The organism is Duganella callida (assembly GCF_004614165.1).
In the GTDB taxonomy this organism is placed as follows: Bacteria; Pseudomonadota; Gammaproteobacteria; order Burkholderiales; family Burkholderiaceae_D; genus Rugamonas; species Rugamonas callida.
This window is the reverse complement of the sequence record NZ_SPVG01000275.1, coordinates 1-43264: the sequence shown is the minus strand read 5'-3', so window position 1 is coordinate 43264 and position 43264 is coordinate 1. Positions and strand designations below refer to the sequence as shown.

General features: G+C 65.9%; 41 protein-coding genes. 23 read left to right on the top strand and 18 right to left on the bottom strand.

Translation table 11 applies throughout. The features are described from left to right. Window positions 1-95: 95 nt before the first annotated feature. Entirely contained in the window at window positions 96-1244 is a 1149-nt protein-coding gene (locus E4L98_RS29125) for a putative peptide maturation dehydrogenase (protein ID WP_135205032.1), read from the top strand. 56 nt (window positions 1245-1300) lie between these two features. On the opposite strand, the gene E4L98_RS29120 is transcribed toward E4L98_RS29125, so the two are convergent. After that, window positions 1301-1555 carry an NHLP-related RiPP peptide gene (locus tag E4L98_RS29120; protein ID WP_135205031.1) on the bottom strand — a complete coding sequence of 85 codons (255 nt, stop codon included), beginning with the start codon at window positions 1553-1555 and terminating at the stop codon, window positions 1301-1303. Window positions 1556-1669: 114 nt separating this feature from the next. After that, window positions 1670-6634: a hybrid sensor histidine kinase/response regulator gene (locus E4L98_RS29115; protein WP_229257624.1), complete on the bottom strand. Its 4965-nt coding sequence runs from the start codon at window positions 6632-6634 to the stop codon at window positions 1670-1672. 189 nt (window positions 6635-6823) lie between these two features. Between E4L98_RS29115 and E4L98_RS29110 the strand changes: the two genes are divergently transcribed. Then, window positions 6824-7774, top strand: a complete 951-nt coding sequence (locus tag E4L98_RS29110) for a 2-hydroxyacid dehydrogenase (protein ID WP_135205029.1) — start codon at window positions 6824-6826, stop codon at window positions 7772-7774. A 12-nt stretch (window positions 7775-7786) separates the two neighbouring features. Here the strand turns inward: E4L98_RS29110 and E4L98_RS29105 are convergent, their stop codons facing one another. The 4 genes from E4L98_RS29105 to E4L98_RS29090 are packed head-to-tail and all read right to left on the bottom strand — an operon-like array spanning window position 7787 to window position 10736. Beyond that, window positions 7787-8548, bottom strand: a complete 762-nt coding sequence (locus E4L98_RS29105; RefSeq protein WP_135205038.1) for a GGDEF domain-containing protein — start codon at window positions 8546-8548, stop codon at window positions 7787-7789. Window positions 8549-8556: 8 nt separating this feature from the next. After that, window positions 8557-8943: a DUF1987 domain-containing protein gene (locus tag E4L98_RS29100; RefSeq protein ID WP_135205028.1), complete on the bottom strand. Its 387-nt coding sequence runs from the start codon at window positions 8941-8943 to the stop codon at window positions 8557-8559. 20 nt (window positions 8944-8963) lie between these two features. After that, complete coding sequence (locus E4L98_RS29095) at window positions 8964-9521, bottom strand: SiaB family protein kinase (RefSeq protein WP_135205027.1); 558 nt, start codon at window positions 9519-9521, stop codon at window positions 8964-8966. A gap of 12 nt (window positions 9522-9533) precedes the next feature. Continuing rightward, window positions 9534-10736, bottom strand: coding sequence for a SpoIIE family protein phosphatase (locus tag E4L98_RS29090; RefSeq protein WP_229257623.1), 1203 nt, complete (start codon window positions 10734-10736; stop codon window positions 9534-9536). A gap of 202 nt (window positions 10737-10938) precedes the next feature. On the opposite strand from E4L98_RS29090, the gene E4L98_RS29085 reads away from it, so the two are divergent. The 5 genes from E4L98_RS29085 to E4L98_RS29065 all read left to right on the top strand — a co-directional run bounded on the left by E4L98_RS29085 (window position 10939) and on the right by E4L98_RS29065 (window position 16626). Next, complete coding sequence (locus E4L98_RS29085; protein ID WP_135205025.1) at window positions 10939-12573, top strand: methyl-accepting chemotaxis protein; 1635 nt, start codon at window positions 10939-10941, stop codon at window positions 12571-12573. Between the two features lie 55 nt (window positions 12574-12628). Continuing rightward, complete coding sequence (gene lptA / locus E4L98_RS29080; RefSeq protein WP_135205024.1) at window positions 12629-13225, top strand: lipopolysaccharide transport periplasmic protein LptA; 597 nt, start codon at window positions 12629-12631, stop codon at window positions 13223-13225. A gap of 154 nt (window positions 13226-13379) precedes the next feature. Continuing rightward, entirely contained in the window at window positions 13380-14762 is a 1383-nt protein-coding gene (locus tag E4L98_RS29075) for an MATE family efflux transporter (protein WP_229257622.1), read from the top strand. Window positions 14763-14958: 196 nt separating this feature from the next. Continuing rightward, window positions 14959-15696, top strand: coding sequence for a PEPxxWA-CTERM sorting domain-containing protein (locus tag E4L98_RS29070; protein WP_135205023.1), 738 nt, complete (start codon window positions 14959-14961; stop codon window positions 15694-15696). Between the two features lie 108 nt (window positions 15697-15804). Next, entirely contained in the window at window positions 15805-16626 is an 822-nt protein-coding gene (locus tag E4L98_RS29065; protein WP_135205022.1) for a sterol desaturase family protein, read from the top strand. Between the two features lie 42 nt (window positions 16627-16668). Here E4L98_RS29065 and E4L98_RS29060 read toward each other — a convergent pair whose 3' ends face one another. The 3 genes from E4L98_RS29060 to E4L98_RS29050 all read right to left on the bottom strand — a co-directional run bounded on the left by E4L98_RS29060 (window position 16669) and on the right by E4L98_RS29050 (window position 20975). Then, complete coding sequence (locus E4L98_RS29060) at window positions 16669-16968, bottom strand: TehB family protein (protein WP_135205021.1); 300 nt, start codon at window positions 16966-16968, stop codon at window positions 16669-16671. Beyond that, entirely contained in the window at window positions 16965-17360 is a 396-nt protein-coding gene (locus E4L98_RS29055) for a group III truncated hemoglobin (RefSeq protein ID WP_135205020.1), read from the bottom strand. The genes E4L98_RS29060 and E4L98_RS29055 overlap by 4 nt, the downstream gene beginning before the upstream one ends. 72 nt (window positions 17361-17432) lie before the next feature. Further along, window positions 17433-20975, bottom strand: coding sequence for a CHASE domain-containing protein (locus tag E4L98_RS29050; protein WP_135205019.1), 3543 nt, complete (start codon window positions 20973-20975; stop codon window positions 17433-17435). A gap of 121 nt (window positions 20976-21096) precedes the next feature. Between E4L98_RS29050 and E4L98_RS29045 the strand changes: the two genes are divergently transcribed. From E4L98_RS29045 to E4L98_RS29025, 5 genes are all read left to right on the top strand, one after another. After that, window positions 21097-22839 (top strand): ATP-binding protein, encoded by a 1743-nt coding sequence (locus E4L98_RS29045; protein ID WP_229257621.1) that lies wholly within the window; start codon window positions 21097-21099, stop codon window positions 22837-22839. A gap of 83 nt (window positions 22840-22922) precedes the next feature. Beyond that, window positions 22923-23336: a DUF2141 domain-containing protein gene (locus E4L98_RS29040; protein WP_229257620.1), complete on the top strand. Its 414-nt coding sequence runs from the start codon at window positions 22923-22925 to the stop codon at window positions 23334-23336. Between the two features lie 12 nt (window positions 23337-23348). Further along, the gene (locus E4L98_RS29035; RefSeq protein WP_135205018.1) at window positions 23349-24821 is read left to right on the top strand and encodes a carotenoid oxygenase family protein; all 1473 of its coding nucleotides are present in this window, start codon (window positions 23349-23351) and stop codon (window positions 24819-24821) included. After that, window positions 24818-25966 (top strand): sensor histidine kinase, encoded by a 1149-nt coding sequence (locus E4L98_RS29030; RefSeq protein ID WP_135205017.1) that lies wholly within the window; start codon window positions 24818-24820, stop codon window positions 25964-25966. The genes E4L98_RS29035 and E4L98_RS29030 overlap by 4 nt, the downstream gene beginning before the upstream one ends. After that, the gene (locus tag E4L98_RS29025; protein ID WP_135205034.1) at window positions 25963-26766 is read left to right on the top strand and encodes a LytR/AlgR family response regulator transcription factor; all 804 of its coding nucleotides are present in this window, start codon (window positions 25963-25965) and stop codon (window positions 26764-26766) included. Before E4L98_RS29030 ends, E4L98_RS29025 begins: the two co-directional genes overlap by 4 nt. A 3-nt stretch (window positions 26767-26769) precedes the next feature. On the opposite strand, the gene purT is transcribed toward E4L98_RS29025, so the two are convergent. Both purT and E4L98_RS29015 read right to left on the bottom strand, forming a co-directional pair. Beyond that, a complete protein-coding gene (gene purT, locus E4L98_RS29020) occupies window positions 26770-27981 on the bottom strand; it encodes a formate-dependent phosphoribosylglycinamide formyltransferase (protein WP_135205016.1) in 1212 nt (403 codons plus the stop codon). A 16-nt stretch (window positions 27982-27997) separates the two neighbouring features. Beyond that, window positions 27998-28750 (bottom strand): DUF481 domain-containing protein, encoded by a 753-nt coding sequence (locus E4L98_RS29015; protein WP_135205015.1) that lies wholly within the window; start codon window positions 28748-28750, stop codon window positions 27998-28000. A 168-nt stretch (window positions 28751-28918) separates the two neighbouring features. On the opposite strand from E4L98_RS29015, the gene E4L98_RS29010 reads away from it, so the two are divergent. Next, entirely contained in the window at window positions 28919-29230 is a 312-nt protein-coding gene (locus tag E4L98_RS29010) for a DUF4124 domain-containing protein (RefSeq protein ID WP_167761484.1), read from the top strand. 45 nt (window positions 29231-29275) lie between these two features. Here the strand turns inward: E4L98_RS29010 and E4L98_RS31230 are convergent, their stop codons facing one another. Next, window positions 29276-30076, bottom strand: coding sequence for a beta/gamma crystallin-related protein (locus E4L98_RS31230; RefSeq protein WP_135205013.1), 801 nt, complete (start codon window positions 30074-30076; stop codon window positions 29276-29278). A gap of 74 nt (window positions 30077-30150) precedes the next feature. Further along, window positions 30151-30609 carry an Lrp/AsnC family transcriptional regulator gene (locus E4L98_RS29000; RefSeq protein ID WP_135205012.1) on the bottom strand — a complete coding sequence of 153 codons (459 nt, stop codon included), beginning with the start codon at window positions 30607-30609 and terminating at the stop codon, window positions 30151-30153. A 127-nt stretch (window positions 30610-30736) separates the two neighbouring features. Between E4L98_RS29000 and E4L98_RS28995 the strand changes: the two genes are divergently transcribed. Further along, window positions 30737-31027, top strand: coding sequence for a hypothetical protein (locus E4L98_RS28995; protein ID WP_135205011.1), 291 nt, complete (start codon window positions 30737-30739; stop codon window positions 31025-31027). On the opposite strand, the gene E4L98_RS28990 is transcribed toward E4L98_RS28995, so the two are convergent. Next, on the bottom strand, window positions 31002-32300 hold the full coding sequence (locus E4L98_RS28990) for an NCS2 family permease (RefSeq protein ID WP_135205010.1): 1299 nt from the start codon (window positions 32298-32300) through the stop codon (window positions 31002-31004). The two genes, E4L98_RS28995 and E4L98_RS28990, sit on opposite strands and share 26 nt — an antisense overlap. Window positions 32301-32458: 158 nt before the next feature. Between E4L98_RS28990 and E4L98_RS28985 the strand changes: the two genes are divergently transcribed. The 4 genes from E4L98_RS28985 to E4L98_RS28970 are packed head-to-tail and all read left to right on the top strand — an operon-like array spanning window position 32459 to window position 35951. Continuing rightward, a complete protein-coding gene (locus tag E4L98_RS28985; RefSeq protein ID WP_135205009.1) occupies window positions 32459-33424 on the top strand; it encodes an MBL fold metallo-hydrolase in 966 nt (321 codons plus the stop codon). 55 nt (window positions 33425-33479) lie between these two features. Further along, window positions 33480-34118 (top strand): FABP family protein, encoded by a 639-nt coding sequence (locus E4L98_RS28980; protein WP_135205008.1) that lies wholly within the window; start codon window positions 33480-33482, stop codon window positions 34116-34118. Between the two features lies 1 nt (window position 34119). Beyond that, window positions 34120-34776, top strand: a complete 657-nt coding sequence (locus E4L98_RS28975) for an HAD family hydrolase (protein WP_135205007.1) — start codon at window positions 34120-34122, stop codon at window positions 34774-34776. Between the two features lie 2 nt (window positions 34777-34778). Further along, complete coding sequence (locus E4L98_RS28970) at window positions 34779-35951, top strand: glycosyltransferase (RefSeq protein ID WP_135205006.1); 1173 nt, start codon at window positions 34779-34781, stop codon at window positions 35949-35951. Here the strand turns inward: E4L98_RS28970 and E4L98_RS31225 are convergent. Then, complete coding sequence (locus E4L98_RS31225) at window positions 35893-37509, bottom strand: methyl-accepting chemotaxis protein (RefSeq protein ID WP_167761483.1); 1617 nt, start codon at window positions 37507-37509, stop codon at window positions 35893-35895. The genes E4L98_RS28970 and E4L98_RS31225 overlap by 59 nt on opposite strands. 179 nt (window positions 37510-37688) lie before the next feature. Between E4L98_RS31225 and E4L98_RS28960 the strand changes: the two genes are divergently transcribed. Then, window positions 37689-37868 (top strand): hypothetical protein, encoded by a 180-nt coding sequence (locus tag E4L98_RS28960; RefSeq protein ID WP_135205004.1) that lies wholly within the window; start codon window positions 37689-37691, stop codon window positions 37866-37868. Window positions 37869-37879: 11 nt separating this feature from the next. On the opposite strand, the gene E4L98_RS28955 is transcribed toward E4L98_RS28960, so the two are convergent. Then, window positions 37880-38149 (bottom strand): hypothetical protein, encoded by a 270-nt coding sequence (locus E4L98_RS28955; protein WP_135205003.1) that lies wholly within the window; start codon window positions 38147-38149, stop codon window positions 37880-37882. Between the two features lie 200 nt (window positions 38150-38349). On the opposite strand from E4L98_RS28955, the gene E4L98_RS28950 reads away from it, so the two are divergent. The 4 genes from E4L98_RS28950 to E4L98_RS28935 all read left to right on the top strand — a co-directional run bounded on the left by E4L98_RS28950 (window position 38350) and on the right by E4L98_RS28935 (window position 41646). Continuing rightward, entirely contained in the window at window positions 38350-38628 is a 279-nt protein-coding gene (locus E4L98_RS28950; RefSeq protein ID WP_229257619.1) for an Arc family DNA-binding protein, read from the top strand. A gap of 188 nt (window positions 38629-38816) precedes the next feature. Further along, window positions 38817-39605 (top strand): DNA/RNA non-specific endonuclease, encoded by a 789-nt coding sequence (locus E4L98_RS28945; RefSeq protein WP_135205001.1) that lies wholly within the window; start codon window positions 38817-38819, stop codon window positions 39603-39605. Next, window positions 39602-39853 carry a hypothetical protein gene (locus E4L98_RS28940; RefSeq protein WP_135205000.1) on the top strand — a complete coding sequence of 84 codons (252 nt, stop codon included), beginning with the start codon at window positions 39602-39604 and terminating at the stop codon, window positions 39851-39853. Before E4L98_RS28945 ends, E4L98_RS28940 begins: the two co-directional genes overlap by 4 nt. An 83-nt stretch (window positions 39854-39936) precedes the next feature. Continuing rightward, the gene (locus E4L98_RS28935; RefSeq protein WP_135204999.1) at window positions 39937-41646 is read left to right on the top strand and encodes a DUF4214 domain-containing protein; all 1710 of its coding nucleotides are present in this window, start codon (window positions 39937-39939) and stop codon (window positions 41644-41646) included. On the opposite strand, the gene E4L98_RS28930 is transcribed toward E4L98_RS28935, so the two are convergent. Together E4L98_RS28930 and E4L98_RS28925 are read right to left on the bottom strand one after the other, a co-directional pair. Then, the gene (locus E4L98_RS28930; RefSeq protein WP_205746861.1) at window positions 41647-42633 is read right to left on the bottom strand and encodes a sensor domain-containing diguanylate cyclase; all 987 of its coding nucleotides are present in this window, start codon (window positions 42631-42633) and stop codon (window positions 41647-41649) included. 24 nt (window positions 42634-42657) lie between these two features. Then, window positions 42658-43264 (bottom strand): sensor histidine kinase (locus tag E4L98_RS28925; protein WP_135204998.1); only part of this gene is annotated, 607 nt, incomplete at its 5' end.

Sequence of the window (43264 nt, the reverse complement as noted above, 5' to 3'; positions counted from 1 at the left end):
GCCGTAGCGGCCGCTACGGCACAGCCCGTGACGCAATGGAAGACCTGACCCCGGATTTGTGGTAGCGTGGGCTGTCGGTTTATATCGGAGGCATTATGCTTGTCAGGCGTTGTGCTGTGCTGTTTGTCGAGCCGCGCGAGGATCTGGATGTCGATTGGGCGGCGCTGTTTGCGGGGCAGGGGGCGATCGCCGCCACCATGCAGTGGGTGGCGCTGGCGCCGCATCTGGGCGAGGAGGTCGTCGTCGATGCCGGCGAACTGGCGGCGCTGGGCGCTATCGGCCATACCTTGTGGCAGGAGCGCACGGCCTGTGAGGCGCGATTCGGTGCGGACATCATCGCTCGCCTGCTGCAAGCCGGTCTGCTGTTGTCCGATGCGACCGAAGGCGCTGTCCCGCGCGAACGCGACGAGACGCTGCGCGCGCAGCACTGGCGCCCGCTGTCCGCCGCGATCCACATGTTCAGCCGCTGGGGCGATATGCGCGTCGACAAGGGCATGCAGTTTCCCAGTTTCGAGGAGCTGGTCGACAATTACGGCACGCCGCCCGGGCCCACCGTAACCCGCCGCGACGACGGCCAGTCGATCGCGCTGCCGCAACCGGAGCGCGCGCGGCTCGACGAGACGCTGTATCAGCGCTATACCGGCCGGAATTTCGATCCGGCCGCCGTGCTGCCGCTGGCCACGGCCTCGCGCCTGCTGCAGCGCGCCTTCGGCTCGCAGGGCGAGCGCGAGATGGCGCCCGATGCCTATGTGCTGAAGAAGCTCAGTCCCTCGGCCGGCGGCCTGCATCCCACCGAAGTCTATATCCTGGCCCAGCGCATCGAGGGCCTGGCGCCCGGCCTGTATCACTACCAGCCGGTGCGGCACGCGCTGGAGCCGCTCGCCGCGATGACCGGCGCCGAAACCGCGGCACTGGCGCTACGCATGGTGGCCGACCAGGACTGGTTTGTGCCGGCGCCGATGCTGGTGATCCTGGTGGCGCGCGTGGAGCGCAATTTCTGGAAGTACCGTAACCACGCCAAGGCTTACCGCGCCTTGTTGCTGGACGCCGGCCACTTGTCGCAGACGTTTTATCTGCTGGCCACCGAAGCAGGCATGCCGGCCTTCGTCACCGCCGCCGTCAACGAGATCGACATCGAACGCGCCCTCGGGCTCGATCCGCTCAAGGACATGGTGGTGGCGGTCGGGGGCTGCGGCCTGGCGTCGGGCGCGCAGGAGACGGTCGAAATGCGCTACCAGCCGTGAATAAAAAAAGCCCGGTCCATGCGCGGACCGGGCTTTCCCGCCGGGGGAGGTGCGTTTTAACGCTGGCCGGACAGGAAGAACGGAATCGCGCCGGCGGCGTTTTCCACCTTGCCCTTGATGGCGTGGCGGCTGGCGGCGATCAGTTCCTTCGACGGCAGGCTGCGCGCGGCCGGGATCTGGCTGGCGTCGAGCTGGATGCCCAGCCCGCCCAGGGCCAGTTGCGGGTCGTTCAGGAAGCTTAGCCGGAAGCCGTCGTCGCCGGACAGTTTGGACAGCAGCAGGTCGAGGTCTTGTGGGGTGTGCGAGGCCATGAGTCGTTCCTTTCGTTGGTCTATCGGGGTTGTGCGTTGGGGCGCGCTTTGATGTCAGGTCCATGCTAAGACATCCGCGACCCCGGCTCAAGCTATTCCATCACTACCGGACCGCTAGTGAGTCTGCGCCAGCGCGGCCTCGCGCGCCGACACTTCGGTTTGCGCGCTGGCCATGACAACTTTGAAGGAGTCGGCGAAGCCGCGCAGCAAATCGGCCAGCGCCGCCGGCTCCGCTCTGAGCCGGTCTTCCAGCATGGTTGCTGTATTGAAAAGTTCCGTTGCAGAAAGATTACCGGCGGCGCCGCGGATTTTGTGGACCAGATCGGCCGCATGTAACAATTCGCCGCAGTGGATAGCATCTTGAATCTGTTGCAGACTGGTCTCAAAGTCGCGCGCAAAAATGCTCAGCAACTTGGACAGCAAGGCATCGCGTCCGCCCAGCCGTTCCATCGCCCCCGCGATATCGATGCCGGGACGCGGGATGCCGGCGCCATTGCCGTTGCCGTCCGCCGGCCGCGCCGCTTCGCCGGCGGCGGCCGATCGGCCCGGGTCCGGCCGCACCCAGGTGGCCAGCACCGCGTACAGCGTGTCCGGGTCGATCGGCTTGGTGACGTAATCATTCATGCCCATCGCCAGGCAGCGCTCACGGTAGCCGGCCACCGCGTGCGCCGTCATGGCGATGATCGGCAGGCCGGCGTGGCGCTCGTCCTTGCGGATCAGCGCGGTGGCCTGGTAGCCGTCCATGTCGGGCATCTGGATGTCCATCAGCACCGCGTCGTAGCTGTTCAGGTTGACCAGGCGCGCGGCTTCCTCGCCGCCGCCGGCGACGTCGGCCTTGACGCCGGCGCGCTGCAAAATCTCGCACGCCACCTGCTGGTTGATGGCGTTGTCGTCCACCACCAGCACCTGGGCGCCGCGGATGCGCTGCACCGCCAACGACGGCGGCGCGCTGATGGCCGCCACCTGGTGGCTGGCCTCCAGCCGCAAGGCTGCCAGGATGGCGTTGCGCAGCAGCTGGGGGTGGGCCGGCTTGTCCAGGAAGGGCATGGCGCGCGCCTGGCGGGCGGTGGCCTCGTCATGCTCGCGCGCGTAGGCGGTCAGCATCAGCACCGCCGGCACCGCCGCCAGTTCCGCGTCCTGCTCGATCAGGCGCAGGGTGGCGATGCCGTCCAGGTCCGGCATGTCGGCGTCGATCAGCAGCACGTCGTAGGTATCGAGCTGCATGGCCGCGATGGCCGCCGCGCCCGAGGTCACCGTGCGCACCTTCATGCCCATGCCGCCGATCTGCGCGCGCAGCACGTGGCGCGTGGTCTCGCTGTCGTCCACCACCAGCACGCGCTTGCCCAGCGCGGCGGCCGGTACCGGCTGCAGCCGCGGCGTCTGGTCGGCGGCCGTCTGCAGGTGGACGGTGAAGCTGAAACTGCTGCCCACGCCGGGCTCGCTGTCGACCTGGATCAATCCGCCCATCTTGCGCACCAGCTGCTGCGAGATGGCCAGCCCGAGGCCGGTGCCGCCGTACAACCGCGTGGTGCTGGCGTCGGCCTGGGCGAACGCCTGGAACAGACGCTTTTGCTGTTCCTCGCTGATGCCCAGGCCCGAATCTTCCACCGTGAAGCGCAGCACCAGCGGTCCGCCCGGCTTCAGCGGCGGGCTGTCCGCATCGATCTCCACCCGCAGCTCGATGTGGCCGCGCGCGGTGAATTTCAGCGCGTTGCCGACCAGGTTGACCAGGATCTGGCCCAGGCGCAGCGGGTCGCCCAGCAGGTTGGGCGGCACGTCCGGCGCGGCCCAGATCACCAGTTCCAGCCCGCGTTCGGCCGCGCGCCACGCGAACAGGTCGGCGATCTGACTGAGGGTGTCGTCCAGTTCGAACGGCAGCGCCTCCAGTTCCAGCTTGCCCGATTCGATCTTGGAAAAGTCCAGCACGTCGTTGATGATCTGCAGCAGACTTTGGCCGGCGCGGCTGATCTTGCGGAAGTAGTCCAGCGGCTGCGCCTGCAGGTCCAGGTGCGTGCCCAGGCCGGCGAAGCCGAGGATGGCGTTCATCGGCGTGCGGATTTCGTGGCTGATGTTGGCCAAAAATTCGCTCTTGGCGCGCGTCGCCGCCTCGGCGTTGGTGCGCGCCTGCTGCAGCTGGCGCAGGGTGCGGGCCTTGTGGAAGGCCGAGACGAAGGGCTCCTTCAGTGCCATCAGCAGATCGAGGTCGCTGGGCGAAAACCTGGCCTGGTACTGGTAGTTTTCGAAGATCAGATAGCCCTCGACCCGGCCATCGATCACCACCCGCACCGACAGCAGCGCGCAGACGTCGCCCGGCAGCGATTGGCGGTGCCGCACCTCGAAGATGTCGGGCGCGATCATGGCGCCGGGCGGCGCGTAGCGCATCTCGGCCTGGCGCAGATCGACGCGATAGGCGTCGGCGGTGGCGTCGATGCGGCCCCAGGCCGCGCGCAAGGTCAACGTGTCGGCGCCGTCCTCGCGCACCAGGGCCAGCGCCGAATCGATGCCCTTGATGATGGTCGATTCCTGCAGGATGGTGTGCAGCAGCGCGTCGAAGTCCATCTGTTCGTTGATCGACCTGACGATGGCGTTCAGCTTTTCCAGGTGCTGGGTGCGCGAGTAGACCAGCTGCTGCAGCGCCTCGCCCTTGCGCTGCAGGCGCAGCACGCGCCAGCGCACCAGTCCACCGGCCAGACCGCACAGCGCCAGGAAGTACAGCAGCCACGCCCACCAGGTCTGGTGCCAGGCCGGCAGCACGGTCACGCGCAGCGACAGCTCGTCGGCGTTCCACAAGCCCTCGCGGTTACTGCCGCGCATGCGCAGCGTGTAGCTGCCCGGCGGCAGGTGGGCGTACCCGATGATGCGACGGCTGGCGTCGACTTCGTTCCAGCGCTGGTCGTAGCCCTCCAGCAGATAGGCGTAGCGGTTGCGCGCCGGCGCCGAATAATCCAGCGCCGCCAGCTCCACTTCGAAACTCCGGTTGTCCGGCTTGAGCGCCAGCGTCATGCCGTCCTTGCCGGCCAGCTGCACCGGCGCGAGCGGAACCTGGTCCAGCCGCACCGCGCTGATCGCCAGCGGTGCGCGGTAGCCCCAGTCGTTGAGCCGCCCCGGATACACCACGGCCAGGCCGGCGGTGGCGCCGAATACCAGGTCGCGCTCCGGGGTGACGGTGCTGGCGCCGATGAAAAAGGTGCGGAAGGCCAGGCCGTCGGCGCGGCTCAGCGCGCGTCCGCGCAGCGTGGTGGCGTCGACCACGGCGATGCTGTCCGAGGTGGCGGCCCAGATGCGGCCGACGCCATCGGCCTGCAGCGCCATGATGGTGCCGGCGCGCAGCGTCGGCGGCGAGCCGACGCGCTCGAACACCGGTTCGCCCAGCGCGTTGCGGCCGCTCATGACGCAGATGCCGCCGCCATAGGTGCCGACCCACAGCCGGCCGCGCCGGTCCAGCACCAGGGAACTGATCACCGCTTCCGACAACGCGTCCGCCTTGCCCGGCTCGGCCCGGATCTGTTCGATCTTGCCGCTGTCCGGTTCCAGCCGGTTCAGGCCATTGCGCGTGGCGATCCACAGCGCGCCGTCGGCGTCGGCCGTCACCGCGTGGATGCGGTTGTCGGTCAGACCGCCGGTCTCGCCCGGATGCTGGGCATAGCGCCGCAGCGCGCCGCTGGCCGGATCGTAGCGCAGCAGGCCATCGAAGGTGCCCAGCCACAGCTGACCGTTGCGGACCAGGATGGTGCCGACGCGCGGATACGGATTCTCCAGCGGCAGCGGCACGCGGCGGACCACGGCGCCGTTGCGGTTGGTGTGGTACAGCCCGAGCTGGGTGCCGATCCACGCCTCGCCCGGCTCCGCCTCGGCCAGCGCCAGCACCACGCGGTTGGGCAGGGCGGTTTCCGGATGCCGCGGATCGGGACGCTGGGCGGCACGCCGCGCGCCTTGCCGCGGCACGATGTCGATGCCGCGGTCGGCCAGGCCGATCCAGACGTCGCCGCGGCTGTCGGTCATCAGCGCGGAGACGCCGGCCTCCTGCTGGCCCTCGGCGCCGAACACCGAGTCGATCGCCTCGCTGTGCGGATCATAGATGTCGACCCCGCGTTCGGTGGTCACCCAGATCATGCCGCTGCGGTCGCGCAGCAGCGCGGCGGTGCGGTCGTTACTCAGGCTGAACGACACCGCCGGCTGGTGCAGGATGCGCGTGCTGCGGCCGCTGTCGCTGTGGTATTCGATCACGCCGCCGCCGTAGGTGCTGGCCCACCACACGCCCGGCACGGTCTCGGTCACCGCCAGCACCATGTTGGCCTGCACTTCGGTGATGTCGCGCATGGCGACGATGCGGGCGCTGCCGGTCTGCGCATCGATCACGCCGATGCCGCTCTTGAGGGTGCCGAAGGCGATCTGGCCGCGCGCGTTCTGGCCCAGCGCCATCACGCTGTCGCTCCATTGCCCCTGGCCGTCGCTGACCGGCACGCGCACGATGGTGCCGCCGGGCCTGAGGCGCGACAGGCCGGTGGCCGAGCCTATCCACAGATTGCCGCCGCGGTCCATCAGCAGCGCGCGGATCTGGTTGTCGGGCAGGCCCGGCGTGTCCTCATGGGTGTAATGACGCAGGGTCCTGTGCAGCGTGTCGTAATAGCGCAGGCCGTCCGGCGCGCCGATCCACAGGTTGCCGTGGGCGTCGCTGGCGATGGCGCTGACCAGGCCGCGACTGAGTTCCTTGCTGGGACGGACGAAATTCTCGCGCTGCTGATCGTACATCGCCAGGCCGGCGGCGGCAGTGCCGACCCACAGCCGGCCGCGCCCATCGACATGCAGCGCCTGGATGAAATCGCCGGGCAGGCTGCTGGAATCGCCGGGGTTGTGGTGGAAGCTGCGCATGCGGTAGCCGTCCCAGCGCGCCAGGCCGCTCTGGGTGCCGATCCAGATGAAGCCGGTGCCGTCCTGCGCCAGCGCCATGCCGACCGGATGCGGCAAGCCCTGATCGAGGCCCAGGTGTTCGAACAGCGGCGTCGCCAGCTGGTCCCAGCGCTCGGTGCTGGCGCGCACCGACGTGCAACATGCCAGCCACGCCGTCAGCGCAAACACGGCCGCGCGCAGCCAGTGACAGGCTGGGCTCCGGGCGGTTGTGGCGGGGGCGTGATCGGTCAGAATCAGGGCGCACTCCTCAGATGGCTTGTTGAAGCATAAAGAATACATGACTAAATGTCCATGGCAGGCAACGGGAAATCGCGCGCGCTTGTACAATCGCCACAGGTCAACCAAGCGAGTATCGATATGAAACCAGACGTATTAGTGATGGCGGCCAGTCCCTCCGCCGACGTGATGGCGCAATTGGAGCAGCACTTTCGGTGCCACCACCTGTGGCGGGTGGCGCGCGAGCAGCAGGCGGCCTGGCTGGCCGGCCTGGCCGGCGCGGTGCGCGCGGTGCTCACCACCGGCGCCATCGGCATCAAGGCCGAGCTGCTGGCGCAGCTGCCGAAACTGGAGATCGTCGCCGTCAACGGCATCGGCACCGACGCGGTGGACCTGGAGGCCGCCCGCGCGCGCGGCGTGGCGGTGACCAACACGCCGGGCGTGCTGACCGACGACGTGGCCGACCTGGCCCTGACCCTGCTGCTGGCGGCGGCGCGCCGCCTGCCGGCGATGGATGCTTTCGTGCGCGATGGGTCGTGGCAGGCCGGCAAGCCGCTGACGCCGGCGCGCGCCCTGCGCGGCAAGGTCTGCGGGATATTCGGCTTTGGCCGCATCGGTCAGGCCATCGCCGCGCGCGCGCAAGCGTTCGGCATGCAGACGCGGTACTTTCAGCCGCGCGCCATCGACGGCGCGAGCGTGCCGCGCGCCGCCTCGCTGCTGGAACTGGCGGCCGCCAGCGATTATCTGGTGATCGCGGCGCCGGGCAGTCCGGCCACGCACCACGCGGTGAACGCGGATGTCCTGGCGGCGCTGGGACCACAGGGAACGCTGGTCAACATCGCGCGTGGATCGCTGGTGGACGAGGAGGCGCTGATCGCGGCGCTGCGCGAGCGCACGCTGGGCATGGCGGCGCTGGACGTGTTTGCCGACGAGCCGCGGGTGCCGGCGGCGCTGCGCGCGCTGGACAACGTGCTGCTGACACCGCACATCGGCAGCCTGACGGTGGAAACCCGCCACGCCATGGGCCAGCTGGTGGTGGACAACCTGCGCGCCCACTTCGGCGGCCAGCCGCTGCCGACCCCGGTGGCGTGACGCGGTCGCGGCTCAGTGGCAGGGCGTGGAGACGTCGGCGGACGCGGGCGGCGGGGTGACGGGCAAGGGCAGCTGCGAGTAGACCTTGACGCAGTTGCGGCCGCCGCGCTTGGCGGCGTACAGCGCCTCGTCGGCGCGGCTGTAGGCCAGTTCGAAACTGGTGCCCAGGCTATTCCAGCTGACGCCCACGCTGGCCGTGATCTGGCGGTCGATCGGCGCGCCGAACACCTGGTCGGCGATGGCCTCGCAGATGCGCAGGCCGACGTCGCGCGCCTCGTCCAGCGAGGAGGTCGGCCACACCACGGAAAACTCCTCGCCGCCGACCCGGCCGATGGCGGTACCTGGCGGCAGCAGCGCCTTCAGGCAGGCCACCACCGTCTTGATCACGGTGTCGCCGGCCGGGTGGCCGAAGTCGTCGTTGATCCACTTGAAGTGGTCGATGTCCAGCACGATCAGCGCCATGTCGCCGGTCAGCAGGCAGGCCGACGCCTTGTCGATCACCGCCGCCCGGTTCAGCGCACCGCTGAGCGGATCGTGGGTGGCGCGGTATTCCAGCTGCTGCGCCAGTTCGTACAGCTGGCGGTTCATCTGGTTCATGTCCAGCTCCGCGCGGTCGCTGCGGCGGATCAGGCGGCGGCTCTCGCGCATCAGCCGCTCGTAGTGCACGATCAGGCCGGCCAGCGCCGCGCGCGTGTCGGCGTGCGGATCGTCGTAGGCGGCCCTGGCGTTTGCCAGGGCGGCGCTTTCCAGCGCAAACAGGTCGGCGTCGGCCATGGGCTTCATCAGTTGCTCACTGCGTGGTCTTGGAAGTCGAGCGCGCCGAAATCATCGTGCAGTTCCTGGCCGAATTCGAGGATGGTATCGTCGTCTTCGTCGTGGTACCAGTTCAGGCGCACGTGGTTGCCCGCCATGGCGGCGTTGTTCAGCGCCTCGAAGAAGGTGAACAGCATCTTGGTGCTGGAGCTGTTGAAGTAGGCCAGCGAGACGTTGACGGTGATCTCGGCCTCGCTGCATTGCTCCAGGTAGGTCTGCACGCGGGCGATCAGCGGGCCGTAGAAGGCGGCCGCGTTCTCGGGATAGGATTCGCCCTTGATCGACAGCGTGTGCTGGTCAAAGCGGAAGTCGATTTCCGGCGAAGTAGGCGAGGCGGCGATGAAAAGTGGTTCCATTCTAGTTCTCTTGTCGATGCTCAGATGATGGCTTTGATGCAGAAAATCGTGTCTTCCGGATTCTGCTCGTCCGGCACGAACTCGAATTCCAGCGGCTCGCTGGCGTCGCGCGCCATGGTCAGGAAGCCCAGGCCCGCGCCCTTGCTGTCGGCCGGCGTTTCTTCGCGCAGCGCCTTCTTGTAAGCGGACTTGATCTCTTCCATGGTCATGGTGTGCAGCGGGTCGAGGCGGCTGCGGATGCGCTCGACGTTGTCGCTGTCGACCGGGTTGGCGCACAGCAGGAAGAAGCTGTCGCCCTTGGTGCCGATGCAGAACGAGCCGCGGCGGATCTGGTTGTCCGTCTGCGACGCCGGCGTCAGCGTGTCGGAGGAATAGTGCATGATGTTCTGCGACATTTCGACGAACGAGGAGAAGATGCGGCGGCGCGTCGGCCCGGCGGCGCCGGCCGTGTCCAGGCGCGCCTTGATGGTCTCGGAAATCGCCGCCACCACGTGCTGCGAAAAATAGCCCACATAGAAAAAGATGATGTGGCGCTTGCGCGCCACCTCATAGAACTCGCTAAATTCCTTGTACAACAATTCGTGTTCCTCTCAGGGGCGTAAACAGAAAAAGGTGAGGTCGTCGCGGCGCGGCTGGTCGCCCTGCCACGCGGTGTAATCGTCGAGCATGGCCTGCGCCACGTGGCGCGCGCACTCGGTGCGCCGGGCCAGCAGCACGTCGCGCATGCGGCGCTTGCCGTAGGCGATGTCCTTGGCGCCGCCGATCTGGTCGATCAGGCCATCGGTGGTCAGGAACAGCAGGCCGCCTTCGGGGATGGCGATGACTTTATTGGTCCAGCGGTAGTCCATCGGCGTATCGATATAACCGACGCCCATGCGTTCGCCATCCACCGTCTGCACCGCCTGCTGGTCGGGATCGAGCTGGAACAGCGACAGCTTGGCGCCGGCGAAGTGCAGCTGACGTGTGGCGTGGTCGAACCACAGGAAGGCGGCGTCCATGCCGTCGTTGGATTCGGCGCTGCCATGGCCTTCGATCTGACCCAGCAAGCCCTTGACGCCGCGATTGACTTCGGCGATCAGGCGCGCCGGGTCGCGCGGCCCCAGCTGCTGGATCGCCTGGGTCAGCGTGGACGAGGAGATCAGCGTCATGAAGGCGCCCGGCACGCCATGGCCGGTACAGTCGGCGATCGCGGCGAACCAGCCGTCCTCGTAGTGGGCGAAGTGGTAGAAATCGCCGCCGACCACGTCGCGCGGTTGCCATTCCAGGTGGGCGTCGTCGAGCGCGTCGGCCAGCGCCAGGTTGGAGGTGCGCAGCAGCGAGCGCTGGATCACGCTGGCGTAATCGATGCTGTGCATGATCTGGCGGTTTTTCTCGGCCTGCATGTTGGCCACCACGTTCATCAGCTGCAGGCCGAAGCCGACGCCGGCCAGCACGCCGTCGCGCGTGACGATGAAGCCGTCGGCCAGCGCCTTCTCGCCCGACTCCACCGCGCGGAAGGTCAGCGCCTCGATGCTGATGTTGGCGTCGACGATCAGGGGTTCCTTGTCCATGAAGGCGATGCAGCTCTTCTTGCCGTACAGCTCGTGGTAAAACGGCTTGGACATCTGCGACATGAAGATGTTGCGGCTGATCAGGCCGATCGGGCGGCCGGCCTCGATCACCGGCAGGCTCATCAGGTCACGGCGTTCGGTGAACAGTTCCAGCACGGCGAAATTGCTGGCGTCGGACAGGACCGAAATCGTCTCCACGCACAGGTCGGCAGCGACGGACAGGCGAAAACGGGGCAGGTGCAAACGAGAGGCATTGAACTCCACGGCCGGGAACCTTTATTGAACACAGGTGGCCCACATGCTAATAGGAAATTGTTACCGGATCATTACATCTTAACCAAAAGAAAAGAATATTGCTCTAATTGCCTTGCGGTAACATCGCCGTCACATTCGCTGTGTAAATTGGTGAGAATTCGTGCGCAACGCACTTTACCCATCGAGAATCATGAAATTCCCTCAGTTGAATACCGGCATGCGCGTGGTGGCGTCGTTCGCGGTCCTGATGTTTGTAATGGCCTGCATGTCGGCGGTGTCGATCTGGCGGCTGCAGACGGCCAACGACACGGCGTCCAACCTGGTGCATGAAAAGCTGGCGCGGCAGCAGCTGACGTCCGAGCTGCTCGGCGTGACCGAGTTGAACGGCTTGCGCGCGATGTCGATCGGCCGCAGCGACAGCCTGGAGGTGGGCGACATTTTCCAGGCCCAGCTGACCGCCGGCGAGCAGGTGGCGGCCGAGATGGAGCGCAAGCTGGTCGCCATGCCGGCCGAGGGCGGCGAGGCGACGCTGCTGAAGGCGGTGGCGCAGAAGAAGGCCGCCTTCCTGGCCCTGCGCGCCGACATGTTCAAGTTCAAGGACAGCGGCCGGGTGCAGGAAGTCGGCGATCTGCTCGATAACCAGTGGCCGGCCGTGTTCAAGGCTTACACCGGCGCGCTGGAGCAGTTGCTGGACCATCAGACCCGCCAGGCGACGGCGCTGGCTGAGCGCTCGGACCGCCAGTTCCAGGGCAGCCGCGCGCTGCTGATCGGCCTGGGTGTGGCGACGCTAGCGCTGGGGGCGCTGCTGGCGTGGCTGCTCACACGCGGCATCGTGCGGCCGCTGACGCAGGCGGTGGACCTGGCCGAGCAGGTGGCGGCCGGCGAGCTGCACGTGGCCATCGCACACGGCCGCAGCGACGAGATCGGCAAACTGTTCGATGCGCTCAGCCACATGACCTCGCGCCTGGCCGACACCGTCGGCCGGGTGCGCGACGGCGCGGTGGCGATCGACACCGCCTCGCGTGAAATCGCCAGCGGCAACATGGACCTGTCGCGCCGCACCGAGCATCAGGCCGGCGCGCTGGAGGAAACCGCGTCGGCGATGGAGGAACTGACGGCGGCGGTGCGTCAGAACAGCGGCAACGCGCGCCGGGCCAACCAGCTGGCGCTGTCGGCGTCGGCGGTGGCCGGCAGGGGCGGGCAGGTGGTGTCCGAGGTGGTGCGCACCATGGCCACCATCAACCAGTATGCGCAGCGGATCGTCGACATCACCAGCGTCATCGATGGCATCGCGTTTCAGACCAATATCCTGGCGCTGAATGCGGCGGTGGAAGCGGCCCGTGCTGGCGAGCAGGGCCGCGGCTTTGCCGTGGTGGCCGGGGAGGTGCGCAGTCTGGCGCAGCGCTCGGCCGAAGCGGCGAAGGAAATCAAGAAACTGATCAACGATTCCGCCGCGCGCGTGGCCAGCGGCAGCGAACTGGCCGAAACGGCCGGCGCCACCATGGACGAAATCGTCTCCAGCGTGCAGAAGGTGACGGCCATCATCGGCGCCATCAGCGCCGCCAGCAGCGAACAGGAGAGCGGCATCGAACAGGTGAACGGCGCCATCAGCGACATGGACGACGTCACCCAGCAGAACGCGGCACTGGTGGAGCAGGCCGCCGCCGCGGCGGCAGCCATGCAGGCGCAAGCGCGCGAACTGGCGCAGCTGGTGCAGTCGTTCAAGGTCGACGCGCGCAGTTGGGACAGCGTCGGCCGGTTGCCCGCCCGCGCCGCGCTGCCGGCGCCGGATGCCGACCCGGACGACTTCGAGCAGGCGGCATAACCACTGGTTACAATGCGTGAGCATGCTTACCACGCGAGGATTGTATAGTTGAGCCATGACCCGAACCCCTCGAATCCTGACTATCGCGCTGCTTATAGGCGCCTGCGCCGCGCAGGCCGAGCGCGCCGACACGTTTCAGAAAACCGTGATCAGGGCGCGCGACAGTTCGGGCAGCCTGGTGAGCAAGTCTGCGACACTGACCGGCAATGTGGAAGTCCGCCGCGGCACGCTGCTGATCCAGGCCGAGCATGGCGTGGTGACGGAAAACGCCGCAGGCTATCAGCACGTGGTGATGACCACCCAGCCGGGCGAGCCGCCGGTGCGCTTCCGCCAGAGGCGCGATGGCGGCGCCAATCTGTGGATGGAGGGCGAGGCGCTGCGGGTGGTCTACGATGACCAGAGCGGCATCGTCGACCTGTCCAGCGAAGCCGAAGTGCGCCGCTCGGCCGATGGCGAGATCACCGACGAAGTGACGGGCGAGCACATCGTCTACAACTCGCGCGAAGAAACCTATCGGGTCAGCCAGCTCGCAGGCGCGGACTCTGGCGACCGCGACCGCCGCGGCACCATCGTCCTACAACCGCCGCGCAAGCCGTCGCCCGCCGCGCCTTCAACCGCCACAGAACGGGGACAGACCACGATTTTGGAATAATTGCGAAATTGTGGTCTGTCCCCGGGTTTCGTTGTTGGCTCGCGAAAGCCGCCGATTCATCTGAATCGCCGATAGTTTTTTTAAATATCTGGGCTGAAAGCGCTTCCACATGGTATAAATGGACGCAAAGCAATATATTCTTCGAGCCCAGCCCATGTCATCCTTGCGCCAGCCGGCCAGCACGCCGCCCATGTTCAACCTTGCCTGGCCGCTTCTGGTGGAGCTGGGGCTGGGCATTGCCTCGAGCGTGATCGGCACGGCGCTGGCGTCGCGGATTTCCGATGAAAACGGCGGCGCGTTTGCGATTGCCAGCCAGGTGTCGGCCACCTTGTTCATCCTGTTCCGCATCATCGGCGCCGGCGTCAGCGTGGTGGTCACGCAGAATCTGGGCGGCGGACAGCGCGCGGCGGCCAATCGCGTGGCCTGCGCGGTGGTGGGCGCCAGCACCTGGCTGGGCGCGATCACCGGGCTATTGGCGCTGCTGGGGGCGGGACCGCTGCTGCACCTGTTGAACGCGCCGGCGCAGGTGTTCCCGATCGCCGCGCCGTTCCTGATGGCGCTGGCGCCGGCGATGCTGCTGGACGCGTGGAATGCGTCCATGGCCAGCGTGATGCGCGCCCACCTGCGCACGCGCGACACGCTGGTGGTGCTGATCATCATGCACGTCTCGCATCTGCTACTGGCGATCCCGCTGATGTACGGCTGGGGTGCGTTGCCGGCGCTGGGTCTGCCGGGCTACGCGCTGGCGCTGGCGGCCAGCCGCGCCCTGGGCCTGGCGCTGCACCTGCTGATGTGGAAGGTGCACCTGGGCATCAGCGTCGGGCGCGACGACTGGTGGCGCTTGCCGCGCCGCGAGCTGGGCGCGGTGCTGCATATCGGTCTGCCCGGCGCGGCGGAAAACATCGCCTGGCGCCTGGCCTTCATGGTCAGCGTGGCGACGGCGGCCGAGCTGGGCGCGCGGGCGCTGGCGACGCAGGCCTATGTGCTGCAGCTGATGGGGGGCGTGATGATGTTCAGCATCGCCACCGGTCTGGCGGTGGAAATCGTGGTCGGTTATCTGATCGGCGCCGGCGAGCTGCGCGAGGCGCACCGTGTGGTCAGGCGCGCGCTGGCGCGCGGGCTGGTGGTGTGTGTGCTGATCGCCGCCTGCGCCGCCTTGCTGGGCCGCTGGCTGCTGGGCTGGTTCACCCAGGATGCCGAGATTCTGCGTGCGGGGGCGCTGCTGCTGTGGATTACCGTTGTGCTGGAGCCGGGCCGCACCTTCAATCTGGTGGTGATCAATGCCTTGCGCGCGGCCGGCGATGCCCGCTTCCCGGTGATGGCGGGGGCGTTTTCCATGCTGTTCGTGCTGGCCGGCGGCAGCTGGCTGCTGGGCGTGGTGCTCGGTTGGGGCTTGCCGGGGGTGTGGGTCGCCTACGCGGCCGACGAGTGGATACGCGGCCTGATCATGTGGCGGCGCTGGCAGACCCACGCCTGGGTGCCGCACGCGCGCACGTCGCGCAAGCGCTTGCGTCCCGCCATCGTGGTCGAGGGATAGTAGTTACATTCAAGTAAATCCAGTTGTTTTGTGGAATATTTCAGTTTCTTGCAGATTTATTCTGATAGAATAACTTCAGTGCAATAATTTTTGAGTTATTTCAACTCGTCCTGCCGATCCGACGCCGTCGTCGGATTGTCGTCGGCCCAGAACATGCCGGCAGTTAATTCACCACTACTGTCAAAACTGGAGCGTTATGCGCATCAAATCTATCGTGTTGTCCCTGTCCGCCGTGGCTGCGTTTGCTACAGGCACCGCCGAGGCGGCCACCAACCTGGTCACCAACGGCAATTTCGAACAGGTCACCAACGGCACCAACAAGCAACTGGCGTCGTCGCTGACCAGCGCGGCCGACCGTACCACGCTGACCGGCTGGACCAGCAGCAACGGCAACGACGGCGGCTACAACTTCGTACTCAACAGCGCCATTGCCAACACCTGGGACTCGGCCATCTGGCTGAAGGGCAACGGCAACGGCTACAGCGCCTCGGCCAACGGCGGCAACTTCTTTGCCTCCGATTCGCAATACTGGCCTGGCGTGCTGTCGCAGACCGTGAGCGGCCTGACCGTCGGCAGCACCTACACGCTGACCTTCCAGTACGCGCTGGCGCAGCAAACCGGCTTCGACGGCGCCAATACGGCCAACTTCTGGGAAGTCGGCTTCGGCGGCGCCACCAAGGATACGACCGCACTGAGCATCGCCAGCGGCGGCTTCAGCGGCTGGCAGACCTCCAGCATGACCTTTACCGCCAACAGCGGCAGCGAAGTGCTGTCGTTCCTGGCCAAGGGTTCGCCGGGTGCGCCACCGTTCCTGCTGCTGGATGGCGTCTCGCTGACCGCGGCCGTCCCTGAGCCGGCCACCTGGGGCATGCTGCTGGGCGGCCTCGGCCTGGTCGGTTATGCCGCGCGCCGCCGCGCCGCCAAGCGCGCCTGAGTCTACTGCTTGTCATTCCCGCGCAGGCGGGAATCCATGGAAGCTCGGATAGACCGTGGATTCCGCTGCCGCGGGTAGTCGCGCGATCTCTTCCAGCATACCTCCGCCATGCATCCATCCCTGAACGAATTCGTTGGCGCCGTCGTGCGCCTGTGCGTCTGGCTGGTGCTGCTGACGGCCGTCTTCGTCCCGCTCGAACGCTATTTCGGCGAACGCCACGCGCCGCGGCCGCGGCGCGAGCGCTGGCATGACATCGTCTACTACGTGATCAGCAGCCTGGTGCCAGTGGTGGTGCTCGGCGTGCCGACCGCGCTGCTGGCGGTGGCCGCGCAACATCTGGTGCCGTCCTGGCTGATTGCGGCGGTGCAGTCGCTGCCCGGCCTGGTGCGGCTCGCGCTGGTGTTCGTGGTGGGCGAGATCGGCTTTTACTGGGGGCACCGGCTGAGTCACGAAATCCCCTGGCTGTGGAGGTTCCACGCGGTGCATCACAGCACCGAGCAGTTGTACTTCCTCGCCAACACCCGCACCCATCCGGTCGACATGGTGGTGACGCGGCTGTTCGGCCTGGTGCCGCTGTATCTGCTGGGACTGGCTGGGCCGGACGCCGGCGCCGCAGCCCCGGTGCTGCTGCTGATCGTCGGCCTGGTGTGGGGATTCTTCATCCATTCCAATCTGCGCTGGCGCCTGGGGCCGCTGGAATGGCTGGTATCGACGCCGGCCTTCCATCACTGGCATCACAGCCGCAACGACCATATCAACCGCAACTATGCGTCCACGCTGCCGGTGCTCGACCGCATCTTCGGCACGCATTATCTGCCGCGCCATTGGCCTGCCGAATACGGCACCGATACCCCGCAGGCCGACTCGATGAGCGGTCAGTTGCTCGATCCGCTTTTGCCGGCAAGGTCGCCCGCGTCGCAACCCAAGTGACGACCGCGCTATTGCAGCGGCAGCACGATATTTCCAGGCGTTCTATGCTTGCCCCTCGGGAGGACGGTGGAAATCCACCTGAAAACGCACCGGTCCGACCAGGCGCACTTCGTGTTCGATCTGCGGTTCGACCACGCCGGGCTGCTCCGGCGTCAGCAGGATTTCTTCGGCGGCGGCGCGCGCGTCGGTGATGCGGTACAGCAGGCTGCCTTCGAGGATGGCGATGCGGCCCCACACGCCGGCGGCGGTGGTGTGGGCGCGCTGCAGGGCGGCGGGGACGGTGTCCTGCGTGAACACCGGGCTGCTGCGGTAGTGGACGGCGTCGGCGGGGATGGTTTTCATGATCGGATTCCTTCGATGGTGGCTTTGACCTCGCCGAAAAAGCCGTACTGCAGGCTGGCGCCGATGCGGTTGGCGACGACCAGAAATTCCGTCGCGTCGTCAGGCGAGAACAGGCGGCGGACGGCGGCTTCGAACAGTTGCAGCCAGCGGCGAAAGTGTTCCGGCTGCACGCCGCGCAGCGCCATGTGCTTGCCGTAGACGTTGCCCTGGAAATTGCGGCTGCCCAGCATCACGGTCGACCAGAAATCGACCATGCGTTCGAGGTGCGTGTCCCAATGCGCGCCGATGGCGGCGTTGAATACCGGGCCGATATCGGCATCGGCGCGCACGCCGTCGTAGAACTGGTGGACCAGGGTGGCGATGGTGTCGCGGCTTAATGGCAGGGTTGACATGGTTGCGTGGCGGTTTTAAAGATATATATCAAATACTACAATAAAACCGTCAAGCCGGCAACCGGGCGCAGATCAGCGGCTGCCGGCGGCCTTGCGCGCCGACGGCAGGTTGCGGACGATCACGCGCAACATCTCTTCGACGTCGATCGGTTTGGCGATGAAATCGTCCATGCCGCTGGCGACGCAATGCTCGCGTTCCGATTCCATCACGCCTGCCGTCATGGCCAGCACCGGCAGATGCAGTTTCAGTTGCTGGCGGATCTTGGCGGTCGCTTCGAAGCCGTCCATCTCCGGCATCTGCACGTCCATCAGTACCAGGTCGTAGCGGTGCGCGTCGGTGCTCAGACGTTCGACGGCGGCGCGGCCGTTGTCCACCGCTTCCACCTGAGCGCCGACGTGCCGCAGCATGCTGGTGGCCACCAGTTGATTCACCGGATTGTCCTCGACCAGCAGGATGCGCACGCCGGACAGCTGCAGGACGGTGTCCGCTTCGCCGGCCGCCGTGACCGGGGCGGGGCTGGCCGCTTCGCGCAGGTGGGCTTGTGCCTGCTGCAGCGTTTCAGCCAGGCGCGCGGTGGTGACGGGTTTCAGCAGCACCGCGTCGGCGCTTTGCGCGCCATCGGTGTGCAGCAGCTTGCCCTGGCCGAAGGCGCTGATCATGAGGATCACCGTCAGCCGGACGAAGGCGGGGTCGCTGCGAATCGCCTGCATGGTGGCCAGACCATCCATGCCCGGCATGTTCCAGTCGACCAGTACAGCGTCGTAGCGGGCGCCGGGACTGTGCAGCCGGACCAGCGCCTGCTCGCCGGAGGCGGCGCTGTCGCAAGTCCAGCCGCGCGCGCGGATGCTGCGGCACAGGTAATCCGCGCTGACCGTGTCATCGTCGACCACCAGCAGATGCTGTACCGGCCCGATCGCCGGCGCGCCGTCCGTACTGGTCTGCAGCGGTACAGTGAACATGAATTCGCTGCCGACGCCGGGCGTGCTGCGCACGTCGATGGCGCCATGCATCAGCGCGGCGATGCGGCGCGAGATGGCCAGTCCCAGTCCGGTGCCGCCGAAGCGGCGCGTCATGGAGGCGTCGGCCTGGGAAAAGGGCGCGAACAGCTGCGCCAGCGTGTCGGCCGGGATGCCGATGCCGCTGTCGCGTACCGTGAAGCGCAGCGTGGCCGGCGCCTGCGCCAATTCCACCAGCACCGACACCGACCCCTTTTCGGTGAACTTGATGGCATTGCCGACCAAATTGACCAGCACCTGCTGCAGGCGGTGGCCGTCGCCGTGCAGCGCCTGAGGCACCCCCGGCTCGACGCCGATCGCCAGTTCCAGGTCTTTTTCGCCGGCGTTGACGGTCATGATGGTGGCCACTGCCTCCAGCAGCATGGATAACTGGAACGGCGAGGGCGACAGTTCCATCCGGCCCGCCTCGATCTTGGAAAAGTCCAGCACATCGTTGAGTATGCCGAGCAGCGAGTTGCCGGAAGACCGTATCATCTCGACGTATTTGAGCTGCTCCGGCGTCAATGCGGTATTGCTGAGCAGATGCGTCATACCCAGCACGGCGTTGAGCGGCGTGCGGATTTCATGGCTCATGTTGGCGACGAATTCGCTCTTGGCGCGGCTGGCCGCTTCCGCCTGGTCGCGCGCGGCGATCAGCGAACTTTCCGATTCGCGCAGGGCGCCGGTCATTTGCCGCGCCAGCGCCGTGGCGTAGGCCTGACGCGCGGTGAGGGCGCGCACCACGCCGAAGAACAGCAGGCTGATGATGCCGCCGGCCAGCAGCACGATATGCGATTTCTGGCGGTCGATGGAGTCCTCGAACGCCGGCTGGGAGGTGAACCGCAGTGTCCAGCGGTGGCGCAGCAGGTCGAGCGACACGCTGCGCCGGTAGGCATTGGGATATTGTTGGACGTCGGCCGGCTCCTGCTCGCTGGCGTACAGGAGGGCGGCGGGGGCTGCGCTGTCGCCATCGAAGATATCGACCCGCACGGCGCGGTCGGCCGGGCCGAGCAGGTCATGCATCAGCTCATCGGCGCGGATCGGACTGTAGGCGAAGCCCTGCAGCGCCGCCATGCGCTGCTCCGGCGTGGCGTTCGCCGACAGGTTGGCCTGCTTGCGGTAGATCGGGAAGTACATCAGAAAGCCGGGCAGGCCGGTCTTGTCCTCCTGGACCAGCACGACCTTGGAAGTCAGCGCCGGTGCGCCGCTGCGCGCGGCCTGCAGCAAGGCGGCGCGGCGGGCCGGCTCGGACATCATGTCGTAGCCGAAGGCGCGCAGATTGCGGCCGGCGAACGGTTCCAGATACAGCACCACCACCGACATGCCGATATCGCGCCCCTGGTTGGCCGTCCAGATGCGGAAATCCTCGAAGCCCTGGTTGTGCATGTCCGCTTCCAGCGCGGCGCGCTGGCCGCCCCGCAGGAACAGCCCATAGCCGAGCCCCATCACGCCGGGGAAGTTGTGGTTCAGGTCCATGCCTTCGACAAAGTCGCGCCATTGATCGCGGCTGGGTTCCTGCTGCGCCTTGAACAGCGCCTGCGCGCCGCGCAGGCCGGATTCGTACAGCGTCATGCGGCGGCTGATGCGCTTGGCGATATCGGCCGATTCGGTGTCGAACTGCTCGTGCGCACGGCGTTCCGCGCTGGCTGCCAGCAGCTGCCAGACCACCATCGTCAGGCCGACGCCGACCAGCAGCGTGGCCCATTGCGCGCCGCTGTAGCTGACCGCATCGTTGCCGGCGCGATTGCGTTCGCTGGCGTCGGCGCACAGCACCATGGCGATCAGGCTGCACAGCATGATGAAGCTCACCAGCGCGATCAGGGCGTCATTGCGTGTGCCGACGGCGAACGGACCGAGGCCGTTGATGGTGCCCAGCACCGCGCCGCCGGCCGTCGCCAGGCATACCAGGCTGGCGCCGCGCAGCCCGTGGCGGTAGGACGACCAGGCGATGGCCAGCACGAACAGGTAAGGCGACCATCCCAGGCCGTCGTCGTAGGAATAGGCGCGGCCGAACACCGCATACGCCAATATCAGCAACAGCAGCACCGACAGCAGCACTTCCAGTGCGCCGGGCAGGCTCCAGCGCGGACGGCGGCGGATGACCCAGACGATGATGGCCGGACCGACCAGCAGCACGCCGGCGGTGTCGCCCACCCACCAGGTCAGGGCGATGGTGCTGTAGCTGGCCGCCGGTGCGAGCCCGGTAAGCACCAGCGTCGAGCTGCCGATGCCCGCGCTGACGGCGCACATGGCCATCGCCACCAGCGCGAATTTGTAGACGTTCTGCTGCTGCCCCATCGGCTGCCTGATATCGAAGAAGCGGCGCACCAGCCAGACCCCGGCCAGCGCCTCCAGCGTGTTGCCGCCGGCGATCATCAGGGGCGCCAGCAGCGCGGCGCCGTGCAGCATCACGCCGTTGGCGTGGAAGGTCGAGATATTGGCCAGCAGCGCGCCGGCGAATATCGCCGGCCAGGCGCGGTAACCCATCAGCAGCATCGCGGCGAAGGCGATACCCGACGGCGGCCAGACCGGCGAGGCGTTGGTGTGGGCGAACGCCAGCAGCAGGCTGGCACGGGCGATCAGTGCGTAGCACAGCGTGAGCAGCATCAGCGCGCGCATGACGGATAAATTGGTCTTGTCAATAATGAACGACTATAACTGAATATCGCCATAATGGGTTTGGCAATCTCTGTTGTAGAGGTTAATATTTTCACGTCACTGTTATCGCGAGTCCAAGTCCTTGTCTTCTTCCGACGCCCTGATCATAGCCGCATCGCTGGCGATTGCCGTGCTGGCGGGGCTGTCCGCCCTGATGATGTACGGTCGGCTGCGGGCGGAACGCGCGGCGGCGCAGGAGCGGGTGCTGGCAGTCGAGCGACGTGCGCGCGTACTGGCCGACGCCGTGCCGCTGCTGATCGCTTATCTGGACACGGACCTGCGCTACCGCTTCGCCAATGCCCACTACCGGGTCCAATGGGGGATGGAGCCCGAGCACATGGTCGGCAAAAGCGTCAGCGAATTGTTCGGCGCCGCGGCGGACAGCTGGATGAACGACCTGCGCTCCTCGCTGGCCGGGCGTCGGCTGCATTTCGAACGCGACTTCGTCGACGACAAGGGACATAGCCACTTTCTGGTCGACCTGGTGCCCGACATCGGGCCGGATGGCAGGGTGCAAGGGACTTATCTGACCGCGATGAATATCACGGACCGCAAGAACAGCGAGCAGCGCGCGGAAGCGGCCAGCCGCGCCAAGAGCGAGTTTGTCGCCAATATGAGTCACGAAATCCGCACGCCGATGAACGCGGTGCTGGGTGTCGCCTATCTGCTGGCGAACACGCCGTTGAGCGCCGCGCAGCAGGAATACGTGGACATGATACGGTCCTCCGGCCAGGTCCTGCTGGGCATATTGAACGATGTGCTGGATTTTTCCAAGATCGAGGCGGGCCGCATGGAGCTGGCGCCGCTGGCCTTCCGTCCGCGCGAAGTGCTGGATGCGGTGGCCGGCGTGATGTCCTTGCAGGCGAATGCGCGTGGTATCGGGCTGACCATACTCGCCGACGACGATGTGCCGCGGGCGCTGTTCGGCGACGCCATGCGCCTGCAGCAGATTTTGCTAAACCTGGTCGGCAACGCGATCAAGTTCACCGAGCATGGCGGCGTGACGCTGCGGGTCGTCAGCGTGACGGCCGGACGGGGCGAGGGCGCGCGGCTGCGGTTTTCCGTCACCGATACCGGCATCGGCATGAATCCGGAGCAGCAAAGCCGCCTGTTCTCGGCCTTCAATCAGGCCGACGCGTCGACCACGCGCCGCTTCGGCGGTACCGGCCTTGGACTGGCCATCTGCCGCCGGCTGACGGAGCTGATGGGCGGCGAGATCTCGGTCCGCAGCGCGCCGGGCGCCGGCAGCGAGTTCGCGGTCACCCTGCCGTTCGCCACGGTCGACGAAGATGCGGATATCGAAGCGGCGCCGTGGCAGAGCGCCGCGGCGCAGGGCTGGCCCTCGCCGGCTGCACCGGCGGCGGAAGCGATCGCCGCGCCGGCTCCGGTGCTGCAACCGTCGGCGGCAGAACAGGCGCCCGACGCCGATGTCCCGCGTCTGCACGGCGCGCGTCTGCTGCTGGTGGAGGACCACCCGTTGAATCAGGTGGTGGCGCGCGGCATGCTGGAACATGCCGGCGCCAGCGTCGATCTGGCGGAAAACGGCGAGCTGGCGGTGGACCGGCTGCGCGACCACCCGGCCAACTACGATATCGTGCTGATGGACGTACAGATGCCGGTGATGGACGGTTACGAAGCCACGCGCCGCATCCGTCATGTTCTGGGCCTGAAGCTGCCGATCCTGGCCATGACCGCGGGCGTGATGCAGTCGGAGCAGGATCAATGCATTGCCGCCGGCATGGACGATTTCATCGCCAAGCCGGTCGACGTGGAGCAGATGCTGGACACCATCTCGCGCCATTGGAATGCAATTCGCGCCGCCTGAACGCATTTCGTCGCAAGCCGACGCCCGGCCGCCCGGTGCCGGATAAAGTCGCATCACACTTTTAACCGACACGGGAGTCCATCATGACCAAGCTGACATTCGCCGCACTGTGCGCCGCTTTCATTTCCACTGCCGCCGGCGCCGCCGAGTTGACCATCGCCGTCGACGGCGTCGCCAGCAACGATGGCCAGATCATGGTGGCGGTGTACGATTCCGCCGACGGCTTTCCTGCCAGGCCGGTGCGCGCGGCGTCGGCGCCGGCCCGCAGCGGCGCCATGCGGTTGAAGATCGCCGATCTGCCCGCGGGCGATTACGCGTTCGCAATCTACCACGACGCCAACGGCAATAACAGGCTGGATCGCAACGCGGTCGGCATGCCGACCGAGGATTTCGCGTTCAGTAACAACGCCCTGGGCGAACGCGGTGCACCGCGTTTTGAGGATGCCCGTGTCACGCTGCCGGCCGAAGGCGCCGTCGCCAGCGTCAACCTGCGCTGAGCGGAGGCGATGATGAGCAACCGCCGCCATTTCCTCAGCCTGGCCGCATTGGGCCTGGCTTCCACTTCCGCGCTGGCCGACAGCCTGACCTACCGCAGCTTCCACGCCGCACTGGAACAGAATGCGCAAATGTCCGTGTACGCCAACGGTACAGGTGACCTGCACGCTCAGGCGACTGTACTGGGATGCCTGCCGGCCGACCTGAACGGTGTGTTCTTCCGCAACGGCCCGGGACGCTTCGAGCTTGGCGGCGAGCGCTATCACCACTGGTTCGACGGCGACGGGTTTGCCCAGCGCTGGCAGATCGCCAACGGTAAGGTCCATCACATCGGCCGCTTCGTCGCGACGCAGAAGTTCGAGGAAGAGAGCAGGGCGGGACGCTTCCTGTACCCGGCTTTCGGCACCTATGTCGACCGCAAGCGCTTCAAGAAGAATGACGTGATCAACGTCGCCAACACCAATTTGCTGCCGTTCAACGGCAGCGTGTACGCGCTGTGGGAAGGAGGTTCGGCGACCGAGCTGGATCCGCTGACGCTGCAGACGCGCGGCATCAAGACCTGGCGCGACGACCTGAAGGCAATGCCGTTCTCCGCTCACCCGAAGATGGATCCGGACGGCGGGCTGTGGAACTTCGGCGTCATGCCCGGTTCGGACCAACTGGCCATTTACCGCCTGAACAAGGTCGGAGAGGTCATGCGCACCGCGCTGATTCCGGTGCCGCAGCTGAACATGGTGCACGATTTCGTGGTCAGCGGGCGGCATCTGATTTTCCTGCTGCCGCCTTACGACATGCAGCCGGGGCCGGAGGTGAGCCTGGCCGGCAGCATGCGCTGGGCCGGTGAGCGCCGTCCGCTGCGCGCGGTGGTCATCAGCAGGGATACGCTGGCGCTGCGCCAGGTGTTCGAACTGCCGGCGCGCTCGGTGTTCCACCTCGGGAATGCGTATGAAGATGGCGCCTGCACCCGCCTGGACGCGGTGCTGCACGATGGCGACGTGCTGCCCCGGCCCGGCCTGCCGATGCGCGGCGAGATGCGCATGCTGGCCGACAATCCGAGCAACGCGGTGCAGATCACGCTGGACTACACCACCGGCCAGGCACGCGAAGCACGCCTGTTCGGCGTCAGCGAATTCCCGCGCGTGGCGCCGCAAGTGGTGTCGGCGCGCCACCGCAAGCTGTTGGTGCTGGGATCGAGCAGCCGCCACGAGCTGATACTGGACAGCGTGAACCTGATCGACACCGATAGCGGCAAGGCCGACAGCTACGCCTTCGGCCCCGGCTGGCAAATGGAGGAGCACGTACTGGTGCCGCGTCGCGGCGCCCGTTCCGAGACCGACGGCTTTGTAGTCGGCGTGGCGCAGGACACGCGCCGCCAGCAAAGCGTGCTGACGGTGTTTGAAGCGCACAACATCAAGGCTGGTCCGGTCGCGCTGGCACGTCTGCCTTATCGCGCGCCGGTTTGCTTTCATGGTAACTTTCTGGCATGAAGAATCAAGAATCAATGCCGCCGCTGGCGCATCCGCTGGAATTGATACCGCTGTTCCGCCGCTGGCCGGCCTCGGCGCCGCGCAATCTGCTGTACACCCTCATCTGGAGCAGCGCTATCGGCGCCGTGCTGGCCGCGCTGCAAGTGTTGCTGGCGCACGATGACGCCACTTATGTGCAGCGTCTGTGGCCCATGCTGCTGATGTCGAATCTGATCGGCGTGATGGTGCATGCCGGTTCGCTGTTGAGCAATCGCCTGCTGCATGGCTGGCCGCGCCGCGCGCGCGGGCTGCCGCGCATCCTGTTCAGCATGATGCTGATGGGGGGGTGCGTCCTGGTCGGCGTCGGCCTGGGGAATATGCTGTGGAGCGGCGTCGATCCTTTGCAGTTGCTGTCGAACCGCGGCGTGCTGGCCGAGTGCCTGATCGTCGCAGCGGGCATCGCGCTGCTGATGTACATGGTGCGCAGCGCCGCCGACCGCCGCGCCGCGCGCGCGGTGGACGAAGCGCGGCGCAAGGAGTTCGAGGCGTCGACCGCACGCCTGCTGGCCGAGGCCCGACTGCGCGCGCTGCAGGCGCAGATCGAACCGCACTTCCTGTACAACACGCTGGCCAATGTGCTGGGCCTGATCGGCCCGCAGCCGGCGCAGGCGCAGCACATGCTGGAGCGTTTCATCGACTACCTGCGCGCCAGTCTGGCGGCCAGCCGCAGCGACGATTCTTCGCTGGCGTCCGAGGCGAAAATGATCGCCGCCTATCTCGACGTGCTGCAAGTCCGCATGGGGGACCGACTGCGCTACCGGATCGATGTGCCGTACGATCTGCGTCAGTTCCGCATCGCGCCCATGCTGCTGCAGCCGGTGGTGGAAAACGCCATCGCCCACGGTCTGGAGCCGAAGGTGGAGGGCGGCGAAGTTGTCCTCACCGCGCGGGCCGACGGCGGCAACGTCAGCATCAGCGTCAGCGACACCGGCGTGGGCCTGAACCCGGCCGCGCCACGCAAACCCGGCGGCGGCGTGGGACTGAGCAATCTGCGCGAGCGCTTGCGCAGCTTGTACGGCGCCGCTGCCAAGGTAGAATTATTGGAAAACCAACCCTGCGGCATGACGGTACGCCTCGTGCTGCCTTTGAATGCGAGTCAGCCATAGATACCGTTCGTGCCCTGATCGCAGATGACGAAGCCCATCTGCGCGACTATCTGGAAAGCCAGCTGAAGACAGCCTGGCCGGATTTGCGCGTGGTCGCGCGCGCCGCCAACGGCATCGAGGCGTTGCGCCTGATCGACGAGGAATCGCCCGATGTCGCCTTCCTCGACATCCGCATGCCCGGCCTTACCGGTCTGGATGTCGCGGCCAGGCTGGCGGATGGCGCGCAGCCGCCGCACATCGTGTTTGTCACGGCGTACGACGACTATGCGGTGGAAGCGTTCGAGCATTCGGCGGTGGACTATCTGCTCAAACCGGCGAACCTGGAGCGGCTGCAGAAAACCGTCGACAAGCTGAAGACGCGTCTGCGCGCCACGACGGCCGCGGCGCCGGCGATTCCCGCAGCGGCACTTCAGGCCTTGCTGGCGCAACTCGGTGGCGCCTTGCCGACCAGCGCGGCGCCGGCGCCGGCACCGGCGCCGCTGCAATGGATACGCGCCTCGCACGGCGACGAAACCCGGCTGATTCCCATCGAGGACGTGATCTACTTCCAGAGCAACGACAAGTACACCAGCGTGTTCGTGGCCGATGGCGAAAGCCTGATACGCACGCCGATCAGCAAGCTGCGCGAGCAGCTGGACGAGCAGCAGTTCTGGCAGATCCACCGCAGCGTGATCGTGGCGGTGCGTCACGTGGCGGGCACGCGGCAGGACTTCCGCGGCCGCCTGATGGTGCAGCTGAAGGGCCGCCCGGAACAGCTGGTCGTCAGCCGTAACTACGTCGATCTGTTCCGGGGGATGTAAAACTTATTCGACGACGACCGGCTTGACGCGCGACGCCGCCAGCTTGGCGTTGACGCGCGCGGTCTCGATGTCATCCGCCGTCGCCAGCGCCACGCCCATGCGTCGGCGCGCGAACGATTCCGGCTTGCCGAACAGGCGGATGTCGCTGTCCGGCACACGCAGCGCATCGGCCACTCCCTCGAACGCGATGCCTTGTGCTTCGTGCTGACCGTAGATCACAGCCGACGCGCCAGGCGCCTTCAGCGCCACATTCACCGGCAGGCCGAGGATGGCCTTGGCGTGCAGTTCGAATTCGCTCTGCGCCTGGGTGGCCATCGTGACCATGCCGGTATCGTGCGGGCGCGGGCTCACTTCCGAGAACCACACCATGTCGTCTTTGACGAACAGCTCGACGCCGAACAGGCCCAGGCCACCCAGGTCGCCGGTCACCTTGCCGGCGATCTCGCGCGCACGTTCCAGCGCGGCGGGGTTCATGCGGCAGGGCTGCCATGATTCGACGTAGTCGCCCTGCACCTGCACGTGGCCGATCGGTTCGCAGAATTGCGTGACCACCTGGCCGTCCTCGCCGAGCGAACGCACGGTCAGCAGGGTGATTTCGTAATCGAAGTCGATGAAGCCTTCCACGATCACGCGGCCCGAGTCCACGCGGCTGCCGGCGGCGGCGTAGTCCCAGGCCGCCTTGACGTCGGCCGCGCTGTCGACTTTCGACTGGCCTTTGCCGGATGACGACATCACCGGCTTGACCACGCACGGGAAGCCGACGGCGGCGGCGCCGGCTTGCAGTTCTTCCAGGCTGCTGGCGAAGCGATAGGGCGAGGTGGCCAGGCCCAGCGTCTCCGCTGCCAGGCGGCGGATGCCTTCGCGGTTCATGGTCAGCTGCGCCGCGCGCGCGGTCGGAATGCAGGTGATCTTGCCGTCGCGCTCCAGCTGCGCCAGCTTGTCGGTGGCGATGGCTTCGATTTCCGGCACCACCAGGTCCGGTTGCTCCTGCGCGATCAGCGCCGCGAGCGCGTCACCGTCGGTCATGTTGATGACGTGGGCGCGGTGTGCGACCTGATGGCCCGGCGCATTCGGATAACGGTCCACGGCGATCACTTCCACGCCCAGGCGCTGCAGCGCGATGATGACTTCCTTGCCGAGTTCACCGGAGCCGAGCAGCATGACCTTGGTGGCGGTGGGGGACAGCGGCGTGCCGAGCGTGCGGGGAGTTTTCATATGGATGTCGGTGAGGTTAGAAGGAATAAACCAGCGTCACCGAGGTCTGGGTGTCGGTGTTCTTCTTGTCCGCCGGGACGTTGGAGTCGCTGCGGATGTTGAAGGCCGCTTTCATCTGCATGGTGCTGTTGATCTTGGTGCGCAGCGCGGTTTCGGCCTGGGAATGGACGTTGTCGGCGCCGCGTTCGACGATGACGTTCTGGCTGAACTGCGCGCTGTCGCTGAGCTTCCACTTCAGCAGCGCGGCGCCGCGGACGGTGGCGCCATTGTCGGTGGTGCCTTCCGAGCGCACGCCGCGGAAGTAGCCGGGACCGATTTCCACGTCCAGCGTGTGGGTGTCGGACTGATAGGTCTGGGTGCCGTAACCGATGCCGATGGTCGAATAACGCGTGTAGGCGCCGAATTTGTCGTCCACGTGGGTGGCCAGCGCAAACAGTTTACCGTGGTCGTCGTGCAGCAGCTTGTAGCCTGCCTTGGCGGAAGCGGCATAGCGCTGCGCCGAGCGCTCGTGCACCTTCCGGCCTTCGTCGTTGGTGACCTCTTCGTCCTTGAAGTAACCGGACAGGATGTACTCATTGCTCCACTGGCTGGTCTCCTGCTTGGCGTCGAGCTTGCCGGTGACCGAGGTGCCGACCGTATTGCCGGAGGTGGAAATCGCGCCCAGTTCTGCGGAGGTGTTCCAGCCGTGGGCGTTGACTGGGTCCATGGTATCGGCGGCGGCATGACCGCAAGTCAGCGCCAGTGCGGAAACGATCAGGAGAGATTTCATAGGCATGAACTGGACGTCTTGTAAAGACATCACGGTATCGGGATACGAAAGAAGGCGGTATTGTACCCGACATGTGGGGAAAATGCCGCACTTCGGGGGTGCGGGGCCGTACAGAAAGCGGGGTGGTTCGGAGCGATGATGGGGCCACTTGTCAGAAGGGGCACGATCATGAAACTCATCTTGTGCGCGGCACTGGCCGCGATGACCACCATGGCCGGCGCCGCCGTCAATCGCTGCGTCGACACCGATGGACGTGTGCTGTACACCGACAGCGACTGCCCTGACGGCAGCGAGGCGCAAGCCGATCCCGTGGAGCACATCGCCGCCGATGCGCCGGTGCCCGCCGCGCCGCGCAGCCGCTGGGCCGATCTGGCGCCGCGCAAGGCGGTGAACGTCGATGCGGCCACGCTGAAAACCGCTTACGAAACCATGCAGGTCCAGGACGAACTGCACAAGCAGCGTCTTGCCAGTGCACGCTGATGACACCAGGCCGGCCGCTGGGCCGGCGGCTGGCGTCGAGGTGCTTTAGCCGCGTGGCTCGCCGGTCTTGGCGTTGATGGAGACGGTGTTGCCCGGCGGGTTGCTCATCTGGACATGGTGTTCGACGCCGCGGTAGTTGTAGCTCACGTCCCAGTATTGCGGCTGCTGGTTGCCGACGTTCTCGCAGCGGCGCACGTCGCGGGTGGAGACGTTGTTCTGGTTGGCGACGTTATTGCCGACCGCCGCGCCGGCGATGGCGCCGCCCGCGGTGGCCACCGTGCGGCCGGTGCCGCCGCCGATCTGGTGCCCCAGGATGCCGCCGATCAGCGCACCGGCGATCACGCCGCCGGGATTGGCGCGCGGCGGCTCCTGCACTTGCTGACGCTCGACCCAGCAGCGTTGTTCCGGCGGCCCGACCACGGCGTGCACGGAACTCACCGGCACTTCGATGATGCGCTCACCGGCGCGGCGGCGCCATTCATAGCTCGGCTGCGCGATCGGCGGCGGCGCTTCATTGTCATAGCGGTCGCGCGCCTTCACCGGCCGCACCGAAGAGATGCGGTTGTTGAGGCCCATGCCGCGCAGCGACTCGTAGCTGCCGCGCCGCAGGATCATGCACTGGCCGCGGAAATTGGCGTCCTCGCAGACTTCCCACTGGCCGCGATCGACCACCACCGACGAGGCGCGGTCGTTGTAGCCGACGCGCCCCAGGTCGCGCACCTGGCCGTTGGCCGTGTAGGCGCGGCCGCGCAAGCCGTCTCCCTCGTAAAAAGTGATTTGTGCGAAGGCTTGCGTGGCCATGCCGAGTGCGGCGGCGGCCACGGCGATCTTCATGCTGTTGTTCATCGTCTTCTCCTTTTATGGATGAAGCCTGAGCATGGACCGATTTGCCGTGTGCCTCTGTACGCAAGCGTACATAGTCACGGTTCGACCGAGTGGGCACGCTTCAGGCAGCGCAGCACGAAGGTCGAGCGGCTGTGCTTGAGCCCCGGCAAACGATAGAGTTTTTTGCGCAGGAATTCCTCGTAGCCCGCGGTGCCCGCCACTGCCACCTTGATCAGATAATCGTAATCGCCGGTCAGCAGATAGGCTTCCATCACCTCGGGCAGCTGGGCCAGCGCCTTGCCGAATTTATCGAAGATGTCATCGTCATGGCGGTCCAGCGTCACTTCGATGATGACGGTGTCGGGGTAGCCAAGCGCGGTCTGACTCAGCAGGGCGGTGTAACCTTCGATCATGCCGCGTTCCTCCAGCGCGCGCACGCGGTTCCAGCACGGTGTGGTGGACAGGCCGACTTTTTCGGCCAGCCTGGTATTGCTCAGGCGTCCGTCGGCGCGCAATTCGCGCAGGATGCGGCGATCCAGTTCGTCGATTTCCATGGAATATAGGCTTCAAAAGATGGATATTCCGGCAATTTTACACTGAGCAGAAGGATATGCTGCGATTTTGGCAAAATGCCATAAAATTCGGAAGCCTATTTCTGACCATCGTGGTTATGCTGACAGCATGGATACCACACAAAAAACCTACCGCTTCACCATCGAGCCGGATGCCCCGATCGCCACGCTGGAAGCGGCATTGCAGGTGGTGCGGCGGCTCGGCATCGATCTGCGCAGCCTGCGCACCACGGCTACGCCGCACGGCATGGAGGTCTTGCTGCGCGTCGCGGCGCAGGAGGAAGATATTCTGATCTTATGTCGCATGCGGCTGCACAACCTGATCGGCATCCTGCCCATCCGCGAGATGCCGTCGCTGGTGGTGTCCAACGCCGTCAGGCCGCTACAACACTGTATTTGATCAGGAAAACGATGGCGATGACCCACACCACCGGCCTGACCTTGCGCGCCTGCCCGGTCGACAGTTTCAGGCCGGCGTAGGTGATGAAGCCGAACGCGATGCCGTGCGCGATCGAGTAGGTGAAGGGGATCACCAGCGCGGTGATCGCGGCCGGCACGCTTTCGGTGGTGTCGCTCCAGTCGACGTCGGTCAGGTCGCGCAGCATCAGGCAGGCCACGAACAGCAGCGCCGGCGCGGTGGCGTAGGCCGGTACCACGCCGGCGATCGGCGCGAACAGCAGCGCGGCCAGGAACAGCAGCGCCACCACCACCGCGGTCAGGCCGGTGCGGCCGCCGGCCTGCACGCCGGCCGCGCTTTCCAGATAGGCCGTGGTGCTGGAGGTGCCCAGCATGGAACCGGCGACAATGGCGCAACTGTCGGCCAGCAGCGCCTTGTTCAGACGCTGCATGCGGCCGCCGACCAGCAGGCCCGCGCGGCTGGCGACGCCCATCAGGGTGCCGGTCGCATCGAACAGTTCGACCAGGAAGAACACCAGCACCACATTGAACAGGCCCAGATGCAGCGCGCCCTGTAAATCCAGATGCAGCAGCGTCGGCGCGATCGAGGGCGGCAGCGACATGAAGCCGTGGAAGGTGTTCCCGCCGAAGAAGAAGCTCAGCACCGTCACCGCGACGATGCCGATCAACAGCGCGCCCGGTACGTTCAGCCGGTCCAGCGTGACGATCAGCAGGAAGCCGAAGATGGCCATGATGGTGTGCGGATTGTGCATGTCGCCCACGCGCACCAGGGTTTCCGGGTTGGCGACCACCACGCCGGCGCTCTTCAGCGCGATCAGCGCCAGGAACAGTCCCAGTCCCACCGTGATCGCGACCCGCAACGAGGGCGGTATGCCGTTGACGATATGCTCGCGCACCTTGAACAGGCTGACCAGAATGAACAGGCAGCCGGAGATGAATACCGCACCCAGCGCCGATTGCCACGGCACCCCCATCCCCAGCACGACCGCATAGGCGAAGTAGGCGTTCAGGCCCATGCCCGGCGCCATGCCGATCGGGTAGTTGGCGTACAGGCCCATGATCAGGGTGCCCAGCGCGGCGGCCAGACAGGTGGCGACGAACACCGCGTCCTTCGGTACGCCGGCGTCGCCCAGGATGGCGGGATTGACGAAGATGATGTAGGCCATCGTCAGGAACGTGGTCGCGCCGGCCACGACTTCGGTACGGATGTTGGTGCCGTGTTCAGCGAGCTTGAAGAATCGATTCAGGGACGGCATGCGCGCTCCACTGCTGCAAAGGGCGAAGAATACCATGGATGCCGGTTGCATTCGGTGGTGCCAAACGTACAAAAGAATGTGATAATGCAAAAATAGTTGTCTCATTCACTCCAGGTCTCTGCTATGGATTTACACACGATTTTGCCGGGTGCCGCTGCATGAAGGTACGCATCTGGGGTGCCCGCGGCTCGCTGCCGGTGGCGTTGACGCATCAGCAGGTCCGTGCGAAAGTGGTGGCGGCGCTGGAAGGCGCGGTCGGCCGTGAACTCGACAGCGCCGACAAGATCAGTGCTTATGTCGACCAGCTGCCGTTCGACGTGCGCGGCAGTTACGGCGGCAACTCGAGCTGTGTGGAAGTGCTAGCCTGGGATGCGGACACGGTGCACGAGCACATCATCCTCGACATGGGTTCGGGCGTGCGCCCGCTGGCCGGCGCCAAGCTGGCGAAGTACGGTCCGGGGCAGCCGCAGACCTACCACGTGTTCATGTCGCATCTGCACTGGGACCACATCATGGGTTTCCCGTTCTTTACGCCGGCCTACATCGCGGGCAACCGCATCATCATCTACGGCTGCCACCGGGAGCTGGAGATGGCGTTCCGCCGCCAGCAGGAGCCGATCAGCTTCCCGGTGCCTTTCGATCAGTTGGGCGCGACCATCGAGTTCGTGCAGATGCAGCCCGGCGTGCCGCTGATGGTGAACGATGTGAAGGTGACGGCCAAGCTGCAGCTGCACGCCGGCGATTCGTACGGCTACCGCCTGGAGCGCGGCGGCAGGGCGATGGTGTATTCGACCGATTCGGAACACAAGCTGGATAACGCCGCCGAGCGCGTGGCCTTCGTCGACTTCTTCCACGGCGCGGATCTGGTGATCTTCGACGCCATGTATTCGCTGGCCGATGCCGTGTCGGTAAAGGCCGACTGGGGCCATTCGAGCAGCGTGGTGGGCGTGGAGCTGTGCCAGCTGGCCGGCGTGCGGCAGCTTTGCCTGTTCCACCACGAGCCGTTCCACGACGACGCGCGCATCTCGCGCCTGCTGGCCGAGACGCGGCGCTATGCCGAGGTCACCTGCGAGGCGCCGCTGGAAATCGTCTCGGCCTACGACGGCCTGGAAATCGATCTCTAGCCATCGGCTGCCTTACAATAACGCCTGTGTCACCATCATCAATCACAGGAATCACATGACTGAGTTTTCGCAGGATATCTACACCGAACCGTCGCCGGTCGACATCAACACGCTGGACAACCTCGGCCCGCTGCGCCCGATGGCCGGCATCTGGAAAGGCGAGCGCGGACTGGATATCAAACCCAAGGCCGACGGCGCGCGCAAGCAGGCGTACGTGGAGCGCATCGAGCTGCATCCGATCGACCCGGTGACCAATGGCCCCCAGCTGTTCTATGGCCTGCGTTACCTGATCATCGTGAACAAGCCGGACAACGTCAAGACCTATCACGAGCAGGTCGGCTACTGGCTGTGGGAACCCGAGACCAATACCGTGATCCAGACGCTCGGCATCCCGCGCGGCCAGATCGCGATGGCGTCGGCGGTGGTGGCGCCGGATGCGAGGGAGTTCGAACTGGTGGCGCGGCTGGATTCCGACACTTACGGCATCCGCTCGAACCCTTTCCTCGAATACGGTTTCAAGACGGTGGAATACCGCATCAAGGTCACCATCAACGACGACGGCACCTGGGGCTACGAGGAAGATACCGTGATGCTGCTGCGCGGCGAGGAAGAGTTCCACCACGTCGACCGCAACCTGCTGCACAAGGTGACCGAGCCGCTGCCGAATCCCCTCGCGAGCGGCGTGCCGGCCTGACATGCTGCGCGCGATCCTGTGGGATAACGACGGTGTTCTGGTCGATACCGAACAACTGTTTTACGAAGCCAACCGCGATCTGTTCCGGCCATTGGGCCTGGAGCTCAGCGCGCAGCATTTCTTCGACTGGTACCTGGCCGACAATTGCGGCGCGTGGCACCTGCTCGAGCCGCGCCTGAGCGCGGCGCAGATCGAAGCCGAGCGCGAAGGCCGCAATATCCGCTATGCGGCGCGGCTGGCGTCCCAGCCGATTCCGGCCATCGATGGCGCGGCCGAGGTGCTGGCGGCGCTGGCGCCGCGCCTGCGCATGGGCGTGGTCACCAGTTCGAACGCCGCGCATTTCGACATCATCCACGCGCGCCTGGATCTGCGCCGGCATTTCGAATTCGTGCTGACGCATGAATCCTACGCCAACAGCAAGCCGTCGCCCGAGCCGTACCTGTTGGGACTCGCGCGCATGGGCGTGCGCGCCGACGAAGCGCTGGTGGTCGAGGATTCGCCGCGCGGGCTGCAGGCGGCGACGGCGGCCGGCATCCGTTGCATCATCCTGCGCAACGCGCTGACCCGTCACCACGATTTTCCCGGCGCCTGGCGCGTGGTCGATACGCTGCCGCAGGTGCGGGCGGAGATCGAAGCGCTGGTGGCGGAGGAGGGCTGACCGTGGCGCATGTCCACCTGTGCTGGGAACTGGGTGGCGGGCTGGGACACGCCGGCCGCCTGAAGATGCTGGCACAGGCGCTGCTGGCGCGCGGCCACCGCGTGACCATGAGCCTGCGCGACCTGATGCACACCGATGCGCTGCTGGCCGGGCTGGACGTGGCGCGGCTGCAGGCGCCGGTGTGGCTGCACCAGGCCGCGGGCCTGCCGCCGCCGGGCAATCTGGCCGAGGTGCTGTTCCACTGCGGGTATCTGGAACCGGTCGCATTGCGCGGCCTGGTGGCGGGCTGGCGCGCCATGTTCGCGTTGCTGCGCCCGGACCTGGTGGTGGCGGATTTTGCGCCGACCGCGCTGCTGGCGGCGCGCAGCATGGGGCTGCGCAGCGCGTCGGTCGGCAATGGCTACAACATGCCGCCGTCGGCCCAGCCTTTGCCCGCGTGGCGCGATGCGGAGCGCTTGCCGGCCTCGCAAGCGCGCATGCTGGCGACGGCCAACGCGGTATTGGCCGAACATGGCGCGGCGCCGTACGCGCATGCGTCGGATGTGTTTCTGGGCGACCTGCCGCTGCTGTGCACCTGGGCCGAACTCGATCCGTGGCAGCGCGCCGGCGCGGAATGGCTCGGCCCCAGCTTTGTGCCGGATGGCGGCATCGTCCCGCACTGGCCGGACGGCGACGGGCCGAAAGTCTTCGCTTATCTGAAGGCGACCCACGCCGCGTATGGCACAGCGCTGCAGGCGTTGGTGGATGAGGGCTGCCGCGTGCTGGCCTACGTGCCCGAAGTGGCGGCCGGCGCTGCGCCGCCTGTGCTCAGCGAGCGGGTGTTGTATGCCGAACGGCCGCTATCGTTGCAGCTGGCGCTGGCGCAGGCCGAGATCTGCGTCACGCATGCCGGCGAGGCCACGCTGGCGCAGGCCTTATTGGCCGGCGTGCCTTTGCTGATGCTGCCCTCGCATACCGAACAGTTCCTCACCGCGTGTCGCGTGGCGGCCAGCGGCGCGGGTTACAACGCCGCCTTGCTGTCGCCATCTTCCGACTGGCGCGCGGCGGCACGGCGGGTGCTGGACGATCCCGGCTTCCGTCAGGCAGCGCGGGCTTACGCCGCGCGCTACCGGGACTTCAGCCAGCACCGGCTGAACCAGCGGCTGGCAGCGCTGCTGGAGGCGCGGCTCGCCTGAGGCGCTGAGGTTCTTCGCCGTGCAGCCTGAAGACGCCGACGGCGCTCGACAACTGCGTCGCCTGCTCCTGCATGGTGACCGCCGCCGCCGACGCCTGCTCCACCAGCGCGGCGTTCTGCTGCGTCACCTGATCCATCTCGGTGATGGCGCCGTTGATATGTTCGATCCCGGTCAGCTGCTCCTGGCTGGCGAAGGCGATTTCGCCCATGATGTCGGTCACGCGCTGGACGCTGGTGACGATTTCCGCCATCGTGGCGCCGGCTTCGTCGACCAGGCGCGCGCCGGTGTCGATCTTGTCGACCGAATCGTCGATCAGCGACTTGATCTCGCGCGCGGCGGCGGCCGAGCGCTGCGCCAGATTGCGCACTTCGCCGGCGACCACGGCGAAGCCCCGTCCCTGTTCGCCGGCGCGCGCCGCTTCGACCGCCGCGTTCAGCGCCAGTATGTTGGTCTGGAACGCGATGCCATCGATGACCGAAATGATGTCCACGATCTTGCGCGACGAGGCGTTGATCGACGCCATGGTCCGCACCACCTGGCCGACCACCGCGCCGCCTTTGCCCGCCACTTCCGACGCGGACATCGCCAACTGATTGGCCTGGCGCGCGTTGTCGGCGTTTTGCTTGACGGTGGTGGTCAGTTCCTCCATCGACGACGCGGTTTCTTCCAGCGAGCCGGCCTGGCGCTCGGTGCGCGACGACAGATCCAGATTCCCGGCGGCGATTTCGGTCGATGCGGTGCTGATGGTGTCGGTGCCGTGGCGCACCTCGGAGACAATGGCGGTCAGGCTGGCGTTCATCTCCTTCAGTGCGGCCGACAGCTGGCCGATTTCATCGCGCGAGCGCACCTGGATGTCGGCACTCAGGTCGCCGTCCGCCACCGTGCGCGCCACCCGCACGGCATAGCTGATCGGGCGCACGATGGTGCGCGTCATGTACCAGCCGATGAGCAGTCCCAGGCTGGCGCCAGCCACGCCCAGCACGATCATCAGCAGGCGCGCATTGGCGGCCGTGGCTTCCGCCTGGTCGCTGGATTCCTGCATCAGCCCGGCCTGAAAGGCAATCAGCTGGTCGAGCGCCGCGCTGTATGCCTGCTGGGCCGGCGCGACCTTGTCCAGCAACAGGCGGGTGGCGCCGGCGCGGTCGCCGGACTTGAACGCTGCCACCATTTGGTCGCGCAGCGGTGAATAGCGGGCGCGCGCCACGCCCACCTCCTTCAGCAATGCCACGCCTTGCGGCGCGTGCAGGGTGGCGCCCACGCGGTCCAGCAGTTCGCCGATGTTCTTGCTGCGCTGGGCGATGGCCGGATATATCTGTTCGGCCTGCGGCGGTTCGACCAGCAACAGGTCACGCAGGCTGCGCGATTGCTGGTTGACCTCATCCTTCACCTGGCTCAGCAGACCAATCTTCATATAGCGGTCATGGATGGTGAAGGCCATTTCACGGCTGGTGGCGCCGAGGGCCAACACGCCGACGATGACGACGACCGCCATCAGCAGGGTGGTCAGGGAAAAGCCGATGGTCAGGCGGTGGCCGATTTTCAAATTAGTAATGTTCATGTCCCGCAATTTTGTGTTTTTATGCAACACAAAGTGTAACGGGAATATTATTTTTGCTCTATGAATATTTCTTAATAGAATCGTTTCCGTAGCGAATAAAACAACAGCTGCTGCTGTGCGACGCGGGCGCCGGCATTTCAGTAGCATGACCCCGGTGTCAGTGTGAAGAGGAGGGCGTGATGAGCAGGGAATCCGGCCCCAAGCGGCAGCATGAGTACCGGGAATTCGAACATGAACGCCGCCAGACGGACCGCGAGGAGACGGATGACGCACATGCCGAGCCGCGGCCGCCGCGCGCGCCACGCAGCGGCACCGGCTTCCGTCGGCGCAATACCACGCGGCGCAACCGCGCCTCCTGACCGATCAGCGCTTATTCCTCGAACGGCGCTTCCTCGATGGCGATGCGCACCTGGTCGGCCGGACCGAGGTAGGCGTCGCCGCCGGTCGGCCCATCCTGATAGGTGAAATGGGCGCCCTCATAATCCTCCACCACCCAGATGTCGGTGATCAGGCGGTCGGTCGGGTCCTGCGGATTGACCACGTCAATCTTGCGGCGCTCGCCTGGCACCAGATCCTTCACCGCATCCTTGGTCCGCTCGGTGGCGAGCGGGATGTAGCGGGCAGTTAAATGTTCGTTCATGTTTCCCCCTTTGCGCCCATTGTAGCCGCGCGCGGCGGTGAACGACGCGCGGCAGACGCTGACGTTTGTGCAATTCCGCACGGAACTTTTTTCTGAATTCAACTAATCTGTCACTAATTTCATATTTTCCGTCACTAGCGACCAAAACGCGTTGGTGCCAAGATAGCGCTATGGGAGATATTCACCGCAGTCAATATCGCATGCCTTTCACGCTTTTTGAAAAGCTGAAGGCCGAGGCCGCCAAAGCGGGCCGCAGCGTCAACGCCGAACTGGTCGGACGTCTGGAGCGCACGCTGGTGGAAAGCACCAATGACGTCGATGTGCGCCACATTTTTGAGGCGCTGGAGCGGCTGTCGGCACGCAATCCGGAGATGCGCTACACCTTTGGCGTCAACCTCGGCGGCGAGCTGGAGGGCAACCCGGCGCATATCCAGAACGGCAAGTGGACCTTGCCGGCGAACCAGATCTCGCAGGAGTGAACGGTTCAGGGGCAGACAAAGCCGATGAGATGATATAGAATTGCAACTGAGTTGTTGATTGAGTAATTCAAAGCATGGCCTCTGGTAGGGCTGGATGTTTGGAAGGGCCGGCGTCTGGATGGATGCCGGCCCTTTTTGTTTGCGTCGGCGTCGGCTAGAATGCGGCCTCCGTAAATAATTTTGAAACCATGCAATTTTTACAGCGATCCCTGGCCCTGGCCGCGCTGCTGTGCGGCGCTCTGGCTTCCGGCCTCGCTGCGGCGGGCGCTTGCCCTGCCCATTATGTCGACGGCCGTCTGCCGGAAATCCGCAACGCCAGGATGAACGCGGCCACCACCGAGCTGTGCTATGGCGTGTTTGGCGTCATGCATTCGGGTATCACCCGCACGCCGCTGTGGTCGGCGGAGCATCTCACCGCCGGCAACATCGACGCGGCGAAGACGCTGTCGCGCGAGAATTCTTTTCACCCTGAAACCCGTCTGCCGGCCCAGTCGCGCGCCGAGCTGGCCGATTACGCCCGCAGCGGCTATGACCGCGGCCACATGGCGCCGAATGGCGACATGCCGGACCGCGCCACCCAGCATGAAAGTTTTACCCTGGCGAACATGGTGCCGCAGGATGGCGAGATCAACCGTCACATCTGGGCCGGCATCGAGGGCGTGGTGCGCAAGATGGCGCAGAAGGATGGCGATCTGTACGTGATCACCGGTCCGGCTTTCATTGGCGGCAATTTGCGCAAGGTGGGTAACGTCCTGGTGCCCACGCATTTGTATAAACTGGTGTATAGCCCGCGCCAGCACGCGGGCGCGGCGTTTTTCATCGAGAACCGCGCCGACGCGCAGTATGAGGTGCTGAGTATCGCCGCGCTGGAAGACAAGGTCGGCATCAATCTGTTGCCGTCGCTGTCGGCGGCGCAGAAAAATGCCGTGTTGCGCCTGCCAAAGGTGCGTCAACGCAAGGATGGGAGCAAGGGATGAGCGCGAAATTCGTACCGTACCAGAATGAAGCCGACGTGCTGCACATCGGCGGCCTGACAGTCGAAAACCGCCTGGACCGCATCACCATCAGCGGCGACATCGATCTCACCGCCGACCGGGCCGGCCTGGACGACGCGCGCGCGTTGCGGCAGCTGCTGGCCGACGTGGTGGCCCAGCTGGAGAAGCAGACGCTACCGGATAAATTGCAGCCGCCGGACCACACGATTGTGGCGAATCCGTTTGAATGACGGCACCGGCAGGTCGACAGGATTGCGTTTTTAAAGCGCCGTGCTAACATGACCGCTCTGTTTTCTTTCGCGTGGGCAACAATATGAGTTTGACGACTGGCAATAACGCTATCGATTCACTGGTCTACAGCAGCTGGAACAACAATGCCGGCACGCCGGCACAGCTGACCTACAGTTTTATGTGCCGGGTGCCGTCGGACGCGAGTGCCGACGATGCCAATGGCTTCCGTGCCATGACCGCCGCGCAGCAGGCGGGCGTGCAAAAGGCGCTCGCGGCCTGGGCCGCGGTGGCCAACGTCACGTTCACGCAGGTGGCCGTCAATGGCGATATCCAGCTGGGCACCAATAATCAAGGCAGTCAGAGTAGCGGCTATGCCTATTTGCCGAATGGCAGCGATCCGACCTATCTGTTCACCAACAATACCGAGGCGTACAACAATACGTTCGCCGACGGCGGGTTCGGCATTTCCGTGCTCATCCATGAACTCGGGCACACCCTGGGGCTCAAGCATCCGGGCAACTACAACTCGACCGGCGGCGGCATCGACGGTCCCTTCCTGCCGGCCGCCACCGACAATCTCGATTACACGCAGATGTCGTACAACACCGGCTCCGGCTTCAGCCTGAACCACAACTACGGCATCACGCCCATGCTGTACGATATCCAGGCGATGCAATATCTGTATGGCGCCAACATGAGTTACCACACCGGCGCCGACACCTATGGCTTTGGCACCAACGCGGCGCTGCAGTGCATCTGGGACGCGGGCGGCAACGATACCTTCGACTTCTCGGCCTGCACCGGTGCGACCACCATCAACCTGAACGCGGGCACGTTCAGCTCGACGGCGCCGGGTTACAACAACATTTCGATCGCCTATAACGTGACCATCGAACGCGCCATCGCCGGCAGCGGCGGTTCGACCATCTACGCCAACGCGGCTGGCAACGTGATCAACGGCGGCGCTGGCAACGACACGATTTACGAAGGCGCCGGCAACGATATCATCAGTGGCGGAGGCGGCACCGATACCGTCAAATTCAGCCAGGCGCTGGCAGCCTTCACCCTCAACGGCAGCGCCGCCGCGCTGACCGTCAGCGGCGACGGCACCGACAGCCTGAGCGGAATCGCCAACCTGAGTTTCAGCGACGCCACCGTCCAGACCGGCAATTACGGCTCCTTCCTGGGGGGGACGGCCAATGCGGACGTGCTGACGGCCGGCAGCGGCAGCCAGCTGATCACCGGGGGCGGTGGCATCGACCTGGTCAATTTCAGCGGCAAGAAAGCGGATTACCTGGTCGGCGCCAATCTGGCCGGGGTCACCCTGGGCGACCAAGCCGGCAATACCGACCTGCTGGCGGGAGTGGAGCGTGTGCAATTCAGCGACCACACCGGCCTGGCTTTTGACACCGGCGGCGAAGCTGGCCAGTTGTATCGCCTGTACGGCATCTTCAACCGCGCACCGGACGACGTCGGCATGGGTTTCTTCCTGTACCAGATGGACCACGGCATGAATCTGCTGACGATCGCTTCCGGTTTCGTCAACAGCAACGAGTTTGTCGAGACTTTCGGCGTGAATGCCACCAACGAGGCGTTCGCCACCGCCCTGTACCACAACATCCTGCACCGCGATCCCGATGCGGCCGGCTATGCGGTGACGGTGAATGCGCTGAACCAGGGACTGGCGCGCGAGCAGGCGCTGGTGATATTCACCGAGTCGGCGGAGAACATCGAGACTGTCAGTCACGTCATGCCGGTCGGCATATCGTACACGCCGTGGGCGCCGGTCTGATCAGGCTTCCGGCAGGCTGATGCGGTTGCGGCCCATGTGCTTGGCGCGGTAGAGCGCCGAGTCGGCCGTGGCCACCAGCTGGCTGGGATCGGTCTCGGGTGCGGCCAGCGCGGTGGCCGCGCCTATGCTCACCGTCACCACGTGCTGCTTGCTGCCCAGGTTGGGCAGCCGCAGCTGCTCGACCCGGCAACGGATACGCTCGGCCACGATGGCCGCGCCCTTGAGCGACTGGTTGGGCAGGATCACCGCGAATTCCTCGCCGCCGTAGCGCGCCACCAGATCGTTGGCGCGCATCTCGCTCGATACCGCCATGGCGATGCGCTGCAAACACTCATCGCCGCCGAGGTGGCCGTAGGCGTCGTTGTATTGCTTGAAATTGTCGACATCGACCATCAGCAGCGACAGCGGTTGCTGGTGCCGCAGCGCGCGCTGCCATTCGGCGTTCAGCGTGTCGTCGAAGCAGCGGCGGTTGGCCAGGCCGGTCAGGCCGTCGCGCGTGGCCAGCTGCTCCAGCGCGACCTGGGCTTTCTTCTCGTCGGTGACGTCGCGCAGGGTTTCCACCACCGCCACCAGCTTGCCGTCGCTGTCGAAGATCGGACTGGCGTCGGCGGCCAGATAGCGGCGCCGGCCGACGCGCGGCATGTCGCACCAGTTTTCCGCGCACAGGTTGTTGTCGGTATCGTTGCGGCGCGCGTGCTGGCGGTACAGCCGGTGCAGGTCGGCGGCGCGACCCTGGATCACCAGGTCGGCCAAGGTGGGGCGCTGCTCCTGGTAGAAGCTTTTCCAGTGGTCCGAGGTGCCCAGCACTTCCCACGCCGGCACGCCGGTCAGGCGCTCGCAAGCGCGGTTCCAGATGATCACCTTGCAGTTGATGTCGATCACGAACGTCGGAATCACCAGCAGTTCCATCAGCTTGAGGGCGAAGCCGTGCTGCTGATCCTCATGCGGAAATTCCATCAGATGCTGGACTTGGGGAGTGCTGGTCATGTACGCCGCCTGTGATCGGTATGGTTATTGGATGGGGAAAGACATGGTGAGCGCGGTGCCCAGGCCGGGCGCGCTGGCGACGTCGAGCCGGCCGCCAGCCTCGTCCACGCGCTGGGCGATGCCGCGCAGGCCGCTGCCGCGCCGTGCCGCCGGCTGCGGCAGGCCGACGCCGTTGTCGCGCACGGTCAGCTTCAGGCTGCGGTCCTGGCACCGGATGCCGACGCTCACCTCCGACGCTTGCGCGTGGCGCACGATGTTGCTCAGCGACTCCTGCAATACGCGGTAGAGCACACCGTCGGCCGTACCGCCGGCCGCACCGGCATCCAGCTCCAGCCGGCACGGAATGCCGCTCAGGCGCGAAAACAGCGCCACCTGCTGGCGTACCGCATCCTGCAAGCCCTGCGCCAGCGCTTCCGGCGGCAGATCGTCTATGATGGTGCGCAGGGCGCGCCGCGCCTGCTGGATGCGCTGATCCAGCTCGGCCAGCGGGCAGCGCAGCGCAGGATGACGCTGCGCCAGCGCGGCCGTGTCCAGGCCCAGCGCCAGCAGGTGCTGGCCGAGGTCGTCGTGCAGGTCGCGTGCGATGCGGCGACGGTCGGCGTCGCGCAGTGCCTGCTGGCCGCTGCTGAGC

What these genes read in the sequence shown, in the direction of transcription:
- E4L98_RS29125 (WP_135205032.1), top strand. Translation starts at nt 96, where the DNA reads ATGCTTGTCAGGCGTTGTGCTGTGCTGTTTGTCGAGCCGCGCGAGGAT.
- E4L98_RS29120 (WP_135205031.1), bottom strand. Translation starts at nt 1,555, where the DNA reads ATGGCCTCGCACACCCCACAAGACCTCGACCTGCTGCTGTCCAAACTG.
- E4L98_RS29110 (WP_135205029.1), top strand. Translation starts at nt 6,824, where the DNA reads ATGAAACCAGACGTATTAGTGATGGCGGCCAGTCCCTCCGCCGACGTG.
- E4L98_RS29105 (WP_135205038.1), bottom strand. Translation starts at nt 8,548, where the DNA reads ATGGCCGACGCCGACCTGTTTGCGCTGGAAAGCGCCGCCCTGGCAAAC.
- E4L98_RS29100 (WP_135205028.1), bottom strand. Translation starts at nt 8,943, where the DNA reads ATGGAACCACTTTTCATCGCCGCCTCGCCTACTTCGCCGGAAATCGAC.
- E4L98_RS29085 (WP_135205025.1), top strand. Translation starts at nt 10,939, where the DNA reads ATGAAATTCCCTCAGTTGAATACCGGCATGCGCGTGGTGGCGTCGTTC.
- lptA (WP_135205024.1), top strand. Translation starts at nt 12,629, where the DNA reads ATGACCCGAACCCCTCGAATCCTGACTATCGCGCTGCTTATAGGCGCC.
- E4L98_RS29075 (WP_229257622.1), top strand. Translation starts at nt 13,380, where the DNA reads ATGTCATCCTTGCGCCAGCCGGCCAGCACGCCGCCCATGTTCAACCTT.
- E4L98_RS29070 (WP_135205023.1), top strand. Translation starts at nt 14,959, where the DNA reads ATGCGCATCAAATCTATCGTGTTGTCCCTGTCCGCCGTGGCTGCGTTT.
- E4L98_RS29065 (WP_135205022.1), top strand. Translation starts at nt 15,805, where the DNA reads ATGCATCCATCCCTGAACGAATTCGTTGGCGCCGTCGTGCGCCTGTGC.
- E4L98_RS29060 (WP_135205021.1), bottom strand. Translation starts at nt 16,968, where the DNA reads ATGAAAACCATCCCCGCCGACGCCGTCCACTACCGCAGCAGCCCGGTG.
- E4L98_RS29055 (WP_135205020.1), bottom strand. Translation starts at nt 17,360, where the DNA reads ATGTCAACCCTGCCATTAAGCCGCGACACCATCGCCACCCTGGTCCAC.
- E4L98_RS29050 (WP_135205019.1), bottom strand. Translation starts at nt 20,975, where the DNA reads ATGCGCGCGCTGATGCTGCTCACGCTGTGCTACGCACTGATCGCCCGT.
- E4L98_RS29040 (WP_229257620.1), top strand. Translation starts at nt 22,923, where the DNA reads ATGACCAAGCTGACATTCGCCGCACTGTGCGCCGCTTTCATTTCCACT.
- E4L98_RS29035 (WP_135205018.1), top strand. Translation starts at nt 23,349, where the DNA reads ATGAGCAACCGCCGCCATTTCCTCAGCCTGGCCGCATTGGGCCTGGCT.
- E4L98_RS29030 (WP_135205017.1), top strand. Translation starts at nt 24,818, where the DNA reads ATGAAGAATCAAGAATCAATGCCGCCGCTGGCGCATCCGCTGGAATTG.
- purT (WP_135205016.1), bottom strand. Translation starts at nt 27,981, where the DNA reads ATGAAAACTCCCCGCACGCTCGGCACGCCGCTGTCCCCCACCGCCACC.
- E4L98_RS29015 (WP_135205015.1), bottom strand. Translation starts at nt 28,750, where the DNA reads ATGAAATCTCTCCTGATCGTTTCCGCACTGGCGCTGACTTGCGGTCAT.
- E4L98_RS29010 (WP_167761484.1), top strand. Translation starts at nt 28,919, where the DNA reads ATGAAACTCATCTTGTGCGCGGCACTGGCCGCGATGACCACCATGGCC.
- E4L98_RS31230 (WP_135205013.1), bottom strand. Translation starts at nt 30,076, where the DNA reads ATGAACAACAGCATGAAGATCGCCGTGGCCGCCGCCGCACTCGGCATG.
- E4L98_RS29000 (WP_135205012.1), bottom strand. Translation starts at nt 30,609, where the DNA reads ATGGAAATCGACGAACTGGATCGCCGCATCCTGCGCGAATTGCGCGCC.
- E4L98_RS28995 (WP_135205011.1), top strand. Translation starts at nt 30,737, where the DNA reads ATGGATACCACACAAAAAACCTACCGCTTCACCATCGAGCCGGATGCC.
- E4L98_RS28990 (WP_135205010.1), bottom strand. Translation starts at nt 32,300, where the DNA reads ATGCCGTCCCTGAATCGATTCTTCAAGCTCGCTGAACACGGCACCAAC.
- E4L98_RS28985 (WP_135205009.1), top strand. Translation starts at nt 32,459, where the DNA reads ATGAAGGTACGCATCTGGGGTGCCCGCGGCTCGCTGCCGGTGGCGTTG.
- E4L98_RS28980 (WP_135205008.1), top strand. Translation starts at nt 33,480, where the DNA reads ATGACTGAGTTTTCGCAGGATATCTACACCGAACCGTCGCCGGTCGAC.
- E4L98_RS28975 (WP_135205007.1), top strand. Translation starts at nt 34,120, where the DNA reads ATGCTGCGCGCGATCCTGTGGGATAACGACGGTGTTCTGGTCGATACC.
- E4L98_RS31225 (WP_167761483.1), bottom strand. Translation starts at nt 37,509, where the DNA reads ATGAACATTACTAATTTGAAAATCGGCCACCGCCTGACCATCGGCTTT.
- E4L98_RS28960 (WP_135205004.1), top strand. Translation starts at nt 37,689, where the DNA reads ATGAGCAGGGAATCCGGCCCCAAGCGGCAGCATGAGTACCGGGAATTC.
- E4L98_RS28955 (WP_135205003.1), bottom strand. Translation starts at nt 38,149, where the DNA reads ATGAACGAACATTTAACTGCCCGCTACATCCCGCTCGCCACCGAGCGG.
- E4L98_RS28950 (WP_229257619.1), top strand. Translation starts at nt 38,350, where the DNA reads ATGCCTTTCACGCTTTTTGAAAAGCTGAAGGCCGAGGCCGCCAAAGCG.
- E4L98_RS28945 (WP_135205001.1), top strand. Translation starts at nt 38,817, where the DNA reads ATGCAATTTTTACAGCGATCCCTGGCCCTGGCCGCGCTGCTGTGCGGC.
- E4L98_RS28940 (WP_135205000.1), top strand. Translation starts at nt 39,602, where the DNA reads ATGAGCGCGAAATTCGTACCGTACCAGAATGAAGCCGACGTGCTGCAC.
- E4L98_RS28935 (WP_135204999.1), top strand. Translation starts at nt 39,937, where the DNA reads ATGAGTTTGACGACTGGCAATAACGCTATCGATTCACTGGTCTACAGC.
- E4L98_RS28930 (WP_205746861.1), bottom strand. Translation starts at nt 42,633, where the DNA reads ATGACCAGCACTCCCCAAGTCCAGCATCTGATGGAATTTCCGCATGAG.